At 63.5% G+C, this 57,671-nt stretch carries 47 protein-coding genes and 1 pseudogene (1 of these 48 only partly in view); 34 read left to right on the top strand and 14 right to left on the bottom strand.

Translation table 11 applies throughout. The annotated features are described in order from the left end of the window. Positions 1-11: 11 nt before the first annotated feature. The 4 genes from gatC to gatB all read left to right on the top strand — a co-directional run bounded on the left by gatC (position 12) and on the right by gatB (position 3,782). The gene (gatC, locus tag QM672_RS06220) at positions 12-299 is read left to right on the top strand and encodes an Asp-tRNA(Asn)/Glu-tRNA(Gln) amidotransferase subunit GatC (RefSeq protein ID WP_311934809.1); all 288 of its coding nucleotides are present in this window, start codon (positions 12-14) and stop codon (positions 297-299) included. A gap of 88 nt (positions 300-387) precedes the next feature. Continuing rightward, positions 388-1,926, top strand: a complete 1,539-nt coding sequence (locus QM672_RS06215; RefSeq protein ID WP_415081314.1) for an amidase — start codon at positions 388-390, stop codon at positions 1,924-1,926. Between the two features lie 2 nt (positions 1,927-1,928). Further along, positions 1,929-2,267 (top strand): chorismate mutase, encoded by a 339-nt coding sequence (locus QM672_RS06210; protein ID WP_311934807.1) that lies wholly within the window; start codon positions 1,929-1,931, stop codon positions 2,265-2,267. Between the two features lie 48 nt (positions 2,268-2,315). Beyond that, positions 2,316-3,782: an Asp-tRNA(Asn)/Glu-tRNA(Gln) amidotransferase subunit GatB gene (gatB, locus tag QM672_RS06205; RefSeq protein ID WP_311934806.1), complete on the top strand. Its 1,467-nt coding sequence runs from the start codon at positions 2,316-2,318 to the stop codon at positions 3,780-3,782. A gap of 65 nt (positions 3,783-3,847) precedes the next feature. Here the strand turns inward: gatB and QM672_RS06200 are convergent, their stop codons facing one another. Together QM672_RS06200 and QM672_RS06195 are read right to left on the bottom strand one after the other, a co-directional pair. Continuing rightward, positions 3,848-4,879 carry a cupin domain-containing protein gene (locus QM672_RS06200; RefSeq protein ID WP_415081311.1) on the bottom strand — a complete coding sequence of 344 codons (1,032 nt, stop codon included), beginning with the start codon at positions 4,877-4,879 and terminating at the stop codon, positions 3,848-3,850. A gap of 88 nt (positions 4,880-4,967) precedes the next feature. Then, entirely contained in the window at positions 4,968-5,345 is a 378-nt protein-coding gene (locus QM672_RS06195; RefSeq protein ID WP_311934804.1) for a DUF2147 domain-containing protein, read from the bottom strand. Positions 5,346-5,570: 225 nt separating this feature from the next. On the opposite strand from QM672_RS06195, the gene dusB reads away from it, so the two are divergent. The 3 genes from dusB to ntrC all read left to right on the top strand — a co-directional run bounded on the left by dusB (position 5,571) and on the right by ntrC (position 9,259). Further along, positions 5,571-6,611, top strand: a complete 1,041-nt coding sequence (gene dusB / locus QM672_RS06190) for a tRNA dihydrouridine synthase DusB (RefSeq protein WP_415081308.1) — start codon at positions 5,571-5,573, stop codon at positions 6,609-6,611. Next, positions 6,608-7,723, top strand: coding sequence for a two-component system sensor histidine kinase NtrB (locus tag QM672_RS06185; protein ID WP_068297124.1), 1,116 nt, complete (start codon positions 6,608-6,610; stop codon positions 7,721-7,723). The genes dusB and QM672_RS06185 overlap by 4 nt, the downstream gene beginning before the upstream one ends. A 96-nt stretch (positions 7,724-7,819) precedes the next feature. After that, positions 7,820-9,259, top strand: coding sequence for a nitrogen regulation protein NR(I) (gene ntrC, locus QM672_RS06180; protein WP_311934802.1), 1,440 nt, complete (start codon positions 7,820-7,822; stop codon positions 9,257-9,259). Positions 9,260-9,274: 15 nt separating this feature from the next. Here ntrC and QM672_RS06175 read toward each other — a convergent pair whose 3' ends face one another. Beyond that, positions 9,275-10,987 (bottom strand): phospholipase D-like domain-containing protein, encoded by a 1,713-nt coding sequence (locus tag QM672_RS06175; RefSeq protein ID WP_367622809.1) that lies wholly within the window; start codon positions 10,985-10,987, stop codon positions 9,275-9,277. A 157-nt stretch (positions 10,988-11,144) separates the two neighbouring features. Between QM672_RS06175 and QM672_RS06170 the strand changes: the two are divergent. The 3 genes and pseudogenes from QM672_RS06170 to QM672_RS06160 all read left to right on the top strand — a co-directional run bounded on the left by QM672_RS06170 (position 11,145) and on the right by QM672_RS06160 (position 16,148). Further along, a pseudogene (locus tag QM672_RS06170) lies at positions 11,145-12,206 on the top strand (DUF2252 family protein). A 130-nt stretch (positions 12,207-12,336) separates the two neighbouring features. Beyond that, on the top strand, positions 12,337-14,646 hold the full coding sequence (locus tag QM672_RS06165) for an ATP-binding protein (RefSeq protein ID WP_415081305.1): 2,310 nt from the start codon (positions 12,337-12,339) through the stop codon (positions 14,644-14,646). A gap of 131 nt (positions 14,647-14,777) precedes the next feature. After that, entirely contained in the window at positions 14,778-16,148 is a 1,371-nt protein-coding gene (locus QM672_RS06160) for a sigma-54-dependent transcriptional regulator (RefSeq protein WP_068297137.1), read from the top strand. Positions 16,149-16,224: 76 nt separating this feature from the next. On the opposite strand, the gene QM672_RS06155 is transcribed toward QM672_RS06160, so the two are convergent. Beyond that, positions 16,225-17,085 carry a sulfite exporter TauE/SafE family protein gene (locus tag QM672_RS06155; RefSeq protein WP_415081302.1) on the bottom strand — a complete coding sequence of 287 codons (861 nt, stop codon included), beginning with the start codon at positions 17,083-17,085 and terminating at the stop codon, positions 16,225-16,227. A gap of 562 nt (positions 17,086-17,647) precedes the next feature. Between QM672_RS06155 and QM672_RS06150 the strand changes: the two genes are divergently transcribed. Then, positions 17,648-19,510, top strand: coding sequence for a B12-binding domain-containing radical SAM protein (locus QM672_RS06150; RefSeq protein WP_415081300.1), 1,863 nt, complete (start codon positions 17,648-17,650; stop codon positions 19,508-19,510). Positions 19,511-19,560: 50 nt separating this feature from the next. On the opposite strand, the gene mdoH is transcribed toward QM672_RS06150, so the two are convergent. Beyond that, positions 19,561-21,762, bottom strand: coding sequence for a glucans biosynthesis glucosyltransferase MdoH (gene mdoH / locus QM672_RS06145; protein ID WP_156771769.1), 2,202 nt, complete (start codon positions 21,760-21,762; stop codon positions 19,561-19,563). Then, the gene (locus QM672_RS06140; RefSeq protein WP_415081297.1) at positions 21,738-23,267 is read right to left on the bottom strand and encodes a glucan biosynthesis protein; all 1,530 of its coding nucleotides are present in this window, start codon (positions 23,265-23,267) and stop codon (positions 21,738-21,740) included. Before QM672_RS06140 ends, mdoH begins: the two co-directional genes overlap by 25 nt. Before the next feature lie 516 nt (positions 23,268-23,783). On the opposite strand from QM672_RS06140, the gene QM672_RS06135 reads away from it, so the two are divergent. Continuing rightward, on the top strand, positions 23,784-26,555 hold the full coding sequence (locus QM672_RS06135; RefSeq protein WP_415081295.1) for a valine--tRNA ligase: 2,772 nt from the start codon (positions 23,784-23,786) through the stop codon (positions 26,553-26,555). A 61-nt stretch (positions 26,556-26,616) separates the two neighbouring features. Here the strand turns inward: QM672_RS06135 and QM672_RS06130 are convergent, their stop codons facing one another. From QM672_RS06130 to QM672_RS06120, 3 genes are read right to left on the bottom strand one after another with little or no spacing between them, the layout of a single operon-like run. After that, complete coding sequence (locus QM672_RS06130) at positions 26,617-27,399, bottom strand: amino acid ABC transporter ATP-binding protein (protein ID WP_415081419.1); 783 nt, start codon at positions 27,397-27,399, stop codon at positions 26,617-26,619. 11 nt (positions 27,400-27,410) lie between these two features. Continuing rightward, on the bottom strand, positions 27,411-28,178 hold the full coding sequence (locus QM672_RS06125) for an amino acid ABC transporter permease (RefSeq protein WP_415081293.1): 768 nt from the start codon (positions 28,176-28,178) through the stop codon (positions 27,411-27,413). A 9-nt stretch (positions 28,179-28,187) separates the two neighbouring features. Next, positions 28,188-29,024: an ABC transporter substrate-binding protein gene (locus QM672_RS06120; protein WP_415081291.1), complete on the bottom strand. Its 837-nt coding sequence runs from the start codon at positions 29,022-29,024 to the stop codon at positions 28,188-28,190. 163 nt (positions 29,025-29,187) lie between these two features. On the opposite strand from QM672_RS06120, the gene QM672_RS06115 reads away from it, so the two are divergent. The 3 genes from QM672_RS06115 (at position 29,188) to QM672_RS06105 (ending at position 32,189) form a co-directional block, all read left to right on the top strand. Next, entirely contained in the window at positions 29,188-29,931 is a 744-nt protein-coding gene (locus QM672_RS06115) for a FadR/GntR family transcriptional regulator (RefSeq protein ID WP_415081289.1), read from the top strand. After that, the gene (gene ggt / locus QM672_RS06110; protein ID WP_415081287.1) at positions 29,928-31,514 is read left to right on the top strand and encodes a gamma-glutamyltransferase; all 1,587 of its coding nucleotides are present in this window, start codon (positions 29,928-29,930) and stop codon (positions 31,512-31,514) included. Before QM672_RS06115 ends, ggt begins: the two co-directional genes overlap by 4 nt. Positions 31,515-31,589: 75 nt before the next feature. After that, complete coding sequence (locus QM672_RS06105; protein ID WP_415081285.1) at positions 31,590-32,189, top strand: dihydrofolate reductase family protein; 600 nt, start codon at positions 31,590-31,592, stop codon at positions 32,187-32,189. 20 nt (positions 32,190-32,209) lie between these two features. On the opposite strand, the gene QM672_RS06100 is transcribed toward QM672_RS06105, so the two are convergent. Continuing rightward, positions 32,210-32,920, bottom strand: coding sequence for an HAD family hydrolase (locus QM672_RS06100; protein WP_415081283.1), 711 nt, complete (start codon positions 32,918-32,920; stop codon positions 32,210-32,212). 143 nt (positions 32,921-33,063) lie between these two features. Here QM672_RS06100 and betC point away from each other — a divergent pair, with 143 nt between their 5' ends. Continuing rightward, entirely contained in the window at positions 33,064-34,584 is a 1,521-nt protein-coding gene (betC, locus tag QM672_RS06095; RefSeq protein WP_394308844.1) for a choline-sulfatase, read from the top strand. Positions 34,585-35,057: 473 nt separating this feature from the next. After that, positions 35,058-35,855, top strand: a complete 798-nt coding sequence (locus QM672_RS06090; protein ID WP_311934785.1) for a tetratricopeptide repeat protein — start codon at positions 35,058-35,060, stop codon at positions 35,853-35,855. 208 nt (positions 35,856-36,063) lie between these two features. On the opposite strand, the gene QM672_RS06085 is transcribed toward QM672_RS06090, so the two are convergent. Beyond that, positions 36,064-38,241, bottom strand: coding sequence for a CHASE2 domain-containing protein (locus QM672_RS06085; protein ID WP_415081280.1), 2,178 nt, complete (start codon positions 38,239-38,241; stop codon positions 36,064-36,066). Positions 38,242-38,512: 271 nt separating this feature from the next. Here QM672_RS06085 and QM672_RS06080 point away from each other — a divergent pair, with 271 nt between their 5' ends. Next, entirely contained in the window at positions 38,513-39,256 is a 744-nt protein-coding gene (locus QM672_RS06080) for a FecR domain-containing protein (RefSeq protein ID WP_311934783.1), read from the top strand. Positions 39,257-39,274: 18 nt separating this feature from the next. Here the strand turns inward: QM672_RS06080 and xth are convergent, their stop codons facing one another. Further along, on the bottom strand, positions 39,275-40,057 hold the full coding sequence (xth, locus tag QM672_RS06075; RefSeq protein ID WP_415081417.1) for an exodeoxyribonuclease III: 783 nt from the start codon (positions 40,055-40,057) through the stop codon (positions 39,275-39,277). A gap of 4 nt (positions 40,058-40,061) precedes the next feature. Further along, entirely contained in the window at positions 40,062-40,391 is a 330-nt protein-coding gene (erpA, locus tag QM672_RS06070; RefSeq protein ID WP_068297179.1) for an iron-sulfur cluster insertion protein ErpA, read from the bottom strand. 140 nt (positions 40,392-40,531) lie between these two features. Here erpA and QM672_RS06065 point away from each other — a divergent pair, with 140 nt between their 5' ends. From QM672_RS06065 to QM672_RS06000, 14 genes are all read left to right on the top strand, one after another. Next, positions 40,532-41,752: a deoxyguanosinetriphosphate triphosphohydrolase gene (locus QM672_RS06065; protein WP_415081277.1), complete on the top strand. Its 1,221-nt coding sequence runs from the start codon at positions 40,532-40,534 to the stop codon at positions 41,750-41,752. A gap of 7 nt (positions 41,753-41,759) precedes the next feature. Continuing rightward, positions 41,760-42,887: a DALR anticodon-binding domain-containing protein gene (locus tag QM672_RS06060; RefSeq protein WP_415081275.1), complete on the top strand. Its 1,128-nt coding sequence runs from the start codon at positions 41,760-41,762 to the stop codon at positions 42,885-42,887. 67 nt (positions 42,888-42,954) lie between these two features. Then, positions 42,955-44,667, top strand: a complete 1,713-nt coding sequence (locus tag QM672_RS06055) for an SPOR domain-containing protein (RefSeq protein WP_415081273.1) — start codon at positions 42,955-42,957, stop codon at positions 44,665-44,667. A gap of 175 nt (positions 44,668-44,842) precedes the next feature. Beyond that, entirely contained in the window at positions 44,843-45,865 is a 1,023-nt protein-coding gene (gene nagZ, locus QM672_RS06050; protein ID WP_311935950.1) for a beta-N-acetylhexosaminidase, read from the top strand. Continuing rightward, entirely contained in the window at positions 45,866-46,663 is a 798-nt protein-coding gene (locus QM672_RS06045; RefSeq protein ID WP_311935953.1) for a segregation and condensation protein A, read from the top strand. Between the two features lie 222 nt (positions 46,664-46,885). After that, positions 46,886-47,518, top strand: a complete 633-nt coding sequence (gene scpB, locus QM672_RS06040; RefSeq protein ID WP_376717664.1) for an SMC-Scp complex subunit ScpB — start codon at positions 46,886-46,888, stop codon at positions 47,516-47,518. A 123-nt stretch (positions 47,519-47,641) separates the two neighbouring features. Beyond that, a complete protein-coding gene (locus QM672_RS06035; RefSeq protein ID WP_311935957.1) occupies positions 47,642-47,872 on the top strand; it encodes a twin-arginine translocase TatA/TatE family subunit in 231 nt (76 codons plus the stop codon). Between the two features lie 100 nt (positions 47,873-47,972). Further along, the gene (gene tatB, locus QM672_RS06030) at positions 47,973-48,434 is read left to right on the top strand and encodes a Sec-independent protein translocase protein TatB (protein ID WP_311935960.1); all 462 of its coding nucleotides are present in this window, start codon (positions 47,973-47,975) and stop codon (positions 48,432-48,434) included. 1 nt (position 48,435) lies between these two features. Continuing rightward, entirely contained in the window at positions 48,436-49,218 is a 783-nt protein-coding gene (gene tatC / locus QM672_RS06025; protein WP_311935963.1) for a twin-arginine translocase subunit TatC, read from the top strand. A gap of 38 nt (positions 49,219-49,256) precedes the next feature. After that, positions 49,257-50,540: a serine--tRNA ligase gene (gene serS / locus QM672_RS06020; RefSeq protein ID WP_415081269.1), complete on the top strand. Its 1,284-nt coding sequence runs from the start codon at positions 49,257-49,259 to the stop codon at positions 50,538-50,540. Between the two features lie 181 nt (positions 50,541-50,721). After that, positions 50,722-51,492 (top strand): 5'/3'-nucleotidase SurE, encoded by a 771-nt coding sequence (gene surE, locus QM672_RS06015; RefSeq protein WP_415081267.1) that lies wholly within the window; start codon positions 50,722-50,724, stop codon positions 51,490-51,492. Next, complete coding sequence (locus tag QM672_RS06010) at positions 51,489-52,175, top strand: protein-L-isoaspartate(D-aspartate) O-methyltransferase (RefSeq protein ID WP_367622785.1); 687 nt, start codon at positions 51,489-51,491, stop codon at positions 52,173-52,175. Before surE ends, QM672_RS06010 begins: the two co-directional genes overlap by 4 nt. A 290-nt stretch (positions 52,176-52,465) precedes the next feature. Beyond that, positions 52,466-53,686 carry a cytochrome P450 gene (locus QM672_RS06005; protein WP_415081264.1) on the top strand — a complete coding sequence of 407 codons (1,221 nt, stop codon included), beginning with the start codon at positions 52,466-52,468 and terminating at the stop codon, positions 53,684-53,686. Between the two features lie 316 nt (positions 53,687-54,002). Further along, the gene (locus QM672_RS06000) at positions 54,003-55,802 is read left to right on the top strand and encodes a peptidoglycan DD-metalloendopeptidase family protein (RefSeq protein ID WP_415081262.1); all 1,800 of its coding nucleotides are present in this window, start codon (positions 54,003-54,005) and stop codon (positions 55,800-55,802) included. A gap of 92 nt (positions 55,803-55,894) precedes the next feature. Here the strand turns inward: QM672_RS06000 and QM672_RS05995 are convergent, their stop codons facing one another. Then, positions 55,895-56,761 carry an ATP-binding protein gene (locus QM672_RS05995; RefSeq protein WP_311935977.1) on the bottom strand — a complete coding sequence of 289 codons (867 nt, stop codon included), beginning with the start codon at positions 56,759-56,761 and terminating at the stop codon, positions 55,895-55,897. Between the two features lie 411 nt (positions 56,762-57,172). Here QM672_RS05995 and yajC point away from each other — a divergent pair, with 411 nt between their 5' ends. Further along, positions 57,173-57,523 (top strand): preprotein translocase subunit YajC, encoded by a 351-nt coding sequence (gene yajC / locus QM672_RS05990; protein WP_311935980.1) that lies wholly within the window; start codon positions 57,173-57,175, stop codon positions 57,521-57,523. A gap of 132 nt (positions 57,524-57,655) precedes the next feature. Further along, positions 57,656-57,671, top strand: the 5' portion of a protein-coding gene (gene secD, locus QM672_RS05985; RefSeq protein WP_311935983.1) for a protein translocase subunit SecD. It continues 1,583 nt past the right edge of the window; 16 of the gene's 1,599 nt are visible here — the first part of the coding sequence; it begins with the start codon at positions 57,656-57,658; its stop codon lies beyond the right edge, outside the window.

Below are 57,671 nucleotides of genomic sequence, written 5' to 3'. Positions count from 1 at the left end.
TCGAGGGTTTCATGTCTGTCGATGCCGCCACGGTGAAGCGTATCGCGCGTCTTGCGCGCATTGCCGTCACCGAAGAAGACGTTCCGCATTTGCAGGGCGAGCTGAATGCCATCCTCGATTTCGTGGCCCAACTCGACGAAGTCGATGTCGATGGCGTGGAACCGATGACCTCGGTAACGCCGATGCTGATGAAGAAGCGCCAGGACGTGGTGACGGACGGCAATATCGCCGCGAAGATCGTCGCCAACGCGCCGGCCTCCGAGGACAATTATTTCCTCGTTCCCAAGGTCGTCGACTGAATTACGCCATTTCCAGGCCCAGCGTGCTCAAGCCGCGGCACTCCGCGTCGCTTCGAACCCGGGCTGCATCCGTTCAGGACATCTTTCCGTGAGCCACATCACCGATCTCACCCTTGCTGAAATCCGCGACGGCCTGAAGGCCAAGACCTTCACCGCAACCGAAGCGGCCAAGGCCTATCTCGATGCGATGGAAAAGGCACGCGGCCTCAACGCCTATGTGCTGGAGACGCCGGAGCAGGCGCTCGCCATGGCGGCCCGGGCCGATGACAAGCTCGCCAAGGGCGAGGGCGGCCCGCTCGAAGGCGTGCCGCTCGGCGTCAAGGATCTCTTCGCCACCGAGGGGGTGCGCACCACCGCCTGCTCGCGTATCCTCGACAATTTCGTGCCGCCCTATGAATCGACCGTGACGAGCCAGCTCTGGCGCGACGGTGCCGTCATGCTCGGCAAGACCAACAACGACGAATTCGCCATGGGCTCGTCGAACGAGACCTCCGCCTTCGGGGCGGCCGTCTCGCCCTGGCTGCCGCCGGGCTGGAGCGCCGAGGACGGCAAGCGCAAGCTCGAAGAAGCACGCGCCGCCGGCGAGACGCCGAACGGCTTCCTGGTTCCGGGCGGCTCCTCCGGCGGCTCCGCCGCCGCCGTGGCCGCGCGCCTGTGCCCTGGTGCGGCCGGCACCGACACCGGCGGCTCCATCCGCCAGCCGGCCGCCATCACCGGCATCACCGGTATCAAGCCGACCTATGGTCGTTGCTCGCGCTGGGGGATCATCGCCTACGCCTCCTCGCTCGACCAGGCCGGTGCCTTCGGTCATACCGTGCGCGACTGTGCCATCATGCTCAATTCGATGGCCGGGCACGATCCCAAGGACACCACCTCCATGGATATCGCCGTGCCCGACTACGAGGCGGCGATCGGCGGCAGCGTCAAGGGCAAGGTCATCGGCATTCCCAAGGAATACCGGGTGGAAGGCATGTCGGCGGAGATCGACGCACTCTGGCAGAAGGGCATTGACTGGCTGCGCGATGCCGGCGCCGAAATTCGCGAGATCAGCCTGCCGCACACCAAATATGCCTTGCCGGCCTATTACATCGTGGCGCCGGCCGAGTGCTCCTCGAATCTGGCCCGCTATGACGGCGTGCGCTATGGCGAGCGGGTTGCCGGCCGCGAGATCACCGAGCTCTACGAGAACACCCGCGCTGCCGGTTTCGGCGCCGAGGTGAAGCGCCGCATCCTGATCGGCACCTATGTGCTTTCGGCCGGCTACTACGATGCGTACTACGTCCGGGCCCAGAAGATCCGCACGCTGATCAAGCGCGATTTCGAGCAGGCCTATGCCAGCGGCGTCGACGCCATCCTCACGCCGGCTACCCCGTCGCCTGCCTTCGGCATCGGCGAAAAGGGCGGTGCCGATCCGGTGGAGATGTATCTCTACGACGTCTTCACGGTGACGGTGAACCTGGCCGGCCTGCCGGGCCTGTCCGTTCCGGCCGGGCTGTCCTCGGGCGGCCTGCCGCTCGGCCTTCAGCTCATCGGGCGCCCCTTCGACGAGGAGACATTGTTCACCCTCGGCCATGCCGTCGAGCAGGCGGCCGGCTCGCTCGGCCGGCCCGAGCGTTGGTGGGCCTGAGCATGAGCGGCGGCCAGGACACCAGCAAGGACACCAGCAAGACGTCGGGCACGACCGAGACATTGGCGGATCTGCGCCGCGAGATCGATGCCATCGACGAAAAGCTGGTGCACCTCCTGGCCAGCCGCCTCGAGGTCGTGCAACGGGTGGTCAAGGTGAAGAACCGCGACGGCCTGCCTGCCAACATCCCCGAGCGCGTCGAGGAGGTGGTGGCATCGGCCTGCAGGCGGGCTGAAATCGAAGGATTGCCGCCCGAACTTGCCGAACTCATCTGGCGCGACATGGTGGCCTGGATCATCGACTACGAGAACCAGCACCTGACCACGGACAAACGAGGCTGACATCAGCCCGTTCAAACATTGAATTCTACTTCGAACCGGAGCCTAGACATGAACGCCACGGTTGATCCCAAGAAGCTGATCAAGGGCGCCACGGGCGATTGGGAAGTGGTCGTCGGCATGGAGATCCATGCCCAGGTCACCTCCGAGGCCAAGCTCTTTTCGGGAGCCTCCACCAAGTTTGGCGGGGAGCCCAACTCCCATGTCTCGCTGGTCGATGCCGCCATGCCCGGCATGCTGCCCGTGATCAACGAGGAATGCGTACGCCAGGCCATCCGCACCGGCCTCGGCCTCAAGGCGCAGGTCAATCTGAAGTCGGTGTTCGACCGCAAGAACTATTTCTATCCGGATCTGCCGCAGGGCTACCAGATCTCGCAGTACAAGCAGCCGATCATCGGCGAGGGCACGGTCATCGTCGAGGTGCCGGAGACCGGCGAGACGCTGAGCGTTGGCATCGAGCGCCTGCATCTGGAGCAGGACGCCGGCAAGTCCATGCATGTCGGCGACGTCTCGCTGGTCGACCTCAACCGGTCGGGCGTGGCTCTGATGGAGATCGTCTCCAAGCCGGACCTGCGCTCGGCCGACGAGGCACGCGCCTATGTCACCAAGCTGCGCACGATCCTGCGCTATCTCGGCACCTGCGACGGCGACATGGACAAGGGCAATCTGCGCGCCGACGTCAACGTCTCCGTGCGCCGTCCGGGCGAGCCCTTCGGCACGCGTTGCGAGATCAAGAACGTCAACTCGATCCGCTTCATCGGCCAGGCCGTCGATGTCGAGGCCCGTCGCCAGATCGGCATCCTGGAGGACGGCGGTTCCATCGACCAGGAGACCCGCCTCTACGATCCCAACAAGGGCGAGACGCGGTCGATGCGGTCGAAGGAAGAAGCGCATGACTATCGCTATTTCCCCGATCCGGACCTCCTGCCGCTCGAATTCGACCAGGCCTATGTCGATGACCTCGCCGGCCATCTGCCGGAACTGCCCGATCCCAAGAAGGCACGCTTCGTCAGCCAGTACGGCCTGTCGGCCTACGATGCCGGCGTGCTGACGGCCGAGCGTGAATCCGCCGATTTCTTCGAGGCGGTCGCCACGGGGCGCGACGGCAAGATCGCGGCGAACTGGGTGATCAACGAATTGTTCGGTCGCCTCAACAAGGAAGGGCTCGACATCACCGCTTCGCCCGTTTCCGCCGCGCAGCTCGGCTCGATCGTCGATCTCATCGGCGAGAACGTCATTTCGGGCAAGCTCGCCAAGGATCTGTTTGAGATCGTCTGGACCGAAGGCGGCGACCCGCGTGCCGTCGTCGAGGCTCGCGGCATGAAGCAGGTCACCGATACCGGGGCCATCGAGGCGGCCATCGACGCGGTGATCGCGGCCAATCCCGACAAGGTCGAGCAGGTCAAGGCCAAGCCCACCATGCTCGGCTGGTTCGTCGGCCAGGTGATGAAGCAGAGCGGCGGCAAGGCCAATCCGCAGGCCGTGAACGATATCCTGAAGGCCAAGCTCGGCCTTTGAGAAGCGGTACGCTATCCTGGGATTGCATGCCGTGAGCCTGCGATCCCGGGATGGCCAGGATCTGACTACGCAGTCTTTTCGCCGTCCCAATAATCTCTTGTCGCCGACATATCGAAGACGCCGTCAACGCGCTGGAGTGCATCGACGGCCATCTTGTTCGAGTCGGGATAGACGCAGACCTCGTTCAGGTTGCGCTCGCCTATCATCAGGTAGCGGCAGGGCCCCGTGCCGCTGTTGACGAAGGAGTGGCCGATCTTCTGGCCAGCCGGAAAGCAGACATAGTCGCCTGGTTTCATCCTGAGGCGCTCTTCGCCCAGGATGAGCGTCAGCTCTCCTTCGAGGACCAGCGCATGCTCCTCTTCGAGCATGTGATAGTGGGTTGGGCAGAGGCGCAGGCCAGGAGCCGGGGATTCGATCAGCACGCCGACATGATAAGCCTTGCCCGCGGCGGCATAGGTCAGGTGCTTGGACGAGCCACCGAATTGTGGACCGGCGCCATTCTCGTCCCAGGGCACGTGGTCCTGCGAGACCGGTGCAAGCGGCTTGACAGGCTTGGTCGCAAGACTGCCGACGATGTCGGGGCGGGGGAAGACCGGGGCGTCGAGGCCGGTGGCCTCGCCATCCCAGTAATTGCGTGCCGCTTCGAGGTCGAGGAGGGCATCCCTTCCAAGGGCCCGCACCAGTACCTTGTTGGAGTCGGTGTAGACCACCACCTCATTCTCGTTGCGCTCGCCGATGATCACGTAGCGGGCCGGCGCGCTGCCCTGGTTGAGCAGGCAATGGCCAGCCCTCTGCCCGGCAGGAAAGCAGATGTAGTCGCCGGCCTTCAGCCTGTGCGTTTCGCTGCCGACCCGTGCGGCAAGCTCGCCATCGAGGACGAAGACATGTTCTTCCTCGAAGATGTGAAAATGCGCAGGCGAGCTCTGTTTCCCCGGCTCCAACTCCTCGATGGCGACCCCGACATGATAGGAATCGCCGATCGCCGCCCGGGTGAGATGCCGGTATCGCACGCCGAAGCGCGGCACCTCGGCCCATTCCGTCCAGGGCACGTCATCCGACGAAATCGGCCGCGCCGCCGGCTTGCTCTCTGCCGTCATCGCTCCAAATCCTTTCGCCAAACAGTCCTCGGCCTCGTTTCGGCCGGAAGGGCGCACCGTGCATCGGAACGGCACGCCCGCCATGTCTCTATTGGCGGTTCCAGCTGACCGACCGGCAGATCAGGCCGCCGAGAACGCAGCCGGCCGTGGTGAGCCGGTTGCCCGAAAGGGTCATGGTGCCGGTATAGGTCTTGCCGTCCTCGGGATTGAAGGCCTTGCCTTTCCATTTGTCGTCGCCCGACGGCGCCATGTCGTAGAACACGCGTTTGCCGACATTGTCCTGATGCTTGGGATCCTTGACCCAGACGACGGAGCCACACAGCGCTTCGCCACACGGAGCGATCTTCACCTTCGATTCGCCATTCTCCCTCAGCCAGGTCCCGGATGCATCGCCGGCCTGGGCGGCGCCTGCCAATAAAATGGTTGAGATAGTGGCTATAACGAATTGTGATAGCTTAATCTTCATCGATCTCACTCCCGGGCGCGACTGTGAGGGGCGGCATGAGGTGCCCTTGCGCAACCGCATCATTTGCCAAACGCGGGTAATGTGCAAATCGGAGTATCGAGATGGCGGGGCGATGAATCTGCCCTGCGCTGCCCGTTTTGCAGGCATGCTTGTTTAGGAGGCGAATTCCGCTTGCTGCCGTCTCTGTGACTGGCTAGATTGTGAGCATAGAGGAGCCCTGCATTCATGGTAGGCAAGGAAATCACGGCCACGATCGAATCTGCGCCGCCAAGACGGCTGCGGATCGGGACGGTCGAGTTGGCAAATCCGGTGGTCCTGGCGCCGATGTCCGGCGTGACCGACGCCGTGCTGCGCGGTATTGCGCAGCGCCAGGGCGCAGGTCTGGTGATTTCCGAGATGGTGGCGAGCGATCGTCTCGCCACCGGTGACGAAGAGGCGCGTTTGCGGGCCGAGGCGCCCGGCGGTGGGCCGCATGTCGTGCAGCTTGCCGGCTGCGAGGCGCGCTGGATGGGCGAAGCGGCGCGCGTGGCAGTCGATGCCGGCGCCGATGTCATCGACATCAATATGGGGTGCCCAGCCAAGCGCGTTACTGGCGGTTGGTCCGGTTCGGCCCTGATGCGCGATCTCGATCATGCGCTCACCTTGATCGAGGCGACGGTATCGGCTGTGAAGGTCCCGGTGACGGTGAAGATGCGTCTGGGCTGGGACCAGGCCAGCCTCAATGCACCGGAACTCGCCCGCCGGGCCGAGCAGGCGGGTGCTGGCATGATCACCGTGCATGGGCGCACCCGCATGCAATTCTACAAGGGCACGGCTGATTGGCGGGCTATCCAGGCCGTCAAGCAGGCCGTTGGCATTCCCGTTGTCGCCAACGGCGATTGCCGGGGCCTCAGCGATGCCCTGGCCATGCTGCAGCAATCGGGCTGCGATGCCGTGATGGTTGGGCGGGCTGCGCAGGGACGGCCATGGCTGCCGGGGCATATAGCCCGCGAGCTTGCAGCCGGCGAGGCTCTGCCCGTGCCCGAGGCGCCGGTGCAGCGCGACCTCACGCTGGAGCACTATCACGGCCTGCTCGATCTCTACGGGCCCGCGCATGGGATCCGCCATGCCCGCAAGCATCTGGCTTCCGCCATGGAGGCGGCTCAGGATTATTTCGGTGGCGGCAATGCCGAACTGCGCCAGTCGGTTCTGACGGGCGACAAGCCCGGCGAGGTGGCGGCAGCCTTCACCGCCTATTTCGCCAGCCTCGACCGGGTGGCCGCATGACAGCCTTGCCGCGCCATATGCCCAACCACGAAGCTGTCCTGAATGCCTTGCCGCACGCCATTCTTTCGGTGGATGCACAGGGCAGGGTGCTCGACGCCAATATGGCTGCCGAGGCCTTCTTCGATGTCAGCGCGCCGATGATGCGGCGCAATCTGATCAAGGATCTCCTGCCTTTCGGCTCGCCGCTGCTGGCCCTGATCGACCAGGTCCGCGAGCGCAACGCGCCCGTGAACGAATATCGCGTCGATCTCGGCTCGCCCCGGCTCGGAGGGGAGCGGCATGTCGACATTCAGGTCGCGCCGATGCAGGACCAGTCCGGCGGCGTGGTGATCATGCTGCAGGAACGCACCATCGCCGACAAGATGGACCGCCAGCTCACCCATCGGGGCGCTGCCCGTTCGGTGACGGCGTTGGCGGCCATGCTGGCTCATGAGATCAAGAACCCGCTCTCCGGCATCCGCGGTGCGGCCCAGCTTCTGGAGCAGTCGGTCGAGGACGCCGACCGCGAGCTGACGCAGCTGATCTGCGAAGAGGCCGACCGCATCGTAAAGCTGGTCGACCGCATGGAGGTGTTCTCGGATGAGCGGCCGGTGGCGCGCAGCCCGGTCAACATCCATGTCGTGCTCGAGCATGTGAAGAAGCTGGCCCAGTCCGGCTTTGCCCGCAAGATCAAGTTCATCGAGGACTATGATCCCTCGCTGCCGCCGGTTCATGCCAACAAAGACCAGCTCGTCCAGGTCGTGCTCAACCTCGTCAAGAACGCCGCCGAGGCCATCGATGGCGAGGCGGATGGCGAGATCACCATGACCACCGGCTTCAAGCCGGGCGTGCGCCTTTCGGTGCCGGGATCGTCCTCGCGGGTCAGCCTGCCCATCGAAGTGTGCATCAAGGATAGCGGGCCGGGCGTGGCGCCCGATCTCCTACCCTATCTGTTCGATCCCTTCGTCACCACCAAGACCAGCGGTACCGGGCTGGGACTGGCCCTCGTCGCCAAGATCGTCGGCGATCACGGGGGCATCGTCGAATGCGAAAGCCAGAACAAGCGCACGGTCTTTCGCATCCTTCTCCCCATGTATCGTTCCGACTCCGAAGCAAAGCGCCTTCAGCCGTGAACGCTTGTTGTTCTTTCTCTTTGGTTCGACGCGTCTTTGCGATTTGAACTGAAACGCTCAAATCGCAAAACGCTTTAGCGCATAGGAAAACCGAGTATGCAGGCAGGCAGTATTCTCGTCGCCGATGACGACGCCGCCATCCGGACGGTGCTCAATCAGGCCCTGTCCCGCGCCGGCTATGAGGTGCGCTCGACCGGGAACGCCACCACGCTGTGGCGCTGGGTCAGCCAGGGCGAGGGGGATCTGGTCATCACCGACGTGGTGATGCCGGACGAGAACGCCTTCGACATGCTGCCGCGCATCAAGAAGGTGCGGCCGGAACTGCCCGTCGTGGTGATGAGCGCCCAGAACACGCTGATGACGGCGATCCGGGCCTCCGAGAAGGGGGCCTATGACTACCTGCCCAAGCCTTTCGACCTGAAGGAGCTGATCGCCATCGTCGGCCGTGCTCTCAGCGAGCCTCGCGGCAAGCCGGCGCCGCGCTCGGGTGAGGAAGCCGAGAGCATGCCGCTGGTCGGCCGTTCGGCCGCGATGCAGGAGATCTATCGCGTCCTCGCTCGCCTGATGCAGACGGACCTGACCGTGATGATCTCCGGTGAGTCCGGCACGGGCAAGGAGCTGGTAGCCCGGGCCCTGCATGACTATGGCAAGCGCCGCAGCGGCGCCTTCGTTGCCATCAACATGGCGGCGATCCCGCGCGACCTGATCGAATCCGAATTGTTCGGCCATGAGAAGGGGGCGTTCACCGGCGCCAATGCCCGTTCCGTCGGGCGGTTTGAGCAGGCCGAGGGCGGTACGCTGTTCCTCGACGAGATCGGCGACATGCCGATGGAGGCACAGACGCGCCTGCTGCGCGTCCTGCAGCAGGGCGAATACACCACGGTGGGGGGGCGCACGCCGATCAAGACCGATGTGCGCATCGTCGCCGCCACCAACAAGGACCTGCGCATCCTGATCCAGCAGGGCCTGTTCCGCGAAGATCTGTTCTTCCGTCTCAATGTCGTGCCGCTGCGCCTGCCGCCGCTGCGAGAGCGGGCGGAGGACGTGCCGGATCTCGCCCGCCATTTCTTCAAGATGGTCGAGCGGGAGGGCTTGCCGGCCAAGCATCTGGATTCTTCAGCCGTCGAGCGCCTCAAGCGCCATCGCTGGCCGGGCAATGTGCGCGAGCTCGAAAATCTGGTGCGCCGGCTTTGTGCTCTCTACCCGCAGGAGACACTGACGGCCGCGATCATCGAGCAGGAATTGGCGACCTCCGAGACTATGCCGCTGGAGGCGGAGAGCTCGGTCGACGAAACCCTGTCGGCCTCGGTCGAGCGCCATATGACGCGTTATTTCAGCAAGTTCGGCGACGACCTGCCGCCTCCCGGTCTCTATCACCGGGTTCTGCGCGACATCGAGGAACCGCTGATCGGCGCGGCGCTCGCGGCGACGCGCGGCAACCAGATCAAGGCGGCCGAACTTCTCGGCGTCAACAGAAACACATTGCGCAAGAAGATCCGCGACCTCGATATCCAGGTCATCCGCGCCATCCGCTGAGGCGCGGTGCGGGGATCAATTCGGCGATTGCGGGAAGAAAAGCTTGCGTCGCTTGGACTTCATGCGATCGGGATCGAAATTCTCGCCGACCCATCCGTCGGTCGGGTCGAGGAAGATGGCCTGTGTTCCCTCGCTCCCCTTGAGTGCGAGCTGGTTGGCGACATTGCGGAAGTAGAAGTGCCGGAAGATGCGGTCGAACTCCGTCATGTAGATGTCGGCGACGCGCGTCTCCCCGCGGATGAGCAGCATGTTCTCGTCATTGTTGACGAGGGAGTTCCTGGAAAAGTTCGCTGAACCGCTGATGACCAGAGGATCGTCCGACAGCGGGTCGACCAGCAGGATCTTGGTGTGGATGTAGAAGACATTACCTTCATAGCGGTAATGGCCTTCCTCCAGGAACCACCTGTCGAGTTTCCAGCCGGGAACCTTGGCGCGTAGCGTCATCTTGCCGAGGGCGGCACCATTGGCGATCTGCAGGTCCGGGTCGCTGCCCAACAATTTCTCCGCCTTGGTGTCGAGCGGCTTCTCGAGCAGGATGTAGCGCAGGAAGTCGACGTCCTCGGTAAAGGCCTTGGCCAGGGTGGCATTGACGCCGAAGGCGGCCGTGAACATCACGGTTTGCCGCGCTGCGCGGATGCGGTCGGCATACCAGGCGAGCAGGCTGTCATCCGGGCGCGGGCTGAACAGCGGGGTGATCGTGCCTGGCGGAACCTCGCCTTGGGGCGCGGCGTTTTCGGCGCCAACCCATTGACGCAGCGGTTTCCATTCGGTGTCGTCAGCAAGCTTTTCCCAATAGGAGAGATAATGGGCGGCAAGCGCCTCATCCCGCACGAGATGGCCGACATTGCTCTGCCCTAGAAAACCGGAGGCTGTGAAGTTGGTCGAACCGGTCCATAGGGCGACGCGGGCCGGATCGTCCGACAGGCGCAGGATGAACTTGTTGTGCGGAATGTCGTTACGGCGGGTGCGCGGCAGCAGGATCGTCTTGGGCAAGCCGGCAGCCTTGATGGCTGCGGCGTTGGCCTTGGTGGCCTCAGTATCCCGGCGTTCGCCCTTCACGGTTTCCTGGCCGGCCTCATAGACGATGGCGACATCGACCTTGCGCTCATGCGCCGCAGCCAGGGCTTTCAGCACTGGCGGATAGCTGAATTCATAGGCTGCGATGCGCAGGCTTTCTCCCGGACGGGCATCGGCGATGAAATCGAGAATGGCCTCGAGCAGACCGCGCGAGAGCCATTGAGTGGTACGATCATGGCTGTCATCGGGATCGGCCGGACCCTGGTTGCCGAATTTCTCGGCGAAGGCCTGGCTCGCGATGGCACCACGATTGAAGTAGACGGCATGCTTGCCGCTATCCTCGCTCTCGGTCGTGACCTTGATCTCGACATCGTTGCCATAGCGTAGGTTCTTGGGCGTGCCGTAGACGGGCCGGATCAGGAAGCCATAGGGACGACCGGGCTTGGCTGTGTAGTCGCTCCACAAGAAGCTCTGGATCGGATGTTCGAGCGTGGAGTATTTCTGCCCCGGACGCGGTTCGGGAACCACATCTCGGAACAGCTTGGTGCCGCTCAGCCAATAGGACTGATCTTCGGTGACATCGGTGCGCTTGATGGCAAAGCCGAGCAGCCCCCGGCGGGCCTCGGCAGTGGCGTCGAGCGCCAGCAGTACCACATGGCTGCCTGCGATGGCCCGAAGCGCAAAATCACCATTCGTTGTTTCCGCTCGCATGCTTGCTTCTCCCGCTTCATGCGTCGATCGTGGAACCCGTGCGGATAAAATAGAGCATGGGCGTTCGACCGTTGCGTGACATCGGGAACGCGACAAATCCGCTATCGTTCGGCTCCGCTGCTCCCTACATTCGGCTACCCGGATATGGGATGCAGGCATGAACGCAATCAGGGCCTCGGTGCGAGCCTATGAAAACTGGCTGAGGGATGAGATCGGAGCCGATTTCGTCGAGGCGGACCTGGAAGAAAAACACCGCAAGATGCGTGGCAGCGCCTTCGCCTTTCTGCGTGCGACCTATTGGCGTTGGGCCGAGACGATCCTGGAGATCTGCCCGGAGCTCGCCGACGCGCCGGAAGTTCTGGCAATCGGCGACACCCATCTGGAGAATTTCGGCACCTGGCGCGATAGCGAAGGGCGCCTGATCTGGGGCGCCAACGATTTCGACGATGCCGCTTTCATGCCCTATGTGCTCGACCTCGTGCGGCTTGCCGCCAGTGCGTTGCTGGCGCGGGCCAGTGGCGACCCACCGGCAGCGGAGATCTGCCGGGCGGTTGCGGCCGGCTATGCCGCCGGGCTGGCCACTCCCGCTCCGGTGGTGCTCGAGCGTGATCATAAGTGGCTGCGCAAGGCAGTGCTGTTGCCGGAATCGGAGCGCAAGGCGTTCTGGAGCAAGTTCGACATCAAGACGGGAAAATCCATCAAGCCCGTCTACGAGGAGAGGCTGCGGGCCGCGATGCCCGATCCGCAGGGCGCATATCATTTTTTCCCCAGACGGGCGGGCACCGGCAGTCTCGGCCGGGCGCGCTTCATGGCCTGCGGCGAATGGCGGGGCGGGCCGGTGCTGCGCGAGGCCAAGAGGTTGACCATCTCGGCCTGGTCCCTGCGCTTCGATCCCGGGGCCAAAGCGATCCTGGCCGAGACGATCGCGACCGGGCGCTGCCGGGCAGCGGACCCACATTACGGGGTGAAGGATGCCATCCTCGTGCGGCGCTTGTCTCCCAACAGCCGCAAGCTGGAAGTGAAAACGGCGATCGACGCGTTCCTGTCGCCTCGGATGCTCGCACTGATGGGGCAGGAAATCGCCAACTGCCATGCCGATGATCCGGATCGGCTGTCGCTGCTGCAGCAGGATTTGCGCAAGCGCAGGAAAGACTAGCTCTGCAACGCCGCGAGGGCAGCGGCCGCGGCCATGATCGGCGAGCAGGAGGCATTCGCCTGACGCGTTGATTGGCCGGCTTCGTCAATTTCGCCTTGATTCTGTTACAATTCGGCAACAGTGTTGCATGAATCACTCAGCCGGGAATCGTCCGGGCTGACCGGGTCGACAACGGGGCGAGGACGGCGTTCGAATGGCAGTTGCAGACAACGCCCAGCAGACGGTGCCAGACGTCGCCAGCATGCCGGCACGGCGCCTCGGCCTGCTCGGTTTCGGTCTGGTCATTCTTTCGGTCGCCTCGGCCATCGGCACCTTCTTCGTGCTTGTCGACGTCGAACCGGTTTCACTGCTGCTCAAGAGCACGGTCTCCGATCTGCGCTTCTATCTGGGCATCGATAGCGTCGCCCAGGCGCCCAACACCGATATCGCCTACAGCAACGCCATCGATGCGCTGTTCATCGTCAACGCCTCCTTCATCGTGGCATTGCTGGTGCTGCTGGCGGTCGAGGCCGGCAATCTGATCGTCGCAAGGCGTCGCGGGCAGGCCGGCGCCGCGTTGCATATGCGGGTGATCGGGTTGTTCTCCGTCGTCTCCGCCGTGCCGGTATTGCTGCTGGCCACGGTGGCGATCATCTCGCTCGACCGCGGCCTCGACAATCTGTTTTCGACACGCGTCAGCAACATCGTCAATACGTCGGTTGCCGTCGCCAATTCCTATCAGGACGAGCAGGCCCTGCAATTGCGGTTTGCTGGCCTGTCGATGGCTGCCGACCTCAACAAATATTCACCGCTCTATGCTGCCGACAGGTCGCAATATCAGCGCCTGTTCGACATGCTCGCCGTGAATTACGGCCTGTCCAGCGCCATGATCCTGACGCGGGACGGCCAGGTGACCGACCAGTCCTACGTTCCCGGGAGCCTGCCCTTCTTCCTGCCGGCCAAGCTTTTTCCGGCCCTTGCCGCCGCGGACCAGCAACCGGCCGTGCGCATCGACCCCGGTACGCAGAACGTCACGGGCCAGATCATCAAGCTGGCCGCCTATACCGATCGCTATCTCTTCATCGTCCGGCCCTTCGACCCGAAGATCGCCGAATATATCCGCCAGACCGGCGAAGATTCGGCGCGCTTCGAGAATCTGAAGGCATCGCGCTTCCCAACCCAGGTCAATTTCGCGCTGCTCTATGCCATCATCGCCCTCAACATGCTGCTGGCGGCGATCTGGATCGGCTTGTCCTTCGCCAATCGCCTGGTCGAGCCGATCCGGCGCCTGATCAGTGCGGCCGACCAGGTCGGCAGCGGCAATCTCAACGTGCATGTACCGGTGGAGCGGCGCTCGGGCGACCTTGGTAAGCTCGGCGACACCTTCAACAACATGACGGACACGCTGCGCACCCAGCGCAACGACCTGCTCGGAGCCAACGACCTGCTCGACAGCCGCCGGCGCTTCATCGAGGCGGTGCTTTCCGGCGTTTCGACCGGCGTGATCGGCATCGACGACGAAGGCAAGATCACGGTGGTCAACCCGCTCGCCAGCACCTGGATAAAATCGCGCCAGTCCCCCGTCGGCCGGCCCCTGGCCGAGGTGATGCCGGAATTGTCGACCTATCTCGCCGATGCGCTCGGCACGCGTTCGCGGTTGGTGCAGGGTCAGATCACCATCAATCGCGACGGGCGCGAGCGCAATCTCACCGTGCGCGTCACCTCCGAGCAGTCGACCATGCGCGAGCACGGCTATGTGGTGACGCTGGACGACATCACCGAACTCGTGGTGGCGCAGCGCAGTTCCGCCTGGGCGGATGTCGCCCGCCGCATCGCCCATGAGATCAAGAATCCGCTGACGCCGATCCAGCTTTCGGCTGAACGCATCCGGCGCAAATATGGCAAGGTCATCGTCGAGGACCGCGAGGTCTTCGACCAGTGCACCGACACCATCGTGCGCCAGGTCGACGACATCAAGCGCATGGTCGACGAGTTCTCCTCCTTCGCCCGCATGCCCAAACCCTCGATCGAGAGCGAGGATTTCGGCGAGATGGTGAAGCAGGTCGTGTTCATGATGCGCATCGGCTACCCCGACATTACCTTCACCTATCAGCCGCCACCCGAACCCATCATCGCCCGTTTCGATCGGCGCCTGCTCTCCCAGGCGGTCACCAATATCGTCAAGAATGCCACCGAGGCGATCGCTGGCCGTCCCGAGGACAGGCCGGGACCGGGCACCGTCGAGGTGCGCGCGCTGCGCAAGGGAACCGATATCGCCGTGGAGGTTATCGACAACGGCATCGGCCTGCCCAAGGAAAATCGCCAGAAGCTGCTGGAACCCTATGTCACCACGCGCGAGAAGGGCACCGGCCTCGGCCTGGCCATCGTCGGCAAGATCATGGAGGAGCATGGTGGCGGCATCGAACTGCTCGACGCGCCTGATGTGGCCAACGGTGGCCATGGCGCCATGATGCGCCTGTGGTTTCCGGCGGAGGCGCCGGCCAGCAACGAGGCCGCGCAATGATGGCGACATCCGATTTCATCAGGGCGAAGGCCCATTCTTCCAGCGCGATCGCAAGGCATTTGCGAGCGGCACACCCGGCCTTGTGCAGGGCGGTGGCGCTGAATTCACCTCATGCAAGCAGGAACTAGACGATGGCGACCGACATTCTGATCGTTGACGATGAGGCCGATATCCGAGAGCTTGTTGCCGGCATCCTCGAGGACGAAGGTCACGGCACGCGAACGGCAAAGGACGCAGACGATGCCTTGGCGACCGTCGCCCAGCGCCGGCCGCATCTCATCTTTCTCGATATCTGGATGCAGGGATCGCGCCTCGACGGGCTCCAGCTCCTGGAGGTCCTGAAGGCCGAGCATCCCGACGTTCCGGTGGTGATGATTTCGGGCCATGGCAATATCGAAACCGCCGTGGCCGCCATCAAGATCGGCGCCTATGACTTCATCGAGAAGCCGTTCAAGGCGGACAGGCTGGTGCTGGTGGCCGAACGCTCCTTGGAAACGTCGCGCCTGCGCCGCGAGGTCAACCAGTTGCGTCAGATCTCGGGCAGCGCCTCCAAGATGATCGGGCGTTCCTCGGCCATGAACCAGCTCCGGCAGGTGATCGAGAAGACGGCGCCGACCAACAGCCGCATCCTGATTGCGGGGCCGCCCGGATCGGGCAAGGAATTGGCTGCGCGCACCATCCACCAGGCCTCGCAGCGGGCCGAAGGACCTTTCGTGGTGCTCAATTCGGCCTCGATCCTGCCGGAAACCATGGAAACCGAATTGTTCGGCGTCGAAGGCGGCGATGGCCGCGCCCGCAAGGTCGGTGCTTTCGAGGAGGCCCATGGCGGAACGCTGTTTTTCGACGAGGTCGCGGATTTGCCGCGCGAAACGCAGGGCAAGATCCTGCGGGTGCTGATCGACCAGAATTTCTCCCGCGTCGGTGGTGCCACCAAGGTACATGTCGACGTGCGCATCATCACCTCGACCTCGCGTGACCTGACCGAGGAAGTGGCCGACGGCCGCTTCCGCGAGGATCTGCTGCACCGCCTCTCTGTGGTGCCGATCCGCGTGCCCGGCCTGTCCGAGCGCCGCGAGGATATCCCGGAACTCGTCGACTATTTCCAGGGCCAGATCGCGCAGGCGACTGGTTTGCCGCGCCGCGTGGTCGGCCCCGATGCCATGGCGGTGCTGCAGTCGCATGAATGGCCCGGCAATGTCCGCCAGCTGCGCAACAATATCGAGCGGCTGATGATCCTGGTGGGGGGCGATGCCGATGCGACCATCACCGCCGAAATGCTGCCGCCGGAGATCGGTGCGCTGATGCCGACGCGCCCGAACGGGCAGGGGGGCGAGCAGTTGATGGGCCTGCAATTGCGCGATGCCCGCGAATTGTTCGAGCGCGAATATCTGATCGCACAGATCAATCGTTTCGGCGGCAACATTTCCCGCACCGCCGAGTTCGTCGGCATGGAGCGTTCGGCCTTGCATCGCAAACTCAAATCGCTTGGCGTGGGGGCGTAGACGGGCATGGATCGCCGGTTCACGTCACGCGGCTGCCGATGAATTCGGCGGCCGGGTGACGACGGCAGCCCTCAGCCTATGCCAGGGTCTTCCAGAGATTCCAGGCGCTGAGCGAGGTGATCAACACGCCGACGATGATGAGCAAAACGCGCGTCGGCAGTTTCTTGACCAGCAGGGCTGCGAAGGGCGCGGCAAACAATCCGCCGAAGATCAGGCCGGCGATCGTCGTCCAGTGCGTGAAGCCGCCAAGCAGTGCGAAGGAGAAGCCGCTGGCGATGGCGAGGAAGAACTCGGCGGCGTTGACGGAACCGATCGTCGTGCGCGGGTCGTGACCGGTGCCCAGCAGCGAGGTGGTGACCACCGGTCCCCAGCCACCACCGCCGACGGCATCGACGAAACCGCCTGTGACGGCAAGCGGGGCGACGAAAGTCGGCGGTTCGGTGCGGACATGGATGGCCCGGAAGGCCTTGCTGACGATGTAGAGGCCCAACAGCAGCAGATAGGCCGATATCCACGGTTTCAGCAGATCGCCATCGATGGCGGTGACGAGATAGGCTCCGATCACCGCGCCGATGACGCCGGGAATGAGCAGGCGCGCAAACAGCTTGCCGTTCACATTGCCCAGTTTCCAATGCGAGAGGCCGGAAAAGCCGGTGGTGAAGATCTCGGCGATGTGAACCGAGGCCGAAGCCGCGGCCGGCGGCACGCCCGTGGAGAGCAGGAAGGTCGTGGAGGTCACGCCATAGGCCATGCCGAGAGCGCCATCGACGATCTGGGCCAGCAGCCCGACGGCAACGGCCGTCCAGAAGCCGCGTGAAATCAATCCAGAACCGATTTCGGCAGGCGCGGCGTTCCAGTCGATGGGGGCGTACCAAAGCCCTGCCGCGATAGTCGCGGCAACCAGGGGTGGGACGACAATGAAAGCAATTCGTATCAAACGATGTCGTCTGCTGAGTGCAATGGGTGGAATATCGGAAGTGGACATGGTGGGCTCAAACGGTTGGAATGGTCAAGAATGCAGGCCGGAACGCTCGTCCTTCTAGCGACAGCGCTCACGCGCTCGGCTTGCGGCGCCAAACTCGTCGTGATGGTTCATCGCGGCCATGGAGGCTCCAATGGCAATGGGCTGAGGCCGATGGTTTGTGCTCAACTCATGGATGTCAATATTTTTCTATAAAATTTATAGAAATTATATGTTTATAAGCCGTTCCGGTGAAATGCGGCTGTTCTGCTCCGACGGGCGATGGCGCCAACCTGAGCCGACATCGCGATATGGGAGCTGCCTGTGTCAGGGGGAAATCATTCTCGCAGGAATGCTGAGATTTGCCGACTTACTACTTATTCATCCGTGCTTGGTGCCGGGTGTTGGCGATCTCGGGGAAGCAGCATATCTGTAAAGCGTCCGGCAATGCGACGCTTAGCTCGGCATTAAGCAAAAATCATCTTGCTCCCCAAATAGAAGTCTCTACAAAAAGTATAAATATCCTTGGGGCCAAGGCATGCAGGGGCAGGCAGTTGCAGGGCCAGGTAGACCAGGCGTCCAGCCGGGGGGGCAGACGCGCCATGTCGATATCTGGCTGATCAAGGCTACGCGATATGACGATGACGGCTATCCTATCCGCTGGATAAGGTCGGCCATTCCGTCGAACTCGCTTGCCTGCGTGTGGGCCCTGGTGGAAGACGCCATCTCCCGGCAAGTCTTCGGTCCCGACGTCGAAGCGCGGGTGCACGCCATCGACGAGACCAATACCCGGGTGGACATTCCTGCCATTCTGGCAAGCCATCAGGGCGAGGGTGCGCGGGCCATCGTCATGCTGGTCGGTGTGCAGACCAACCAATATCCGCGGGCGATGGATATTGCGCGTCCGCTGCGTGCCGCCGGCGTGCCGGTCTGCATTGGCGGTTTCCATGTCTCGGGCTGCGTCGCCATGCTCGGCGAGGATGCCGAGGAACTCGCTCTGGCTCGGGAGCTCGGTGTCAGCCAGTTCGCCGGCGAGGCCGAGCCCGACCGCCTCGACGTCGTGCTGTGCGATGCCTTGGCCGGCACCCTGAAGCCACTCTATAATCATTTGAAGGACCAGCCCGGCCTGCAGAATGTGCCGGTGCCGCTGCTGCCAGGACCGATCGTGCGGCGCTCCTTTACCCATTGGTCGAGCTTCGACCTCGGCCGGGGCTGCCCGTTCGAATGCTCCTTCTGCACCATCATCAACGTCCAGGGGCGCAAGAGCCGCTTCCGCACGGCGGACGAGTTGGAGGCCATCCTCCGGCTGAACGCCGCGGAGGGCGTGAGCAAGTTCTTCGTGACCGACGACAATTTTGCTCGCAACCGCAATTGGGAGGCCTATTGCGACCGGCTGATCGAGCTGCGTGAGCGCGAAGGGCTGGAAGCCCGGCTGCTGATCCAGGTCGACACCATGGCCCATCGTATTCCCGGCTTCATCGACAAGGTGGTGCGGGCCGGCGTGCGGCTGATCTTCATCGGGCTCGAGAACATCAATCCCGACAATCTGGAGGCGGCCAAGAAACGCCAGAACCGCATCGAGGAATATCGCGAGATGGTGCTGGCGTGGAAGCGCCATCCTGTGGTGATCAGCTGCGGCTACATCATCGGCTTTCCTGCCGACACACGGGAATCGATCCTGCGCGACGTCGATCTCATCAAGCGGGAACTCGCCATCGACGTGCTCTACTTCAACATTCTGACGCCTCTGCCCGGCAGCGAGGATCACAAGCGCATGAAGGAAGCCGGGGTATGGATGGACCCGGACTTCAACAAATATGATCTGAATCATCGCGTCACCCATCATCCCAAGATGAGCGACGCCGAGCTTGATGCCGTCTTCCACGAAGCCAGCCGCCGCTATTACGATTTCGAGCATATGGAGCGGGTGTTCAAGCGCCGGGTGCAGCTCAAGAATGGCATGCGGCTGACCACGCTCTACAATCTGATTGCCTATCGCGAAGGGCCACGGCGGGAAGGCGTCGCCTTCGCGGAGTTCGGCCTCGGGCGCGTCATCGACCGCCGGGAGCGGCGCTACGGGCTGCCGATCGAAAACCCGCTGCGCTTCTATGCCCGTTATGCTTGGCGCTTTGCGCGCACGATGGGCGCCTATGCCTATACCTATGGCCGGCTGCGCCTGAGCGTGGCCAAGGCCTGGCGGGCATGGGGGCGCCAGGATGAGTTCCCCTATGCCGACGAGGCCATCGCCGCCGTCGATGAACGCTTGGACCCGCTGGTCCAGGAAACCGCCGATCGCAGCACGCCCTATGCCAAGAAGCGCCAGGAAAATCGGCTGAAGTCGCGCCTCCAGGACGGCCTGCAGCCCGAACCCGGCCTGAGTGGTGAAGCCGTCGGCCCATAGCGCTGCCTCCGTTGCGAAGGCAGGCCGATGATGGGCCTTGAGTGAACGGCTTAGGCTGGTTCGGCCTTGGCCGGCTCGTGCAGGCGCGACAGGCTGGCGATCAGGCTGCGATCATGCAGCGCCACGAAGCGCTCCTTCGAATTCAGCCATTTTGCAGCCTCCTCGATCGAGGCGGCCTCCGCGATCTTGGCTTGCGCCATGACGCGATCCTGCTCGAAACGCCCGCGCTCCCGGGAAGCCGAGGTCGGCAGCATGGTCTCGTGCAGGGCTCGGAAGCCGGCATCCTTGTAGACGACCTCGATGGCGTCGCTGTCGTCCTCTCCGACGGCGGCGAGCTCCGTGCTGAGGGCGTTGGCCCGCGTCGCCACTTCCGGCGGGTGGGTCTCCTCGGGCGTCGCCAGAATGCCGTGGCGGCGCAACCACAGGCCGAGCGCGAGCTGGCCGGATGCCCAGGAGAGCGGAATGGCAAGGAGGAGGCCGAGGATGGTCGGCGACATCCAGGTAAACAGATAGGGCGAGATCACATAGGCGGCCACGCCGGCGAAGAGGCCGAGGACAGTGTGCGAGCGATGGCGCTTGACGATGTCGCGGAAGGGGATCGAACCGTCGTCGCGCCGCTGCGGCTTCCAGCCCGAGTCACGCCCGACCAGGATTTCGAACACGGCGCCCGACTGGATCAGCATCATCACCGGGGCGAGCAGGGCCGAGAGAATGATCTCCAGCAGCACCGACAAGGTCAGCCGGATGCCGCCGCCGCTCGCCCGGCGATTGGGGCCGTCGAGCAGCATGATGATCAGGCCAAAGAGCTTCGGCGCCAGCAGGATGCCCATGGTGCCGCCGAACAGTGCCAAGGCGAGTTCGGCGTTGAACACTGGCCAGGTCGGGAACAGCGAGAATTCATCGGTGAAATATTCGCGCCGGATGAAATGGGCCTGCAGCGCGATGGTCAGACCGACCAGGAGCTGGAGCAGCCAGAGCGGGCTGGCCAGATAGGAGAAGATGCCGTTGGCAAAGTGCTGGCGCGTGCAGGGATGAAAACCCTTGGAACCGATCACGCGGGCATGCTGCAGATTACCCTGGCACCAGCGCCGGTCACGTGCCGACAGGTCGATCAGCGAGGGCGGGCTCTCCTCATAGGAGCCCGTGATGTCGTTGAGCATGTAGACGGCGTAGCCGGCACGGCGGATCAGCGCCGCCTCGACGAAATCGTGGCTGAGGATGTGGCCGCCGAAGGGCGGCCGGCCGGACAGATCCGGCATGCCGCAATGCGCCGCGAAGGCCTTGGTGCGGATGATGGCGTTATGGCCCCAGTAATTGCCGTCATGGCCCATCCACAGCGACAGGCCTTCGGCGATCACCGGACCATAGACGCGTGCGGCGAATTGCTGGATGCGCGCGAACAGGGTGTTGCGGTTGATGATCAGCGGCAACGTCTGGATGATGCCGGCATCGGGGTCGCGCTCCATGGCGGCAGCAAGTTGTACGACGGAGGAGCCCGTCATCAGGCTGTCGGCGTCGAGCACCAGCATATGGTCGTAGGAGCCGCCCCAGCGCGTGACCCAGTTGGCGATGTTGCCCGCCTTGCGGTTCGTGTTGCGCTGGCGATGGTGGTACCAGAGCTGGATGTCGGGTCCCAGGCGTTTGCGCATCGCCAGGAAGGCACGTTCCTCGGCGATCCACACATTCGGGTCGGTGGTGTCGGAGACGAAGAAATAGTCGAAGGCGCGGCCGAGCCCTGTCTGCTCCACCGATTCGATGATGGCCTGCATCGCGCCGAAAACCCGGCTCGGCGCCTCGTTGTAGATCGGCATGAGCACGGCGGTGCGGGTGCTCAATTGCTGCGGCAGCGGCTGGGTGCTGCGCCGGTGGAAGAGCAGATAAACGAAGCCGGCGACGCCCGCCGTGAAGGCGAGGGCGATCCAGGAGAAGTTCAGCACGAACAGGCAGACCAGGGCCCATTCGAGGAAGGTGACGCCGCCGACTTCGACGACCTTGTACATTTCCCAGGCGCCGAAAGCGGTGAGCACAAGCATGCCGCCGAAAACGAACAGCCGGATGAGCCAGGAGCCGTGATGCAGGGCCGGATGGATCCAGGAGCGGCGTTCCGAGCGCGACCACTTGGTCAGCGACTGCACCGGCATTTCCAGCCGATTCTCATCCGGCATGGCGGGGCGCTGATAGACCCATTCCTGCGACGAGGTAGGGTTTGTGCCGCCGGTGTGTTCCTCTACGGTGTCCATCGATACAGCCATGTCTCACTTACAGGCTTGCCGTCCTTGACCAGCACGGCACGCATTTCCGAATAGGTTTCGCTGCTCGGGTCAAGGCCGAAACTCAGGCGACCGATGCGCCGCTCCGTTTCCAGAGTCAAACTGACGTCGCTCAGCTTGCCGGGATTGACGGTGATCTCCGGCGTGACGCCGTTGAGATTGTCGGCACTGGCGAACAAGTCGCCCTGGAAGTCGATCACGAACAGGCGACGCTTGGAGCCCAGGGCTCCGATGCGCGTTTCGCGCACCAATACCATTGGCGGGCGCTCAGCCGGCGTCCAGCACCAATTGGTGCGATAGGCGAATGAATAGTCCTTGCCCGCCTCGAGGGCATCCTTGGGCCGCCAATAGGTGATGATGTTGTCGTGGATTTCCTGGTCGGTCGGGATCTCCACGAGCTGGATCGAGCCTTCGCCCCAGTCGCCCTTGGGCGTGATCCACACGCTGGGCTGCATTTCGTAGCGATGCCGGCTGTCTTCATAATCGGCCGGATCGCGATTGCGCTGAAGCAGGCCGAAGCCGCGCGGGGTCTTGTCGACAAAGGCCGAAATCTGCAGCGTCTCCGGATTCTGCAGCGGGCGCCAGATCCATTCGCCGCCGCCAGACAGCATCTGCAGGCCGGAAGAACCGTGGACGGCCACGCGTACGTCGTCGACGCCCTTGCGGTCGTTGGAGCCGAACAGATACATCGAATTCAGCGGCGCGATGCCGACATGTTCGATCTTGGCGCGCGGGAAAATCGTGGTTTCGACGTCGATGGTCGTGATCTCGCCCGGGTGCAGCGTCAGGTGGAACGCGCCCGTCGCCGCTTCCGAATCGAGCAAGGCGTGCACCACCAGATTCTCGGCATTCTGGGGCGGACGCTCGATCCAGAAAGCGCGGAAGGCGGGAAACTCCTCGCCGCTGGATTCGCCGGTATTGATCGCCAGACCGCGCGCCGCCGCGCCATAGACCTGATTCTTGGCGATGGCGCGGAAATAGCTGGCACCCTGGAAGATGGCGAAATCGTCGAGCCGATTGGGCATGTCGATCGGCGCCTTCAGGCGAAAACCGGAAAAGCCCAGCTTGGAATCGGGCGGCGGCGCAGCGATCTTGCCGAAGTCGAACATCGCCGGCTCATAGGGCACGATGAGGACACGGCCGTCCTCGACGGTGAACAGGTCGACCGGGGTCGCATAGATGAAGCCGCGATGCAGGGGCTCGATCACGAAGCCGCGGTGATCCTGGCTCCAAATGCCCCGGTCGGGCCGGAATCGGATCGAGACATATTGCTCGTAGTCCAGATTCTGCAGGGAAGAGGGCAGCGTGGCGTCCGGTGCCTGATAGGGGGCCTTGGCCAGGTTCCTGGCATAGTCCAGGAGCTTGTCGCGGGAGAAGACCTCGCCTTCCTTCAGGCCGGGGGCGTCGATCGCTGCCCGGGCCCCCTGGGGGGCGGTCAACACACCGGCGGCAATCGAGGCAAATTTCAAGAAGTCGCGTCTGTTCATGGTCTTCTTAACGCGCTTTTGGCAGGCGCAATAGGTGTGGCTGGGCAAGGAACGGCACCACGTCCCTCGGGAGGAAGCGTCGGGTCATCATCGGGGCACCATAGGTGATACGATCGCCGGCAACAACTGGCGGGTGTACTCGCGACATCGTTCCCCGACCATCCCACACCCGGACCGACGGCCTTCAACCGAAGAATCGTGACGACTTCATGATGTAGAGGGAGAGGCTTTCCATTTTCTTGTCACAAGCCGACTCTGTGCCGGGCGGTAAAGGTCGGCATTGGGGCAGGAAGAGGTGGGAAGATCGCAGGGCGCATCGCGCCCGGAAATGCCGGAAAGCCGCCGGGTGCAGCGGTCTCAGCGCTTGTTTCGTTGACTTTGAGGGGGCGTTTCTGCCACTACCGGCCGTGAATTGCGTGGACTGCTCGCTCATGGGCATGTCGGCCGGCCGAATCACGGAGCCGCCGGTGCCTGTAACCGCCGCCCACGCCACCTGACCTGCCTTGAAAGAAGATCATGATCGAAACCACCTTTGACCCCGCCAGCGTCGAGCCGCGCGTGTCCGCGGCCTGGGAAGAGGCACAGGCTTTTCGCGCAGGTCGCCCCGATCGGGCCGGCGCTGCTCCCTATTCGATCGTGATTCCGCCGCCGAACGTCACCGGCTCGCTGCATATGGGCCATGCGCTCAACAATACGCTGCAGGACATCCTCTGCCGCTTCGAGCGCATGCGCGGCAAGGACGTGCTCTGGCAGCCCGGCACCGACCACGCCGGCATCGCCACCCAGATGGTGGTGGAGCGCCAGCTCCAGGAGCGCCAGATCCATCGCCGCGAGATCGGGCGTGAGAAATTCCTCGAGCATGTCTGGGCCTGGAAGGAAGAATCGGGCGGTACCATCGTCAAGCAGCTCAAGCGCCTGGGCGCGTCCTGCGACTGGTCGCGCGAACGCTTTACCATGGATGAAGGCCTGTCCAAGGCGGTGATCGAGATCTTCGTGCGCATGAACGAAGCTGGTCTGATCTATAAGGACAAGCGCCTGGTCAGTTGGGATCCCAAGCTGCTGACCGCGATCTCCGACATCGAAGTCGAGCAGATCGAGATCAATGGCAGCCTGTGGCACTTCGCCTATCCGGTGGTGGACGAGGCGGGGCAGGAGACGGGAGAGACCATTACCGTCGCCACCACGCGTCCGGAAACCATGCTCGGCGACACCGCCGTGGCGGTGCATCCGTCTGACGAACGCTATACCCATCTGGTCGGCAAGAAGGTGCGGCTGCCACTGGTCGGGCGCCTGATTCCGATCGTCGCCGACGAATATTCCGATCCCGAGAAGGGCACGGGCGCGGTAAAGATCACGCCGGCGCACGATTTCAACGATTTCGAGGTCGGCAGGCGGCATAATCTCGAGGTGATCAACATCCTCACGGCCGAAGCGCGTATCAACGACGCCGCGCCCGAAGCCTATCGCGGCCTGGACCGCTTCGAGGCGCGCAAGCGCATCGTTGCCGACATGGAGGCTGCCGGCCGCCTGGTCGAGATCGAGAAGCACAAGCATCAGGTGCCGCATGGCGACCGCTCGGGCGTGCCGATCGAGCCCTGGCTCACCGACCAGTGGTATCTGAACGTGCGGCCGCTCGCCGAGGAGGCACTGGCCGCCGTGCGCCGCGGCCAGACTCGCTTCGTGCCGCAGAACTGGGAGAAGACCTTCTTCGACTGGCTCGAGAACATCCAGCCCTGGTGCGTGTCGCGTCAGCTGTGGTGGGGCCACCAGATCCCGGCCTGGTACGGGCCGGATGGCGGTTACGTCATCGCCCGCAACGAAAAGGAAGCGCGCGCCAAGGCCGATGAGAAGTGGGGTGCCGGCACGGCGATCACGCGTGACGAGGACGTGCTCGACACCTGGTTCTCCTCGGCGCTGTGGCCCTATTCGACCTTCGGCTGGCCGGACAAGACGGCGGAACTCGCCAGATACTACCCGACTTCTGTGGTGGTGACGGGCTTCGACATCATCTTCTTCTGGGTTGCCCGCATGATGATGACGGGCCTGTTCACCCAGAACGACGTGCCCTTCAAGGACGTTTATCTTCACGCCCTCGTCCGCGACGAGAAGGGCGCCAAGATGTCGAAATCCAAGGGCAACGTCATGGACCCCCTGGATATCATCGACGGTGTCGAGCTCGATACCCTCATCGCCAAGCGCACCGGGGCTTTGGCCAACAAGGCCGATGTCGCCCATGTCACCTCGGAGACGCGCAAGACCTATCCGAACGGCATCGAGCGCTATGGTGCCGACGCCTTGCGCTTCTTCCTGGCCGCGATGGCCGCACCCGGCCGAGACATCAAGCTGTCGATCGACCGCGTCAAGGGCTATCGCAATTTCGGTACCAAGCTGTGGAACGCCACGCGCTTTGCCGAGATGAAGGGCTGCGTGCGCGATCCCGGCTTCGACCCGAAATCGGCGAAGATCGCCCTCAACCGTTGGATTGCCGGCGAAGCGGAGAAGGCTGTCGGCGAAATCCAGCGCGCCATCGAGGCCTATCGCTTCAACGATGCCGCCAGCGCGGTCTACCGCTTCATCTGGAACGTGGTGTGTGACTGGTATGTCGAGCTCGCCAAGCCGATCATCGAGGGCGAGGACGAGGCCGCACGGGCCGAGACGCGGGCCATGGTCGCCTTCATCCTCGACCAGTCGACGCTCTTGCTGCATCCCTTCATGCCCTTCATGACCGAGGAGCTCTGGTCGGTGACGGCAGGACCGGTTCCACGCAGCCAGATGGCGGCCCTGACCGCTTGGCCGGACCTTGGCGGTTTGCTCGACGCAGCGGCGGATGAGGAAATCGGCTGGTTGGTCGATCTGGTCACCGAGATCCGCTCGATCCGTACCGAGGTCGGCGTGCCCGGCGGCGCGCAGGTGCCGCTGGTGATGGTGAATGCGTCCCCGGCCATCGAGGCACGCGTCGCCGCCCATGGCGAAACGCTCAAGCGCCTGGCCCGCATCAGCGAGATCGACTTTGCGCCATCGGCCCCGAAGGGCTCGGTGCAGATCATCGCCCGCGGCGCGGTGGCGGCCCTGGCCCTGGAAGGCGTTGTCGATATCGAGGCCGAGAAGGCGCGCCTGAAGAAGGAGACCGACAAGATCGACGGCGAGATCGCCAAGATCAACGCCAAGCTCGGCAATCCCGACTTCATCGCCCGGGCCAAGGAAGAGGTGATCGAGGAAAACCGCGAGCGCCTCGAAGAAGCCACGGCCCGCCGCGCCAAGCTGCAGGACGCCCTGGCCGGCCTGTAATCGATCCGATGTGCCGATCTCCGGATCGGCACATCCTGGCTGCATTGCGCCTATCGGCCGATCATGGCGATCGGCCGTTCGTCCCCGACACGCGGGCCAGAAAGGCCTTCGAGCGTTCCGAGCGCGGTGCCGTGAAGAAGGTCTCGGGCGGCGCCTCCTCGACCACGAGGCCGTCATCCATCATCACCACTCGATCGGCGACCTCGCGGGCAAAGCCCATTTCATGGGTGACGACAACCATGGTCATGCCGTCGCGGGCGAGTTCCTTCATGACTTCCAGCACCTCGCCGACCATTTCGGGATCGAGTGCGCTGGTCGGTTCGTCGAACAGCATCAATGTCGGCTTCATCGCCAGGGCCCGGGCGATGGCCACGCGCTGCTGCTGGCCGCCCGAGAGCTGGGCGGGATAGGCATCCGCCTTGTCCTTGAGGCCCACCCGGGCCAGCAGCGCCGCTGCTTCGCGGCGGGCCGTCGCCGGGTCGATGCCCAGCACCTGCGTCGGGGCTTCGATGATGTTGCCGAGCGCACTCAGATGCGGGAACAGGTTGAAGCGCTGGAAGACCATCCCGATGTCCCGGCGCTGCCGGGCGATGTTGCGCTCGCTGTCCTCGACGAGGCGGCCCTTCCTCTCGCGATAGCCGATGAGATGGCCGTTCACGCGGATGCGGCCGTTCTGGATCTTCTCCAGATGGTTGATGCAGCGCACGAAGGTGGTCTTGCCCGACCCGGAGGCGCCGACGATGACGACGACTTCGCCGCGCCGGACGTTGAGCGAGACGCCCTTGAGCACCTGCATCGAGCCGAACCATTTCTCGACGCCCTCGGCCTCGACGGTCCATTGCATGTCTGCGGTGCTCATGGGCTGGTTCCGAACAGGCTGGTCAGAAGCCGGCCGCGCGGCGCCTTGCTGCGGGTCTCGGCAAAGGGCGTGCTGAAGCGGGCCTCGATGGTGCGCTGGAGGAAGCCCCACAGGGTGGTGAGCGAGAGATAATAGAGCGCGACCACCGAATAGAGCTCGAAGACACGGAAGGTTGCCGACGTCACCATCTGGGTGGCCAGCAGGAGTTCGGGTACGCCGATGACGCTCAGCAGCGTCGTGCTCTTCAGCATGCCGTTGAAGTTGTTGCCGAGGGGCGGAATGATGACCCTCGCGGCCTGGGGCAGGATGATGCGCCGCAGGAGCTTGACGGGTGTCATCCCGAGCGACTTGGCTGCCTCCGTCTGCCCCCGGTCGATCGAGGTGATGCCGGCGCGGATGATCTCGCCCATATAGGCCGCCTCATTCAGGCTGAGGGCGATGATGCCGGCCTGGACATTGCCCGGCAGGATCATGAAGCCGAGATCGATGTCATGGAAGCGCAGGATGCCGGCAGCGGCGAGCGCGGTGTAGATGAACACGATCTGCACCAGCAGCGGCGTGCCGCGCATCACCCAGACATAGAAGGAGGAGAGAGCCCGCAGGACCCGCCAGGACGATAGCCGGCCCAGGGCCACGAACAGGCCGAGGGTGGTGCCGATGATCTGAGCGACGATGCTGATGCTGAGCGTCAGCCAGAGGCCGTGCAGATAGATGCTGGAGGGTTCGAGCAGGTAGTGGAAGAAGAAGGCCCAGTTGAAGTTCATGGCAAGACCTCACAAGGCGTCGCGTTCGATACCCCAGCTTTCCAGGATCTTCCGGTAGGTGCCATCCTTGCGGATGGCCTCGAGCGCCGCGGCGAAGGCCTTCTGCAGGTCGATGTCTTCCTTGCGGAAAGCGGCGCCGATGACGGCCTGGGCGAAAGGCGGGCCTCCCAGTTCGAAGAGGTCCGGGGCTTGCTTGAAATAGTAACCGGCCGTCTTGATCGTGGTGCCATAGGCATCGACCTGTCCGATGCGCAGGGCCTGGAAGGCATCGGTATCCTTGGGAAACACCACGACCTGGGCCTGTGCCTTGCCCTCGCCCGCGAGCTTCTTGTTTTCCTCATCGACAAGGGACTGGATGGTCGTGCCGTTCTCGACGGCAACCTTCTTGTCGGAGAGATCGGCAAGCCCGGTGATATGGCTCGCATTGCCTTTCAGGACGACAAGTGACTGGCTGGAGGCGAGATAGTCAACGAAATCGACGACCTCGCGGCGCTTGGGCTTGTCATAGAGCTCGGACATGATCACGTCGCACTGCCTGGCGATCAGGGCGGGAATGATGCCGTCGAACTGCACCTGCTTCCATTCCGCGCTGACGCCCAGCTGCTTGGCAATGGCATTGCCGAGCTCGATCTCGGCTCCGGTCAACGAGCCGTCATCCTTGTAGAAGGACAGTGGCGGCGAGCCGATATCGGCGCAGATCACCATCTTCCTGGCGTCGGCAATGGCGGCCGGCGGCTGGACGGATTGTGCCCGGGTTGTGGTGGCGATGCTCACTGCCACAAGGGCGATCGATAGGAAAGCAGGCCCTGGGCGAAGACGAGGCAGTACGGCACGGAATGCGCGCATGGTGGTGCTCCGGATGGCTCGTTCCTGGTCCCAGTATGGAACCAATATTATTATTGATACCGATATTGGGGCACAACATTGGCATGCCAGCAAGAAGAATCGTATGGACAACGCAAGAAAATCGATACTACTCTATGGAACCAATATTTGAATTGGTTTCATAATGAACAGCAAACAGCAAGCCAGCCAGAGTCTCCGCAGCCTGTTGAACGGGGGGGCCTATCCGCCCGGCAGTCGCCTGCCGCCGGAACGTGACCTCATGCTCCGGCTCGAGCTGAGCCGCCGCGCGCTCCGGCTGGGGCTGGAACAACTGGAGGCCGAGGGGCGCCTGTGGCGACATGTCGGCAAGGGCACTTTCGTCGGCACCCGCCCGCCCGAGCGGGAACTGGGCATGTCGCTGATCACCGCCAGTACCAGCCCGGCCGAGCTCATGGATCTGTGCCTGTGGACGGAGCCGACCTATGCCCGGGTTGCCGCCACGCGGGCGAGCCGCATGGACATCGACAATCTGCGCTATCTTCTCGACAAGAGTGCCGCCGCCCGCGATGCGGCGACCTGGGACATCTGGGATGTCCGCCTGCACCGGGCCATTGCCGAGGCCACGCATAATGCCCTTGCCCTTGCCGTGTTCGACAGCCTGAACGCCGTGCGGGAGGAGGGAGCCTGGCGGCGCCTGCGCAACGATCCCACCACGGCCGAGCGTTTCGAGGAACTCACGCTCCACCATCGCCAGATCGTCGATGCCATTGCCCGGCATGATCCATCAGCCGCAGAAGCCGCCATGCGGCGGCATCTGCGCTCGGTCCAGCATGCCTTGCTGCTGGAGGATGCCGACGGAGAGACCGAGGATGGGGACGATACGCCGATCGATCTTCTGCGCAACGCATTTCAGGAAAAGGCACAATGAGGGATTTTCAGCTTCCGGGCCGTTCGCCCGTCCGCGCCATGGACGCAATGGTCGCGACATCCCATCCCCTGGCCAGCGCGGCCGCCCTGACCCTGTTGCGCGAGGGGGGCAATGCCATCGACGCGGCAATCTGCGCCTCTGCCGTCCTGGCAGTGGTCGAGCCGCAGTCGACGGGGATCGGCGGCGATTGTTTCTGCCTCTATGTGCGCGGTGGGGAGGGGCCGGTACTCGCCTATAATGGGGCGGGCCGAGCGCCGGAAGCTGCAACCATCGACTGGTATGAGGAGCGGGGCTTTACGGAGATACCGGTCGACAGCCCCCACGCCGTCACCATTCCCGGTGCGATCGACGCCTGGTGCCGCCTTTCGGCCGATCATGGTTGTACCCCGCTCGAGCGCGTGCTCGCCCCCGCCATCCACTACGCCGAGGCCGGATATGTGATTCATGACCGCGTCGAGGCCGATTGGCACGAAGCGAGGGATCTGCTGGCACAGGACGCCACGGCTGCCCGCATCTTTCTGCCCGGGGGCGCCGTGCCGAGGGCTGGCGATGTCCATCGCCAGCCGGAGCTGGCCCGGAGCCTGCGCCTCATCGCCGCCAAGGGACGGGCGGTTTTCTACCAGGGGGAACTCGCCGAGGATCTGGTTGCCCATCTGCGCAGCAGGGGCGGACTGCACACGCTCGACGACTTTGCAGCCGCCGGTGGTGATTACGCGGAGCCTGTCAGGACCAGCTATCGCGGCATCGATGTCTGGCAGATGCCACCGAGCAATCAGGGGCTGACCGCCCTGCTGATGCTCAACCTGCTGGCTGGCTTCGATCTGGCCGGGCTCGACCCGCTGGGGGCGGAGCGGCTGCATCTGGAGGTCGAGGCCGGGCGCCTTGCCTACCGGATCCGGGATGAGCTGATCGCTGACCCCGACCATGCCGACGTTCCCGTCGAGGCCTTGCTGGCCTCATCCTATGCCGACGGACTGAGGCGCAGGATCAATCCCGATATGGCCAACCGTGAATTGCCGGAAGCGGTAATGGAGCCGTCGGACACGGTCTATCTCTCGGTGGTGGATCGCGATCGGAATGCGGTCAGTTTCATCAACTCGACCTATCATTCCTTCGGCAGCGGCCTGGTCGGCCCGAAATCAGGCATCGTCCTGCAGAACCGGGGCAGGGGATTTCGCGTCGACCGACGCCACCCGAACTGCATCGCGCCGCGCAAGCGTCCCCTCCACACCATCATGCCCGGCATGGCAACCCGCAACGGCCGTGTGGTCGCGCCCTTCGGTGTCATGGGAGGCGACTATCAGCCCTTCGGCAATGTCCATGTGCTGAGCAACCTGCTCGACTACGGGATGGATCCGCAGGCTGCGATCGATCTGCCTCGGGTTTTCTACGAGAAGGGCGAACTTCTTGCCGAACGCGGCGTGCCGGCGGCCACGCTGCGTGCCCTCGAGGCTCGTGGCCACAAGGTCGGCCCGGCCGGGGAGCCGCTCGGCGGCGGGCAGATGGTTCTCATCGATTGGGACAGGGGAACGCTGACGGGTGGTTCCGATCCGAGAAAGGATGGGCTTGCCATCGGCTATTGAGGCCGAATTCCCCCCCGTTGTCGGAACCGATCGATCTCGCGCGTCCTTGGAGCGAATAGGCGTGAGGAGATGGCAATGAGAGAGGTGATCCTGACGATGACCATGTCGCTCGATGGTTTCGTCTGCGGCCCGGAGGGGGAACTCGACTGGATCTTCGATGGCGATCAGGAGGCGATCACCTGGAAGCTGGAGACTGTGTCGAATGCGGGCCTGCACATCATGGGCAGCCGCACCTTCCAGGCCATGGCCGCCTATTGGCCAACCTCCACCAGCGTGTTCGCGCCAGCGATGAACCAGATTCCCAAGGCCGTCTTTTCACGGCAGGGATCGGCAATCCTGACAGCGGCTGAGGCCGGCATCCCCCAATCCGGACAACAGCAACCCGGTGCGGAAAGTTGGAGGCAGGCCTATGTGACCAGCGGCGATCTGGTCGACGAGATCGCCAGGATGAAGGCCGGCGACGGCAAGCCGATCATTGCCCATGGCGGCGCTGCTTTTGCGCGCAGCCTCATCGCCCGGGCGTTGGTCGACCGATACGCCTTGGTGGTGCATCCGATCGCTCTCGGCAAGGGCATGCCGATCTTCTCCGAAGTCGTCCCGCCCAGGCGTCTCATGCCGATCAGCTCGACGGCCTTTCCCGGAGGCTCGGTTACGCAGGTCTATCGGTCTGCGTGACCACGTCTTATGCGCAATCCCTAATCCTTGAGTGCCTGGATCACGTCGGCAGTCTGCGTCAGCGTTTCGATCTCGCGAAAACGCGGCTCATGCAGCGGCGCTTCCGCATGTTCGAAGGCCCAGGTCAGGGGATGGGGGACATAGACACCCCAGCTGCCGACCCGGAGCGCCGGAATCACGTCGGACTTCAGCGAGTTGCCGATCATCATCGAGGCCTGGGGACCATCGCCATGCCGGGCGAAGGCCTGCGCATAGGTCTCGGTACTCTTCTCGCTGACGATCTCCACGGCTTCGAACAGGTCACGCAGCCCCGATTGCGCGATCTTGTTCTCCTGATGGAACAGATCGCCCTTGGTGATCAGGATGAGCCGGTATTGGCCTGCCAGGCTTTCCAGCGTGTCGGCGACGCCTGGGAGCAGCTCGACCGGATGGTTGAGGATTTCCTTGCCGAGCGCCAGGATGCGCCCGATCACCGGTGCCGGCACTTGGCCGCCACTGACGTCGATGGCGGTATCGATCATCGAGAAGGTGAAGGTCTTCATGCCGAAGCCGTGGCTGACGACATTGCGCTTGCCGACTTCGAGTAGATGCGCCAGCAGCGTGTCCTTGTCGGCATAGTCGGCAAGCAGGCTGACCAGTTCTTCCTCGGCCGTCCTGAAATATTGCTCGTTCTGCCAGAGCGTATCGTCGGCATCGAAGGCAAGGGTGGTGAGGTGGGCAGGGGACATCACGATCTCTCGAACTAGGCCCGTCCCTATAAGCCCAAATGCGCCGCCGAGGCCAGCCCGTGTCGGATGCAAGCAAGGCCATCTCGCGATGTGTTCCGACAATTGCTATCCCCCTTGCGAATCCAGCCCAGCGCGTCAGGTCCGTCATGTCCCAGTCCAAGCCCAACATCCTCATCATCATGGTGGATCAGCTCGCACCGGCCTTCCTGCCGGTGCACGGCTTCGATCTCGTCAAGGCGCCGAACATCATGGGGCTGGCCGAGCGCGGCGTGGTGTTCGACAGCGCCTATTGCAATTCGCCCTTGTGCTCGCCCTCCCGCGCCGTGTTCATGAGCGGGCAATTGCCGTCACGCTCGGGCGTCTACGACAATGCCGCCGAATTCCGCGCCGACATCCCGACCTGGGCGCATTATCTCCGGCGTGCAGGCTATCGTACCGTGCTGTCTGGCAAGATGCATTTCTGCGGGCCCGACCAGCTTCACGGCTTCGAGGAGCGGCTGACAACCGACATCTATCCTGCGGATTACGGCTGGACGCCCGATTGGGATCACCCGCAGGAACGCCCGAGCTGGTATCACAACATGTCGTCGGTGACCGATGCCGGCCTTTGCGTGCGCACCAACCAGCTCGATTTCGACGATGAGGTGGTGTTTGCAGCCGAGCGCGCCCTCTATGAACATGTGCGCAGCCCCGACAAGCGCCCCTTCTGCATGGTGGCGTCGCTGACCCATCCGCATGATCCCTATGCGATCACGCAGGACTATTGGGATCTCTATCGGGACGAGGAAATTCCTTTGCCCCGCCACGTGGTTCCGGTCGAGGAACTCGACCCGCACTCCCAGCGCTTGCGCCATGTCTGCGACATGGACAAGGCCGAGATCACCGACCAGCATATCCGCAATGCCCGGCATGCTTATTTCGGAGCGATTTCCTATGTCGATGCCAATGTCGGCAAGCTGCTCAAGGCCCTGGAAGCGACGGGACTCGATAAGGAGACGATCATTCTGTTTACCGGCGACCACGGCGAAATGCTGGGCGAGCGCGGCCTCTGGTACAAGATGAGCTGGTTCGAGGGCTCGGCCCGGGTGCCGCTGATCATCAGCGCGCCTCAGCTCTATCGTCCGCATCGGGTCGCGGCGAGCGTGTCGCTGGTCGATATCCTGCCGACCCTGGTCGATATGGCCGAGCCTGGCGCGGCTGCGGAACTCGCCGGCATCGACGGCGCCAGCCTGGTGCCGCATTGCCGCGAAGAAGGCGGGCATGATGAAGTCCGCGGTGAATATCTTGCCGAGGGGGCCGTGGCGCCTTTGCTGATGCTCCGTCGCGGCGACTTCAAATTCGTGCATTCACCCGCCGACCCCGATCAGCTCTACGATCTGGCCGCCGACCCCGCCGAATTGACGAACCTTGCGGCCGAGCCGGCCCATGCCGAAATCGTCGCGGCTTTTCGTAAGGAAATAGAAACGCGCTGGAACCTTGCCGCTATTGATGCCGATGTGCGTGCCAGCCAGCGTCGTCGTCGGGTGGTCGACGATGCCTTGAACTCGGGAAAAGCGACTTCCTGGGACTTTCAACCTTTCAGGGACGCTTCCAAGCAGTATATGCGCAACACCATAGACCTCGATGATCTGGAGGCGATGGCACGTTATCCTCGTGTGCGCCCGTAAATGCTATGGTTAATTCTTCACTGTCCGGTGTGGCAATAGAGCAACACGGATTCGAAGTCTTGCGTTGACGGCCTCCGGCCGTCGACTTGGCCGCGTTCCTGCCACAAAGTGACCGCTGAATTCAGCCCGCACCTTGGAGCATCAAGATCTCCAGCGGGCTGAACGTAGTTGAGTTGCTTGAGTGGCGGTCGAACTTGGATAGAGCTTTTCGCGAACACGCAATGGACAGCGCCGGACTTGCCAGTGGTCGTGTCCACGTGCCCGGAAGATTCCGCCGGCCGGCCAGTGCCGTCGCGAAAAAGCCATCAACTTTGCGGCTTTGGCAGAAGAGCCGCCGTGAATCGGTCAAAGAATCGGCAGAAGTGTCGGCTATGTCCTTCACTATGAACCAGATTTCTCTCTTGGCCGACCGGCAAACCGCAGGCGGACCCCTTGGTCGGGTCCCGGCGCGCCATGGCAAATCGCTTGCCAGGATGCGCTGTCTTCTGCGTGCGAGCGGCCTGGGCCTCTTGCTATCCCTGGGCTGCGTGACGGCACAGGCTTTCGATGGCACCAAGACGCCGGCGGACGATCCTTCTCCGATGCAGGCCTTCCGCAATGGCACCAAGGCCTACAAGGCCGGCGACCTTGCCGGGGCATCCCAGGCGCTGGAATTCGCCGCGAGCAAGGGACACGCTTTGGCCCAATGGAAGCTCGCTCGCATGTATTCGGAAGGGGACGGCGTTCCCCGCGACGACAAGAAGGCGTTCGACTATTATCAGGCCATTGTCGACGCCCATGGCGAAGATAGCCCGGATACCGCCCAAGCCCGCTTCGTCTCCAGCGCGATCGTCGCGCTCGGTTCCTATTATGTTTCCGGCATCCCCAATGAGGTGAAGCCCAATCCCAGGCATGCGACCGAACTGTTCCAGTATGCCGCCACCTATTTCGGCGACAGCGATGCGCAGTACAATCTCGGTCGCATCTATCTCGACGGCAATGCCGTGCAAAAGCGCGATGCCATCACGGCGGGCCGCTGGCTGCGTCTGGCCGCCGACAAGGGTCATCGCCAGGCGCAGGCCGTGCTCGGCCATCTCCTGCTGTCGGGCAACGACATGCCGCGCCAGGGCGCACGTGGCCTGATGTATCTGACTTTGGCGCGTGACGGTGCCAATGGCGAGCGCGACCAGTGGATCATCGATCTCTATGATGATGCCTTCGCCAAGGCCACGCCGGACGAACGCGAGATGTGCCTGACCTATCTGGCGCAGTTCCTCAAGGACCATTCATAGTCCGGCGGTTGCGGTTTCCCTTTGTGTGGAATTCGGAGTGTCAGCCTCCGGCTGGCACTCTGCTCGCCGATAAGATGTCAGCCGGAGACTGACACTCCCAATCCCGCATGTCCTTAGGCAAATGAGTGGCGGGCCAGGGATTTTGTCGGGAAGCACCGGGGCTGTTTCCTGGCGCGGCAAGCGCCTCCCCAACATGGGTCGGCATTCGTCAGAGCTGCGTCACGCCCTGCCAATCGAGTTTAGGGTTTCCTATCAATCTATTGAAATGCTTTGAATAATAATCGAACAGGCGCTGGTAGCCCCGTTGATAGGCCGCTGCGTTCTTGTCCAAGAGTGCCAGGGCTTGCACGAAATCGCCGGCCCGGTAGGGGCCCAGGATTTCTGCCTGGGCGACCTGCAGCCGGAAGAAGTCGGTATCCGCCTCGCCGGTGTGAAGGGCGAACAGTCCGATAGCCCCTTGTCGACCGCGTACCATGGCACGGTCGAGCTCCAGGAAGGGCATGCCGGCCGCGGCCCGGCTGGTGGCCTCGGTGACGAGAACCTCCACGCCATAGAGCTTCGTCAGGGCCTCCAGGCGCGAAGCGAGGTTGACCGCATCGCCGAGGGCCGAATATTCGAGCCGCTGCTCCGAGCCGAGATTGCCGACGCAGGCCTCGCCCGTATGCAGCCCGATGCCCATCTGGATCGGCGGATCGCGGAACTCGCGTGCCATGCCGGCGATGTCCAGCGCAGCCTTGCAGGCGAGCGTCGCATGGTTCGGCATGTCGAGCGGCGCATTCCAGAAGGCCATCATGCCGTCGCCGATGAATTTGTCGATGGTGCCGCTATGGCGAAGAACGGCCTCCGTCGCCGGCGTATGGATGCGGCGGATCAGCGACACCACCCCCTCCGGCGACTGGGTCTCGGCAATGCCGGTGAAGTTGCGCACGTCCGAGAACATGATGGTGAGTTCGCGGATCTCGCCGCCGAGCACGATGCGATCCGGCGCTTCGACGAGACGCTCCACCACCGCCGGCGTCACGAAGCGGCCGAACATCGAGCGCACCTCGGCCCGCCGGTGCTCGGCCTCCTGGTAGTGATAGACCGTGGCGGCAAGAAAGACGGAGAGGGTACCCACGCTCGGCATCACCGCATCGAACAGCACGCCCTGCCGCACATAGAGGATCCAGCTCCAGCACGCGATCATGATCGGGATGGAAAGGCCAGCCACGGTCGAAACCAGTGGCATGTTGCGGGTGCGCCTCAGGATCCAGGCCAGCAGGCTGCCCAGGGCGAGGATCAGAAATGCCTCCAGGCCGCGCATCCAGTCGGGGCGCACCAGGCTCGCGCCGGCGAGCACTTGTTCGACGATCTGGGCATGCACCTCGACGCCGGGGATGGCCTCTTCCACCGAGGTGCTTCGCTGATCGCGCAGGCCGATGGCGACTGCGCCGACGAAGACGATGTGATCCTTGATATCCTGCGGATTGAAGCTGCCGTCGAGGATCGAGGCAGCCGAGATCCAGGACGACGGCTCCGATCTGCGCGCAACCAGGCGGACCTCGCCGTTGCTGTCCGTGTCGATGAAGATGCTTCTGTCGCCATCGCCGATTCGGATGGTGTTGATGCCGCTTTGGACACCAAAGGCGGGCTGGCCGCTGGCATTGGAAGCGCGCACCATGAGGGTGTCGGCGCCCATGGCGACGCGAATGGTTTCAAGCGAGAGGGACGGCGCCACCTTGCCGCCGATGGCGACGAAGGTCGGTACCTTGCGGATGACGCTGTCACCGTCGGGAAACCAGTTGATGGCACCCGCTCCCCGGGCCGCGTCATAAAGGACGGGAAGCGGCATTTTGGCGGCCGGGAAGGAGGGCAGGAAATTGACGGGATCATCCCCGACCTGCCCGTATCCGCTCTTGATCTTGACCGGCTCGCCGGCATCGGTTCCCAGAAGGCCGAGCACCACGGGTATGTTCGCCATGGTCTGGGCAAACATGACGTCGTAGGAGGCGGTGGAGGCGCTCATGGCTTTTTCCAGCGCTTCCCGTTCGGCACTGGTGGGCAGCTTCTTCACCAACAGTCCAGGCGAGGTCTGGTCGGCCTCGCTGAACAGGACGTCGAAGGCAACCACGACCGCACCGGCATCGGCCAGCTTTTGAGTGAGTGTGGCGATCACGCTGCGCGGCCAGGGAAATTGGCCGATTTCGGACAACGATTTCTCGTCGATCGCCACGATACGCACGGGCGAATCGGGATCGCGCCCCTTGGCGTGCCAGCGTTGATAGGTGTCGAAGACGATGTCCTGCAGCCGGGGTAGGGGGGCGGGACCGAGCAAAGTCAACAGGCTGAAGATCAGCAGCGGCAGAGCCACCACCAGCGGATATCCAAGGAAGCGCTTCAGCCGCATGTCGATGTCACGCTCATACTCCGGCACAGCAGGTACTACTGGAGGAATTCGCCCCGCTCGGCCAGTGAATTATCAGCTTTTCCCTTGCGGCAGTTGGGGCGGCCGGGTTGTAGGTCACAAAAGTCTCGCCTCTTGATCACGGGAGGGAATGCGTCATGATGGCCTTGGCATCGCTGCCACCCCTTCGGCTCGCTCAATCCGGGCACCGGCGGTCGGAGGCCGGTTTTCGCCAACACCAATATAGTGACCGGACATAGGGCGGATTATCGGCATGCCACGATCGCGCTTCCTGACTCTCCGCTTCGTTGGGCTGGCGGCAGCCTGCGGCTTGGCCTTTTCGCCCGCCTATGCGGCCGAGACCGTGGGCAACACGGTCGGCGTGACCCCGGCCGCCATCGGCACGGTTGCGGGAGAACTCGGGGTCGATATCGCGGTCTATCGCGACGAGACCGTGCGGACCGGTCCTTCGGGGGCGCTCGAAATCAAATTCCTCGACCAGACGCGTCTGGCGCTCGGTTCTTCGGCATCGGCCAAGCTCGATCGCTTCGTCTATTCGGGCGGTCAGGCCAGGGACGTGGTGATCGGCCTGTCGAAGGGGGTGTTTCGCTTTGCCAGCGGTGTCTCCGCCAAGAAAGCCTATTGGATCCAGACGCCGCTTGCCGGGATCGGCGTGAGAGGGACCAATTTCACGGCCGAAGTCGGCGACAATTATGAGCGCTTCACCATTTGGGAAGGTGCCATCGAGGTATGCCCGCGCCAGCGGGGGCTTTCTGTCGATCAGGAGCGCCGGCGGCGTTGCCCGCTTCTAAAACGGCGGGGAGAGACGATTACCATCTTCCCCGGCAGCAGGTCGCGAAGGGGCGGGCCGCCGGTGGTGTTTTCGCCTCACTGTGCCGAAGCCGGCGCGGGGGCCCAACTCTGCGGGCGCTATGGCGGTGAGGGAGGCAAGAATCGTGGCCAGAGGCGGCCCGGCTTCAACTTCCCAACCTTCAACCCGCCGCGGCAGCGAGGCTGACGACGCGATCTTTGGTCGTCAGAGGGCAAGATCGCAGCGAATCGGCACGTGGTCGGAAGCCTTTTCCTGCCCACGCATCGCCTTGTCGATGGCACAGCCCTGCAGGCGCGAGGCCGCCTGCGGCGACAGCAGCAGATGATCGATGCGAATGCCGTTGTCCTTCTGCCAGCCACCGCCCTGATAGTCCCAGAAGGTATAGTGTCCGGGTGCGTCCTCGCACGACCGGAACGCATCCGTCAGGCCGAGCGCCAGCAATTCGCGGAACTTGGAGCGGCTCTGCAGCAGGAAGAGAGCGTCGTTCACCCATTCCGCCGGATTCTTTGCGTCGGCGGCCTGCGGGATGATGTTGTAGTCGCCCGCCATCACGAAGGGCTCTTCGAGCGCGAGCAGACCGCTGATATGCAGCCTGAGGCGCTCCATCCAACCGAGCTTGTAGGGGTATTTCTCGGTGCTGACCGGATTGCCATTCGGCAGATAGATCGACGCGACCCGCAACGCGCCCGACGAAGTCGAGATCACCGCCTCGATATAGCGGGCCTGTTCGTCGCCATCGTCGCCCGGCAGCCGCGTTTTCACCTCGTCGAACGGATGCTTGGAGAGGATTGCCACGCCATTGAAGGTCTTCTGGCCATGGACGGCGACATTGTAGCCCAGCGCCTCGATGTCGGCGGCGGGAAAGGCCTCGTCCACGCATTTGATCTCCTGCAGGCAGACCACGTCCGGTTGGGCGTCCTTCAACCAACCCAACAGATGGGGAAGCCTTTGGCGGATCGAGTTCACGTTCCAGCTGGCAATACGCACCATGTCACACCGAGAAGCTGGTGCCGCAGCCGCAAGCGGCGGTGGCCTGCGGATTGTTGATCTTGAAGGCGGAGCCGATCAGGTCCTCGACATAATCGAGTTCGGCACCTTCCATATATTGCTGCGACATCTCGTCGATCAGCACCGTGGCGCCTTCCTTGGCGATCGCCAGGTCATCCTCGTGGCGTTCGGTGTCGAAGACGAATTTATACTGGAAGCCGGAGCAGCCGCCGCCCTCCACGCTGATGCGCAGCATCGAGCCGGACGGTTCACTTTCGAGAATCTTGGCGATCCGACGCGCGGCACGGTCGCTCACGGAAACGGGACTGGTCATGGCATCCTGCAAATCTGGCTGCATCTTGTCCCGAAAATATGTGCGATGGGCCAAAGGTTCAATGCCGGATCGCGCTGTAAAGAAGCTTTGCCTTGGCACGTGGCAACCTCTATTGAGGCGCAAGCAAGGCGTGAGGCGCGATGGCCGAACTCGAGATACCCGATTGCGTGATCCGGCCTCGCGGTCCGTGGGCGGTGGCGCCCCAATCGCGCGGGCGGCTGTTCGCCGAGCCGCAGTCGCCGACTCGGACCGATTTCCAGCGCGACCGCGACCGCATCATCCACTCCACGGCTTTCCGCCGCCTCAAGCACAAGACCCAGGTTTTCGTCGCGCATGAGGGCGACCATTATCGCACCCGGCTGACCCATACGATCGAGGTCGCCCAGATCGCCCGTTCGATCGCGCGTTCCCTGGCGCTCGACGAGGATCTGGCCGAGGCGCTGGCCCTGGCGCATGATCTCGGCCACACGCCGTTCGGCCATACCGGCGAGGATGCGTTGGACGAGGCGATGCGCGCCTATGGCGGCTTCGACCACAATGCGCAGTCGCTGCGCATCGTCACCCGCCTCGAGCGGCGTTATGCCGAGTTCGACGGGCTCAACCTTGCCTGGGAAACGCTGGAAGGGTTGGTCAAACACAACGGGCCTCTGCTGCAGCCGGATGGCAGCCCGGTGGCGCGCTATCGCGAGCGGGGCATTCCCGTCGCCATCCTGGAATATCAGGCCCAGCAGAATCTCGAACTCGAGAGTTTCGCCAGTGCCGAGGCGCAGGCCGCTGCCATCGCCGACGACATCGCCTACAATGCGCACGACATCGATGACGGGCTGCGCGCGGGCCTGTTCGAACTCGCCGATCTCGGGCAGGTGCCTCTCGCCGGCGAGTTGCTTGCCGAGATCGCCGATCGCCACCCGGACCTCGATCGCAGCCGCACCACCCACGAATTGATGCGCCGCGTGATCACCCGGCTGGTGGAGGATGTGATCGGCATGGGCAAGGCCGCCTTTACCTCCGGTCTCTACCGATCGAGCGAGGACGTGCGGGCTGCCGGCAAGATGCTCATTGCCTTTTCGCCGCCCGTCGCGCTGGCCGACAAGGGCATCAAGGGGTTCCTCTATCCCAACATGTATCGCCATGAACGGGTGATGCGCGTCCGCATGCATGCCGCACAGGTGGTCACCCGGCTGTTCGACCGTTTGTTTGCCGACATCAGCCAGATGCCGGCCGAATGGTGCGAGGGGCTGGAGGGCGCTCGTGAGGACAAGCGCGCGCGCCGTGTCGCTGACTATATTGCCGGCATGACCGATACTTTTGCCATCAACGAGCATCGGCGCCTGTTCGGAACGGCGCCGGATCTGCGCTGACATCGCCATGGATCTGATCGAATGGCTCAGGCGCGGCGTACAGGACGCCGTTGCCTCGCTTCAAGCTGGGGGACGTCTGCCCGCCGGTCTCGATCCGACCTCGATCGGCATCGAGGTGCCGGATCGAACGGGGCGTGGCGATTTTACCTGCAATGCCGCCCTCGTGCTGAACCGGCCGGCAGGGATGCCATCCCCGATCCTGGCTGCTCTCCTTGCCGAAGCGCTGGAGAGCATGGATGGCATTGCCAGCGTTGAAATTGCCGGCCCCGGCTTCCTGAACCTGACGCTGGCGCCGGCGGCATGGGCACGGATGCTTGCCGGCGTGCTGGAGGCGGGCAGCCGTTATGGCGCCGGTGAGCGCGGCGGGGCAGGGCACCCTACGATCGGCTTCGACGCCACCGATCCGCAGAGCACCCGGCCCCTGTCACCGGCCCGCTGCGAGGCAGTCGGAACAGCCCTGGCCAATATGCTGGACCATCTCGGTTTTCGCGCGGACAGGCAGTTTCGGGTACCTTCGCAGCGCGCCGATGTCGTTGTCCGGCTCGGACCGCTTGTCGGCGTGAAGGGGCGAGACCCTACGGCCGTGACGGGGCATCTTGCCGACGATCTCGATCTTTCGATGATCGCGGGCATCGTCGGCGACGACGCCGCTCGTCTGGGCATGCTGATCGAGCCTGCCGATGCTCCGCTCGTGCTCGATCTCGATCTCCTGCTCGATCAGAGCCATGCCAACCCCGTCTTTGACCTGCACTATGCCCATGCCCGCTGCCGGGCCCTGCGCCAACAGGCGGAGATCAGGGGACATGGCGATTCCGATGAAGATCGCTGGGATGTTCGAGCTTTCGAGGATGGGGGCGCGCAGTTGATTCTGCGCTTGCTCGCCCTATATCCAAGCCAGATCGATCTCGCCGTGAGGCAGCGCGAGCCCTGCCGGCTGCTCCACTATCTGTGCAGCCTGGCTGGCGGGCTGCACCGGCAATATTATCGCAGTCTCGGGGCTCCGTATTTACGCTTCATTAGGGATGATGATCGATTGTTAACAGGCGCCCGCTTGGCGTTGGTGCGCGGGGTCGAGGCGGTTCTTAAGTCTGGACTCGGCTTGCTCGGCAGTTCTGCGCCGGACGAGATGCGCTGAAACGAGATCGGCCCTTTTGGCCGCAGATCGCCCCCCGGCGATCGACCAGCCTGGTCAGGAACGAGTCATGATTGAAACCGAACATCGCCGTGTCGCAGCCAGCAACAGCGATCAATGGCTGTCCGATCTGGCAACTGCAGGTGGCGATCGCGATGTTTATGCTGAAAGGCGTGACACAAAGGCCTATGCTTCGGCCGGCGTTTTGCGTTCGCGGGAGGCGGGCATGACGGATCGCTATGATCGCAATGGGCACGAGATTCGCGACGGCCATCCCGAGACCGTGTCCAAACATGCGCAGGCCGAGCAGGCGCAAGCCTATCAGGACGACTATTACGGCGACGACCAGGACGTCGCCACGCGCCAATCGAAGGCCTATGTCTTCGACGACGAACGCGAGGAGCAAGGCCCCGAATGGGTCTATGACGAACAGCGCGGAGTCTGGGTCGATCGTGACGGCAATCCCTATGTGGAAGCCTATCCCGAAGGCGAGGAAGATCGCTATGCGCCGGCCGCCGATGATGAATATCTGGCGCCGCGCGCCGAGACCCGGATGCCGCGGCGCAAGTCTCGTGGCAGTGCCGTCAGTCTTGCCGCTCTCGTCCTCGTCGCCAGCATCGGTGGCGGCCTCGCCTATGTCTGGAAGAAGGGCGGCTTTGTCGGTAGCGACATTCCGGGTATCGGCAGCGCACCGCCGGTGATCAAGGCGAGCACGGACCCGGTCAAGATCAAGCCGGCTGAGAACGCTGCGGCTGCCAGCCAGCCGACTCACGAGATCTTCAATCGCAGCAACCAGACCGCTTCCGTCGCCAATGAGCGGCTGGTGCGTCACGAGGAGCAGCCGGTTGCGGTGGTGCCGACCCGACCCGAAGGGGCCGCAGCCCCGGCCCCCGCGGCGCCCGACGCCAATGCGACGCGTCCGGTGACAACCAGCAACATCGTGCTGCCCAATCCCGAAGGCGCTGCCGCGCCCGACCAGACGGCCAGCAATGCCACGGAAACCCAGGTTGCGCAGGCACCCGACGAGCCGCGGCGGGTGAAGACCATCAAGATCATGCCGGACAGTTCGGTGGTGACGGGTGAAGCCCCCATCACCAATGCCGAGCCGAGCGCTCCGCAGACCCGTTCCGTGGACGTCTCGGCCCTGGCGCCGACGCCTCCTGCCGATCAGCCTTCGTCTGAGGCGGCTCCAACGGCTCCTGCTGTTGCTCCGCAAGCCGCTCCGGTCGTCCAGGGCGATGCTGGCCAGGCCACGTCGCCGGCCCCCGCTGCCCCGGTTGCAACCGTGCCCGCCGGCTCGGCTGCCGCCCTGCCGGACGACCAGACGCCACAAGCGCTGCCGGGCGAGGAAGATGGCGGTGCGACCACGGTCGTCGAGCCGACTCAGGCGCAGGCACCGCCGCCGGCGGTACCGCCTGTCCGTCCTCGCCATATGCCGCCGGCGCCGAAACCGGCGCAGGTGGCGTCGGCCGAACCGACTGCAGGGGCAGCCCCGGCCGCCGCATCGGCTCCGACCGCGGCCCCGGTCGCCAATGGCAGCTATGTCGTCCAGGTTTCGTCGCAACGCTCGCCGGCTGATGCGCAGAGCGCCTTCCAGTCGCTGCAGCGCCGTTTCGCAGGTGTGCTGGGCGGTATGAAGCCGTCGATCCGCAAGGTCGATCTACCCGATCGCGGCACTTATTACCGGGTGCGGGTCGGAGGATGGTCCACGCCGGCCGAGGCCACGGCCTTCTGCGGCAAGCTGAAGGCTGCCGGTGGGGACTGTGTGATCGCCCGCAACTGATTGCCGGCTGATTCGAGCCCGCCGCCGTTCATGCGCGCCGCGCCTGAATCTGACGTCTGAGAGATTTCGGGCAAGCCGAACTGGATCGGGGCGATCGGGGGCCGGGTTCCGATCGCCCCGATCCAGTTCGGCTTGCCTGTTCTTCATATATTTCCCGAAAGCCGAAGAGACTGTCATGCCCCAATCAGCGCTGATCCTGGGTTGTTCCGGCCTGTCGCTCACCCCTGACGAGCGCGCTTTCTACCGTGATGCGAATCCCTGGGGCTTCATCCTGTTCCGGCGGAATGTCGGCACGCCGGCGGAAGTGCGAGCCCTGACGGCTTCCTTGCGCGAGACGGTGGGACGCGATGCGCCCGTTCTGGTGGATCAGGAGGGCGGACGGGTCCAGCGGCTGACGGCTCCCCATTGGCCGAAATATCCGGCCGCGCGGCTCTATAGCCAGCTCCATGCCAATGATCCGGTGACACGCCGCGAGATCACCCGGCTGGCTGCGAGACTGATCGCGCACGATCTCCTTGAGGTCGGTATCAACGTCGATTGCCTGCCGGTGCTCGATATTCCGGTGCCAGGAGCCCATGACGTGATCGGCGACAGGGCCTACGGTCTCGACGCGACCACGGTCGGCACGCTCGGCCGGGCCGCGGCCGAGGGCATGATCGCCGGCGGCGTGCTGCCCGTGATGAAGCATATGCCCGGCCATGGCCGCGCCGGCGTGGACAGCCATCTTTCGCTGCCGATCGTGGCGGCGGGCCGGGCCGAGCTCGAATCACTCGATTTCCTGCCCTTCCGCATGCTCGCCGACATGCCCGCCGCGATGACCGCGCATGTGGTTTACGAGGCTTTGGATCCGTCATCCCCAGCTACGACGTCCAAAAAAGTGATCCGCAATGTGATCAGGAAGGCAATCGGCTATGATGGTCTCCTGATGAGTGACGATCTTTCCATGCAGGCGCTCGAGGGAACATTGGAGCAACGCGCGGCAGCGGCCTTCGCGGCTGGCTGCGATCTCGGGCTGCATTGCAACGGCAAGATGGATGAGATGATCGAGGTGGCGCGGGCCGCTCCAAGCCTGTCAGGCAAGGCACGCCGCCGGGCCGATGCCGCCTTGGCCCGCATCCGCCACCTGCCGGAGCCGCTCGACATCGACGAAGCGCGGGAACGGCTGGCGGCGGCGCTTGCCAGCGGAGGCACGGTTTGAATGAGCGATGAGTTCGAAGAAGAGGTGAGGGCGGATAAGGCGGTCAGCGATCCCACGCTCGTCGTGGATGTCGACGGCTTCGAAGGACCGCTCGACCTGCTGCTCGAATTGGCGCGGCGCCAGAAGGTCGATCTTACGCGCATTTCTATCCTCGCCCTTGCCGAGCAATATCTCTCCTTTGTCGAGGAGGCCCGCCGTCTGAGGCTCGAACTGGCGGCCGACTATCTGGTGATGGCGGCTTGGCTCGCTTATCTCAAGTCGCGCCTGCTGCTGCCGGAATCGCCGAAGGGCGAGGAACCGCCCGCGGCCGAATTGGCCGCCGCCCTTGCCTTCCGCCTGCAGCGCCTGGAAGCGATGCGCAATGCCGCCGCCCAGCTGCAGGAGCGGGCCGTTCTGGGCCGCGACGTGTTCAAGCGCGGCATGCCCGAAGGCATACGGCTCAACAATCATGGGCGATTCGAAGCAACGCTGCATGATCTGCTCTCTGCCTATGCCCAGCAGCGTCAGCGCGCCATGGTCGGTTATGTGAAGCTGCCCGAGCGCAATGTCTGGACGCTGGCCGAAGCGCGCGAGTTGCTGGAATCGCTGATCGGGCCGGCGGCGGACTGGCTCAGTCTCGACGAATTTCTGGTGGACTATCTGGCCGAGCCCTCGACACGGGCCACCGTTCGGGCCTCTAGCTTCTCCGCGAGCCTCGAACTCGTGAAGGAAGGCAAGCTCGATTTGCGTCAGGCTACGCCCTTCTCGCCGATCTATCTGCGGTCGCGTGGTGAAGCCGGCCAGACCGATCCTTCCTGATCGAGCCATGGCTCGATCAGGAAGGATCGGCAGCATCTCAACCCTCCTGTGCGGAACGCCGCCGAGGGCCAGCTGTCGGTTCGAGGACGAGGCAGGTTTTGGTAAACCATGCGGCCCGCGCTTCATTCTTGTGGCGCAGCCCGCATAGGGAAGGGTTAGGCTTTGGGCGAAATTGCATCGTTCCAACCGGAAGGCACGGCACAGACCGATCTGCAGCAGCATATGCGCTTGATCGAAGCCTTGCTGTTCGCGGCAACGGAACCGCTGGACGAGGCGACGCTGGCATCGCGGCTGCCCGAGGGCGCGGATATCGGTGCCGCCATCGGCGCCTTGCAGGCCGACTATGCGACCCGTGGCGTCAATCTGGTCAGGCTGGGGGGGCGCTGGGCTTTCCGCACCGCCGACGACCTCGCCTGGATCCTGTCGCGCGATGCCTATGAGACGCGCAAATTGTCGCGGGCGGCGATGGAAACCCTGGCAATCATCGCCTATCACCAGCCGGTGACCCGCGCCGAGATCGAGGACATCCGCTCGGTGTCGATCTCCAAGGGCACACTGGATGTGCTTCTGGAAACCGGTTGGGTGCGCCTGCGCGGGCGGCGGCGCGCACCGGGACGACCGGTGACTTATGGCACCACGCCCGCATTTCTGGAGCATTTCGGCCTGGATGGCGTCGGCGACCTGCCTGGGCTCGATGAGCTCAAGGGAGCGGGCCTGCTCGATGGCCGCCTGCCGCCTGGCTTCAGCGTGCCCATGCCCAATGATGACAGCGCGCTGGCGCCGGATGAGGAGCCGCTGGAAGCCGCCGACCTTTCCTTCGCATTTCCGGAACCGGAACCCGAACATGAAGGTTGAGTAAGAACGGCAAACCTTCTTGTTTTTGCCGTCAAGCCCGCCTAGATTCTGCTGGGATCATCGGGTCGCGTGCGGCGCCGTTGTTGTGTTGTTGCAATCGGCTTTGCCGCGTTGGAGGGTATCATGGGTACATGGGGTATCACGCACTGGATCATTCTGGCTGTCGTCGTACTCGTCCTGTTTGGTGGACGCGGCAAGATTTCCGACTTGATGGGTGACGTTGCCAAGGGCATCAAATCCTTCAAGAAGGGCATGGCCGATGACGAACCGACGACTGCCCAGCAGCCTGTGAAGACGATCGATGCGCAGGCCGGCACGACCGTCAATCCGACCGAGCAAACCAAGGCGGGCTGAGCTGGCCCGGTTTGTGCCGGCGGCGTCAGCCTGAAGACTGGGTCTTTCTAGGCTCCGCGTTAATGCGCGGAGCATTTCGTTTCGCCAGACCGAGCGTTGCATGTTTGATATCAGCTGGAGCCATATCCTGATCGTGGGGGCAGTGGCTGTCGTCGTCATTGGCCCCAAGGAACTGCCCAGCACGATGCGCTCCCTCGGGCGGGGCGTGAACAAGCTGCGCCGTATGGCGGGCGAATTCCAAGGCCAGTTCAACGAAGCGCTCAAGGAAGCCAATCTCGAGGATGTCAAAAAGGAATTCGACACGCTGCGCCAATCCGCGGCAACCTTGAGTAGCATCAGCAGCCCCGCAGGCCTGGCGCGCAACGCCCTGAAATCCTCGGTGTTCGATTCGGAACCGCCGCTTAGTCCGGCGGCAATCGCGCCGATTCTGGAGAACGGGGCGGTGGCTGCCACGCCAAGCGAGCCTTCCATCGCCGGGCCAAACCCTTCATCCTTGGCTGCCAAACTCGTCGGGGTCGAAATCCCCTCCGCCTTCGCCCCCCTTGCAGCGTTCAAGTCCTAAGATGACCGAAGACGACATCGACGCCTCCAAGGCGCCGCTTCTCGATCACCTGATCGAGCTACGCTCACGCCTGATGAAATCCGGCATTGCGTTCATCGTGCTGTTCATCGGCGCCTTCGCGATTTCCAAATCGATCTATCTCATCTTGCTGTGGCCCTATGAATGGGCAGCGGCCGGCAATCCGGTCAAGCTGATCTACAATCATCCGCTCGATTTCCTGTTCACGCAGATTCGGGTTGCTTTCTTCGCCGCTGCTTTCGTCGGCTTTCCCTTCTTCGCCATCCAGATCTATCGTTTCGTCGCTCCCGGCCTCTACAAGCACGAACGCAATATCTTCCTGCCCTATCTCATCGCCACTCCACTCTTCTTCTTCCTGGGCGGGTTGCTGGTCTATTTCCTGGCGATGCCGGCAGTGATGCATTTCGCGTTGGGCATGCAGCAACTCGGCGGCAGCGGAATCGCCACCATCGAATTGCTGGCGACTGTCGATGGCTATCTGTCCTTGCTGATGAACCTCATCTTTGCCTTCGGCTTGGTGTTTCAGCTTCCGGTAGTGTTGACCCTTTTGGGCCGGATTGGCGTGGTCGACTCGACCTTCCTGACGGAAAAGCGCCGCTATGCCATCGTCATCGTGTTCGCGATCGCCGCCGTGCTGGCGCCACCCGATCCGTGGAGCATGATCGCGCTTGCCGTGCCGGGCGTGCTCCTTTACGAACTCTCGATCTATTCGGTCCGGTGGGTTGAGAAGAAGCGCGCGGAAAGCGATACGCAGGCTTCGGAATAGCCCGTCGGTGTCCCGACGACCGTTCTGGAGTTGATCTCATGTATGATGTGAAGTGGATCCGCGAGAACTCGGGTCTCTTCGACCAAGGCCGGGTTCGCAGAGGGCTCGAGCCGCTGTCCGCCACCATACTCGAGCTCGATGAGAGCCGCCGTGCGCTCGTTGCCCGGCTGCAGGCCTCCCAGGAACGTCGCAACGCCGCCTCCAAGGAGATCGGTGCGGCCAAGCAGGCCAAGGATGAGGCCAAGGCGCAGGCCCTGATGGCCGAAGTCAATGCGCTCAAGGCTTCGATGCCGGCTGACGAGGAGGCGCTCCGCCTCGCCGACAAGGCCCTTTACGATCAGCTCATCTCGATCCCGAACCTGCCGCTCGACGAGGTTCCTACCGGTGCTGACGAACACGGCAATGTCGAACACCACCGCCATGGCGTGGCGCGGGCCTATACATTCGCCCCCAAGGAGCATTTCGAGCTGGGCGAAACTCTCGGCCTGATGGATTTCGAGATTGCCGCCAAGCTCTCCGGCTCCCGCTTCGTGGTGCTGCAGAGGGGCCTGGCCCGGCTCGAGCGCGCGCTCGGCCAGTATTTCATCGACAAGCATACCGGCGAGCACGGTTATACCGAGGTCGCGGCGCCCTTGCTGGTGCGCGACGATGCCATGATCGGCACGGCCCAGTTGCCGAAATTCGCCGAGGATCAGTTCCGTGTTCAGCCGGGCGATTTCTGGTTGATTCCGACGGCCGAGGTTTCGCTGACCAACCTGGTGCGCGACGCCATCACCGCCGAGGAGGAACTGCCGCTGCGCTATACCGCGCTGACCCACTGCTTCCGGGCCGAGGCGGGCGCGGCGGGGCGCGATACGCGCGGCATGATCCGTCAGCATCAGTTCCAGAAGGTCGAACTCGTCTCGGTCACCACGCCCGAACAGAGCCGGGACGAGCATGAGCGCATGCTCGCCTGTGCCGAGGCCGTGTTGAAGGGCCTCGACCTGCATTACCGGGTGATGACCCTGTGCACCGGCGATATGGGTTTCGCCTCGCAGAAGACCTATGACATCGAAGTCTGGCTGCCGGGGCAGGGGCTGTTCCGGGAAATCTCCTCCTGCTCGGTCTGCGGTGACTTCCAGGCACGCCGCATGAACGCCCGGACCCGTCCGAAATCCGGCGGCAGCCCGCGTTTCGTGCATACGCTGAACGGTTCGGGCGTGGCGGTCGGCCGCGCACTTGTGGCCGTGATGGAGAATTATCAGAACGAGGATGGCTCCATCACCGTTCCGGACGTTCTGGTTCCCTATATGGGCGGCCTGCGCCGGATCGAAAGACAGTAAATCTCGCTCCCGCGCATCTTGCCGCACCGTCCTTGATTCCAGAATCAGGAAGGGTGAGGCAATCATTTGTTTCTGCAGGGATTTCTGCAACGGCAGGGGATTGCGTACGACAAAGTCTCGCCGGAGCTCCTTTTCCTGTGGCACACTAGCTATGGACTCAGCGAACAGGGACGGACGGCGGATGCGAGTTTTGATTACCAACGATGACGGCGTCCATGCGCCCGGCCTGGTTTCGCTGGAGAAGATCGCCCGCAGCCTCAGCGACGACGTGATCGTGGTTGCACCGGAGACGGATCAGTCCGGCGTTTCCCACTCCCTCTCGCTCAGCACGCCGCTGCGCCTGCGGCAGATCGATGAAAAGCGCTACGCCGTCAGCGGGACGCCGACCGATTGCGTGCTGATGGGCGTTCAGCACCTGCTCAAGGGCAGGCAGCCCGACCTGGTGCTGTCCGGCGTCAATCGCGGCCAGAACATCGCTGAGGACGTTACCTATTCCGGTACGGTGGCGGCCGCGATGGAGGGGACCGTCCTGGGGATTCCATCCATCGCTCTCAGCCAGGCCTATGGCATCGGGGGCAGGGACGGCATGCGTTGGCATTGCGCCGAACAGCATGCACCCGGTGTGATCCGCAAGCTGCTGGCCCACGGTTTCGCCAAGGGAACCTTGTTCAACGTCAATTTTCCCGATTGCGAGCCCGAGGAGGTCGCCGGGATTGCGGTCACCACGCAGGGGCAGCGCGATGCCGCCCTCGTCGACGTGGTCGAGCGGCAGGATTTTCGTGGCGGTCCCTACTACTGGCTGGCTCCGCGGCGGGAAACGCCGCCCCGGCTCGAGGGCACCGATCTGGCCGCCCTTTTCAACAAACAGATTTCCGTGACCCCCCTCCATCTCAACCTGACCGACGTGCCAGCCCTGCAACGGCTTTCGGATAGCTTTGAAACGGTGCGATGACGGACAACATGACGGATTACGAGCCCTTTGTGAATCCCGATGACGAACATGCGCAGGAGATGATGGCTTTCATCCTGCGCCTGCGCCGCCACGGGCTGACGGATCAGAAGGTGCTGAATGCCGTTTCCACTTTGCCGCGCCCCGTCTTCGTGCTGCCGGAATTCGCCGAGTTCGCCTGGCGCGACCTCAGCCTTCCCATCCAGTGTGGCCAGACCATCACGCCGCCCGTGCTTGCGGCCACCATTGCCGAGCGCCTGGATGTCGAGCCGCTGCATCGCGTGCTGGAGATCGGTACGGGTTCCGGCTATCTGACCGCGGTGCTCGGGCGCCTCGCCAAGCGAGTCCTCACGCTCGACCGCTGGCGCACCTTGGTCACCGAGGCTGAGGAAAGGCTGCGGGCCGTCACCATCCTCAATGTCACGATGATGGTGGCAGACGGCAGTTCCGGTTGGCGCCAGCAGGCACCCTTCGATCGTATCGTCACGACGGCCGCAATGAGCGAGGTGCCCGAGGATCTGCTGGATCAACTGGCCCTGGGGGGACGGATGATCGCGCCCATCGGCCCGCCGGGCGAAGAGCAGCAATTGACCATGATCGTGCGCGACGCCGACGGTTTCCATCATACGCCGCTGATGGACATCCGCGCCGCATCGATGATTCTGGGCGTTGCCGACCGGCTTTAAGCCGCCGTCGAGTTTGAAGCGGAAGCGAGATTCGGCGCAGTCATCGCTGGTATCACGGTACAATTGCGTCTTTCCCGTTGAGCCGGACTTTCAATTGCTCGACTGCAGGGCAGGGGCGAAGCCCCGACGCGCGGATGCAGACAAATTCAGGTGGCGAAGGGATGGCGGGATACCTCCATCCCGTGCAGTATGCGGCGGTTTCCGACGGTGCGGGACTGGCAGCCCAGGTCTGATTTCAAGATCGCCCCTGGTCGCTCAGTCAGAACCGCAACTCGGTTGGGGGATTTGAGATGACCGAACAGACAGCACAACAATTCAATTCAGATATTCCAACATTCAGCATTGCCGAACTGGATCAGGACACGCACGCCCTGTTCCGCAAATTTCGACCGGAAACCCCCTTCATCCGACGGGACGACGGGCCGCTCTTCGTCCTGCGCGCCAAGGACGTCGTCAGCCTCACCACCGACGAGCGCACCCGCCAGATCGAAACCGAACTCCTGCAATTGAGGGGTGTCACCTCCGGACCTCTGTTCGACTTCTACGACAAATGCATGCTGCTTTCGAATGGGGCTGCCCATAGGCGGCGGCGCGGCCCGATGGCGCGAACCTTCGCCTTCAAGATGGTTGCCGAGGTCCGCCCCAAGGTGAGGGCGATGGCAGAAAAACTGATCGACCAGCATTACGAGGCTGGCGGGATGGACCTGTTCGAGGACTATTCGGCGATCATTCCGGCCCATACCGTCGCCGCCATTCTTGGGATGCCGGAGGCCGACATTCCGAAATTCGCGGATTGGATCTATGTCATCGCGCGCAGCCTGGGCACGTCCTGGACGGAAAAGGACATCCCCGAGCTCGAGGATGCCTGCCGGCAGATGACGGATTACATGTATGAGCTGGTCGCGGAACGCCGCCAGAACCCGCGCGGCGATTTCCTGTCCGACTATATCGCCGCCATCGACGAGAATCCGGAGATGACGCCGCTCGAGGCGATCATGCAGATCATCATCGTGGTGCTGGGCGGCAGCGATACCACGCGGGCCTCGATGGCGATCCAGATTGCCCTTCTGCTCGAGCATCGCGACCAGTGGCAAGCCGTGTGCGACGATCCCAGCCTCATTCCCGGAGCGGTTTCCGAGGCCCTGCGATTCGAACCCTCGGTCGCGTCGCTGCCGCGGCTAGTGCTGGAGGAGATCGAGATCGGTGGTCACACATTGGCGCCGGGATCGCTGCTGATGCTCTCCACCATGTCGGCCTTGCGCGATCCCGATGTGTTCGGCGAGCCGGATCGATTCGACATCAGGCGGACGGATCATACACGCTGGCACTATGTCTTCGGCGGCGGCGCCCATCGCTGTCTGGGTGAAGCCCTGGCAAAGGCGGAGCTGGAAGAAGGGTTGGCAGCGCTCGTCAGCCGTATTCCTCAAGCCAGGCTCGTCGGCAAGCTGAAAGTCGAAGGTCATGGCGGCATTCGCAGTGCCGAGGACCTGCGCCTGGAATGGTCGCGTTGAGCCATTTGTGAGTCGCGCCGGTGAAGCTGATTCCCTGTGGGCGCCGGCGCGGCAACTCTTTAACGCATGGGGCAAGGCCAACCCTGTCCCCTGATTGTGATCGCCTGTCGGAGAACCCATAGCAATATGATGCGGTTGCTTGAAAAGCACTGCAATCTCAATGGCGTGGGCGGAACAGGCTCCGAGGTGTCCGCTCGCCTGCAATCGGCGCCGTTCCCGGATTTTGTCCAAATTGAGTCCAGCTCTTAAGGCGTTGTTTACCCCAATAGAGGCTTAATCACCCCATCTTCTTCTCAAGCGTGGGTGTGAGCGTCCTATGCGTTTTCCGATCGAATTGATCCGTTCGCGCCACTTGTCGCGCGTCGCCGTGATCGCCCTGGTGGCTGGCCTCGCAGCAAGCTGCAGCGACACATCGAGGTTCGCCCAGAACCCCTTTTCCAATCCGTTCACCTCGAGTGACAACCAGTTGGCCTATGCCCAGCCGCAGCCTTCCAAGGCGAGGCCGCGCTACGACAACTCCGGCTATGCCGTCAACACCGTGCCGGCGGCGGGTGTGGTCGCCTCGCAGCCGCTGCCTCCGGTCGGTGCCGTGGCACAGCGCAGCGCGCCTTCCACGCAATATCGTCTGGCGCGCGGCGAGCAGCCGATCGTAACCGGCGCGATCTCCACGCCTGCACCGCAGATCGGCGGCTTCAGAGCGGGGGGGTGGACCGCCACGGGCGGAACGCCGGTTACGGCCGCTGCCGGAGAGACCATCAACACGCTCTCCAACCGCTACGGTGTGCCTTCCGACGCGATCATGAAGGTCAACGGGCTGACCTCCCGTTCGCTGGCGCCCGGGCAGCAGGTTATCATCCCTGTCTACAATGCGGCCCAGAATGGCAATGGCGCAGTGACGACAGTTGCCGCTACCGCCGACCAGCCTTATCCGGGCGACGTGCCCGAGACGTCACGCGGCAGCGTCGGCGAGGTCAAGGTTCGCCCTGTTGCGACCACGCCGGCCGCCGGTGCGAAGCCGAGGCCGGCTCTCGTCGCTGCTGCTTCCGGCATTCACGTCGTCAAGCCAGGCGAGACGTTGACCTCGATCGCCAAGGCCTATGGCACGACGCGCCCCCGCCTTGCCAAGGAAAACGGCATCGATGAATGGATGAGCGTCAAGATCGGCCAGAAGCTGGTCGTGCGCGGTACGGCCCATGCCGCGGCGGCGGTGCCGGCACCGGCTGCCGAGGCTGTCGACAACCGCCCGCCGCGTGACGTGCCGGTCGCCGCCGCCGTTCAACCGAGGCCTGTGGCTGCTCCCAAGCCGGTGCAGGCGGCGCGTGCCGCAGCTCCGGTGCCGGTGAAGACCGCCAAGACGCAGAAGTCGATTGCCGCCGAGGCGATGCAGGTTGCAGCCCCGCATGGGCAGGCCGTCAAGACTGCCACCGTCAAGCCGGTGACGGTCAAGCCGGTTCAGACGGCGAAGGTCGCTCCGGTCGACGCCAAGGCCAAGCCCGCTCAGGTCGCGGCCGCCAAGCCGATCGATCCGACCAAGGCGAACAAGCTCAAGGCTGAGAAGCTGGCTGCTGCCAAGCAGAAGGTGCCGGCCAGCAAGCCTGCGCAGGTGGCGGCTGCCAAGCCGGTCAAGCCTGCCGAAGTCAGCCAGCCTGCGCCGGTTGCAACCGGGACGATCTCGCCCTCCGCGAGCCTGCCCCAGCAGGCTGCTCCCGCCGCGGAACTGCCGAAGGATGCCAATGCCGCTGCGTCGGGTAACCCTGAGTTCCGCTGGCCGGTGAAGGGGCGCATCATCCAGAACTTCGGGCGCAACAGCGACGGCATCAATATCTCGGTGCCGGAAGGCACCGAGGTGAAGGCCGCCGAGGATGGTGTCGTCGCCTATGCCGGCAACGAATTGAAGGGCTATGGCAACCTGATCCTGATCCGCCACGCCAATGGCTATGTCACGGCTTACGGCCATGCCAAGGATCTCGACGTCAAGAAAGGCGAAACCGTCCGGCGCGGTCAGACCATCGCGACCGCAGGCCAGACAGGCAACGTGACCTCGCCGCAGGTGCTGTTCGAAGTACGCAAGGGTGCCGCGCCGGTCGATCCGACCCGCTATCTCTCAGGCACCTGATACCGAAATCTGCTTCTCCGCGAGACCCCGAAGCAGCTCGAGTGGCCCGGCAGCGATGTCCGGGCCACTTTTCATTGAGCCGACGGAACAGGTCAGCTCAACGCCTTGCCCAGGCGGCCGGCAAGATCCTGCACATATTGCCAGGCCGTGCGGCCCGAGCGGGCGCCGCGGGTCGTCGCCCACTCCAGCGCCTCGGCCCGCATGGTGTCACGATCGAGGTCGAGGCCGAAATGATCGGCATAGCCATAGACCATGTCGAGGTAATCGTCCTGGCTGCAGCGATGGAAGCCGAGCCACAGGCCGAAACGATCGGAGAGCGACACCTTTTCTTCCACGGCCTCGCCGGGATTGATCGCGGTCGATCGCTCATTGTCGATCATGTCCCGAGGCATCAGGTGACGCCGGTTCGAGGTCGCGTAGAAGATGAGATTGTCCGGGCGTCCCTCGACGCCGCCTTCCAGCGCTGCCTTGAGCGACTTGTAGGAGGTGTCGTCGCTGTCGAAAGAAAGATCGTCGCAGAACACGATGAAGCGATAGGGGGCCTTGCGGGTGAGATTCATCAATTCGGGAAGGCTGTCGATGTCCTCGCGGTGAATCTCGATCAGCTTCAGGATGCCACCGACCTTGGCGTTGATATCGGCATGGGAGGCCTTCACCAGCGACGACTTGCCCATGCCGCGGGCGCCCCAGAGCAGGGCGTTGTTGGCAGGCAAGCCGCGTGCGAAGCGCTCGGTGTTGTCGACCAGGAGATCGCGCACCAGGTCGATGCCCTTGAGCAGCGGCATGGCGACCCTGTTCACCTTGGGCACGGGCTGCAGATATTTCTCGCCGGCCTGCCAGATGAAAGCCTCGGCGGCGTCGAAGTCGGCCTTGATGGCGGCGGGGGGCGCCAACCGCTCCAGGGCGTCGGCGATACGGGCGAGCAAGTGCGGCAATTCTCGGGATGAAAAGTCAGTCATGGCAACCAGATGAGATGAACGTGAGTAAGCCCATCGTCTCTAACGCGCCGGCGGGGCGCTGAAAAGCGGCGGCATGCCGCGCCTGCCTCCAAGTGCGCGACAATGCCTTGTGCGAAAACCCGGGCGGATCTCGGCAGAACGATGCCGTTGCAAGGCCGGTGCCTGTTCGCTGCCACTTTTAGGACGGGGATGCGATTGAGGATAGGGGATGCGATTCCCTGGCCGCCCCCCAGCAGCGCCTGGTCAAATCGGTGATGCCGGAATGGACGGTTTCCCACACCGTTGGCCATGAATTTTTCGTCATGTGCTGAGCGAAAGTGGCGTTCTGTTTGCTTTCGGTGGCTGGTTCACTATATTCCGCGCGAATTCGCGGCCGGGCTGTCCCGGCCGCTTCTCTTGAGAGGCGATCCCATGTTCACGACACCAGCCTTTGCCCAGGCAGCCCAGGGCGGCGGCGACCTGTTCTCCAGTCTCGGCGGTACGCTGCTGCTGCCGATCGCGATGTTCGTGATCTTCTACTTCCTGCTGATCCGTCCGCAGCAGCGCAAGGCGAAGGAACAGGCCGCTCTGCTCAAGGGAATCCGTCGTGGCGACACCATCGTGATGTCGGGTGGCATGATCGGCAAAGTCACCAAGGCGGTCGAAGGCGAGTCCGAGATCGAGGCCGAGATTGCCGAAGGCGTTCGCGTGAAAGTCATCCGCGAGATGGTGGCCAGTGTCCGCTCCAAGACCGAGCCGGTGAAGAAGTCCGAGGCGGCCTGAGGCCTTTTGGGGTAATTCCCCTCTTTGGCTTCGATCACAAGACACGATAAGAGACTCAGGATAGGGTCGGCGGGGTTCTTCATCTCCCGACTGTCCTGAGAATAGCCTGTCAAGGCTCGGAATTGCTCCGCTATGCTGCACTTTTCTC

It is taken from the genome of Labrys sp. (in: a-proteobacteria), from assembly GCF_047605565.1.
GTDB lineage: Bacteria > Pseudomonadota > Alphaproteobacteria > Rhizobiales > Labraceae > Labrys > Labrys neptuniae.
Note: the sequence above shows the minus strand (reverse complement) of the source record. Positions and strands in the feature narration are given on the sequence as shown.

Bases quoted from the DNA above. Each gene is read 5' to 3' on its own strand.
- ntrC (WP_311934802.1), top strand. From the start codon at position 7,820: ATGCAGGCAGGCAGTATTCTCGTCGCCGATGACGACGCCGCCATCCGG.
- QM672_RS06035 (WP_311935957.1), top strand. From the start codon at position 47,642: ATGGGTACATGGGGTATCACGCACTGGATCATTCTGGCTGTCGTCGTA.
- QM672_RS06160 (WP_068297137.1), top strand. From the start codon at position 14,778: ATGGCGACCGACATTCTGATCGTTGACGATGAGGCCGATATCCGAGAG.
- QM672_RS05995 (WP_311935977.1), bottom strand. From the start codon at position 56,761: ATGACTGACTTTTCATCCCGAGAATTGCCGCACTTGCTCGCCCGTATC.
- scpB (WP_376717664.1), top strand. From the start codon at position 46,886: ATGCGCTTGATCGAAGCCTTGCTGTTCGCGGCAACGGAACCGCTGGAC.
- QM672_RS06000 (WP_415081262.1), top strand. From the start codon at position 54,003: ATGCGTTTTCCGATCGAATTGATCCGTTCGCGCCACTTGTCGCGCGTC.
- QM672_RS06195 (WP_311934804.1), bottom strand. From the start codon at position 5,345: ATGAAGATTAAGCTATCACAATTCGTTATAGCCACTATCTCAACCATT.
- gatB (WP_311934806.1), top strand. From the start codon at position 2,316: ATGAACGCCACGGTTGATCCCAAGAAGCTGATCAAGGGCGCCACGGGC.
- QM672_RS06090 (WP_311934785.1), top strand. From the start codon at position 35,058: ATGCGCTGTCTTCTGCGTGCGAGCGGCCTGGGCCTCTTGCTATCCCTG.
- QM672_RS06175 (WP_367622809.1), bottom strand. From the start codon at position 10,987: ATGCGAGCGGAAACAACGAATGGTGATTTTGCGCTTCGGGCCATCGCA.
- QM672_RS06065 (WP_415081277.1), top strand. From the start codon at position 40,532: ATGGCCGAACTCGAGATACCCGATTGCGTGATCCGGCCTCGCGGTCCG.
- QM672_RS06130 (WP_415081419.1), bottom strand. From the start codon at position 27,399: ATGCAATGGACCGTCGAGGCCGAGGGCGTCGAGAAATGGTTCGGCTCG.
- QM672_RS06115 (WP_415081289.1), top strand. From the start codon at position 29,188: ATGAACAGCAAACAGCAAGCCAGCCAGAGTCTCCGCAGCCTGTTGAAC.
- QM672_RS06185 (WP_068297124.1), top strand. From the start codon at position 6,608: ATGACAGCCTTGCCGCGCCATATGCCCAACCACGAAGCTGTCCTGAAT.
- QM672_RS06045 (WP_311935953.1), top strand. From the start codon at position 45,866: ATGAGCGATGAGTTCGAAGAAGAGGTGAGGGCGGATAAGGCGGTCAGC.
- ggt (WP_415081287.1), top strand. From the start codon at position 29,928: ATGAGGGATTTTCAGCTTCCGGGCCGTTCGCCCGTCCGCGCCATGGAC.
- QM672_RS06055 (WP_415081273.1), top strand. From the start codon at position 42,955: ATGATTGAAACCGAACATCGCCGTGTCGCAGCCAGCAACAGCGATCAA.
- betC (WP_394308844.1), top strand. From the start codon at position 33,064: ATGTCCCAGTCCAAGCCCAACATCCTCATCATCATGGTGGATCAGCTC.
- QM672_RS06060 (WP_415081275.1), top strand. From the start codon at position 41,760: ATGGATCTGATCGAATGGCTCAGGCGCGGCGTACAGGACGCCGTTGCC.
- QM672_RS06210 (WP_311934807.1), top strand. From the start codon at position 1,929: ATGAGCGGCGGCCAGGACACCAGCAAGGACACCAGCAAGACGTCGGGC.
- serS (WP_415081269.1), top strand. From the start codon at position 49,257: ATGTATGATGTGAAGTGGATCCGCGAGAACTCGGGTCTCTTCGACCAA.
- QM672_RS06135 (WP_415081295.1), top strand. From the start codon at position 23,784: ATGATCGAAACCACCTTTGACCCCGCCAGCGTCGAGCCGCGCGTGTCC.
- QM672_RS06125 (WP_415081293.1), bottom strand. From the start codon at position 28,178: ATGAACTTCAACTGGGCCTTCTTCTTCCACTACCTGCTCGAACCCTCC.
- QM672_RS06200 (WP_415081311.1), bottom strand. From the start codon at position 4,879: ATGACGGCAGAGAGCAAGCCGGCGGCGCGGCCGATTTCGTCGGATGAC.
- QM672_RS06120 (WP_415081291.1), bottom strand. From the start codon at position 29,024: ATGCGCGCATTCCGTGCCGTACTGCCTCGTCTTCGCCCAGGGCCTGCT.
- tatC (WP_311935963.1), top strand. From the start codon at position 48,436: ATGACCGAAGACGACATCGACGCCTCCAAGGCGCCGCTTCTCGATCAC.
- nagZ (WP_311935950.1), top strand. From the start codon at position 44,843: ATGCCCCAATCAGCGCTGATCCTGGGTTGTTCCGGCCTGTCGCTCACC.
- tatB (WP_311935960.1), top strand. From the start codon at position 47,973: ATGTTTGATATCAGCTGGAGCCATATCCTGATCGTGGGGGCAGTGGCT.
- QM672_RS06105 (WP_415081285.1), top strand. From the start codon at position 31,590: ATGAGAGAGGTGATCCTGACGATGACCATGTCGCTCGATGGTTTCGTC.
- yajC (WP_311935980.1), top strand. From the start codon at position 57,173: ATGTTCACGACACCAGCCTTTGCCCAGGCAGCCCAGGGCGGCGGCGAC.
- QM672_RS06150 (WP_415081300.1), top strand. From the start codon at position 17,648: ATGCAGGGGCAGGCAGTTGCAGGGCCAGGTAGACCAGGCGTCCAGCCG.
- mdoH (WP_156771769.1), bottom strand. From the start codon at position 21,762: ATGGCTGTATCGATGGACACCGTAGAGGAACACACCGGCGGCACAAAC.
- surE (WP_415081267.1), top strand. From the start codon at position 50,722: ATGCGAGTTTTGATTACCAACGATGACGGCGTCCATGCGCCCGGCCTG.
- QM672_RS06010 (WP_367622785.1), top strand. From the start codon at position 51,489: ATGACGGACAACATGACGGATTACGAGCCCTTTGTGAATCCCGATGAC.
- erpA (WP_068297179.1), bottom strand. From the start codon at position 40,391: ATGACCAGTCCCGTTTCCGTGAGCGACCGTGCCGCGCGTCGGATCGCC.
- dusB (WP_415081308.1), top strand. From the start codon at position 5,571: ATGGTAGGCAAGGAAATCACGGCCACGATCGAATCTGCGCCGCCAAGA.
- QM672_RS06140 (WP_415081297.1), bottom strand. From the start codon at position 23,267: ATGAACAGACGCGACTTCTTGAAATTTGCCTCGATTGCCGCCGGTGTG.
- gatC (WP_311934809.1), top strand. From the start codon at position 12: ATGTCTGTCGATGCCGCCACGGTGAAGCGTATCGCGCGTCTTGCGCGC.
- QM672_RS06080 (WP_311934783.1), top strand. From the start codon at position 38,513: ATGCCACGATCGCGCTTCCTGACTCTCCGCTTCGTTGGGCTGGCGGCA.
- QM672_RS06085 (WP_415081280.1), bottom strand. From the start codon at position 38,241: ATGCGGCTGAAGCGCTTCCTTGGATATCCGCTGGTGGTGGCTCTGCCG.
- QM672_RS06005 (WP_415081264.1), top strand. From the start codon at position 52,466: ATGACCGAACAGACAGCACAACAATTCAATTCAGATATTCCAACATTC.
- QM672_RS06165 (WP_415081305.1), top strand. From the start codon at position 12,337: ATGGCAGTTGCAGACAACGCCCAGCAGACGGTGCCAGACGTCGCCAGC.